This window comes from Klebsiella sp. CN_Kp097, from assembly GCF_040064495.1.
Lineage (GTDB): Bacteria > Pseudomonadota > Gammaproteobacteria > Enterobacterales > Enterobacteriaceae > Klebsiella > Klebsiella aerogenes.
This window is the reverse complement of record NZ_JBEAIL010000007.1, coordinates 165,281-222,951: the sequence shown is the minus strand read 5'-3', so window position 1 is coordinate 222,951 and position 57,671 is coordinate 165,281. Positions and strand designations below refer to the sequence as shown.

The following is a 57,671-nucleotide window of genomic DNA, read 5'->3' as shown; positions in this document are numbered from 1 at the left end:
AGCGCGCCGGACGATTCATTCAGCGCCTGCTGATAGAAAGGCTTGCGCTGATAATACTTATCGGCGTATTGCGGGCTGGCAAAGCGCTCGGTGCGCCAGGCGGTGATCCAGCTCAGCTGGTCCGCCAGCATCACCTCCAGCGCTTTGGCCTTCAGCGGCACATACACCGGATCCGGCAGCTTGCCCAGCGGGCCGTTCTCCGGCGGCTTCGCGGCGGTGGCCGCGGCTTTCGCCTTATCGCCATCCGCCTTGTCGTGAGCCGCCTTCAGCGCGGCGACCGGATCCCGGCCCTGGGCCACGGCGATGGCCACCACCTCCGCCTCGTTGACGGCCGGCGTTTCGGTCTTCGCCCCCGCCTGCTGCGCCCCGGCCTGCTGCCAGGCGTTAAACAGGGCGATCGCCTGGGCGGAGATTTTGAATTGTTTTAATACATCATTGGTCATTACCCGATACTTTTTGCCTTTGGCGCCGCCGGGCAATACTTCCTCAGGTACGCTCAGCGGCGCCCCGGCATCGAAGGCGGCGGCATACATATCGTGCAGCACAATCTTTGACAGCAGGCTGGCGGCATCGGTCTGCACTTTGCCGAGTTCCGTGGGTTTACAGTCGCCGCCAACATCGGCATGCATCCCGGGATAGACCACCTCCACCGCTCCCGCCGGGTATTTACCGTCCGGACCGCGAATGGAGTCCAGCGGCAGGTCGCCGTGCTGCTCGTGGCCGGCGACAAAGTGGTAGCAGCTTTTTAAGAAGCCTTTGGTGGTCGGCAGCCGCAGGTTGTTGGCCGCCCAGCCCAGATGCCCGGTGGCCGACGGCAGGATATGCGGCACGCCAACCGCGGAGACCGTATCCAGCAGCCCCATAAACTCGATACTGATGGGGATGCCCAGCAGGGTCGGGCCGCCTGGCACCCCGGTCCCCGCCGGCAGCATATTTGTCGCATCGAGCGGCATTTTAGCGTCATCAAGCAGCGACTCCAGCCCGCGGGCGAAGGCGCGAGCGGTGGCGGCCCCCCGGCAGTAGCCGTAGACGAACAGCTTGATTTTGGCGATGCGCCGCTGCGAGCGCTGGATATGCAGCCGCGTCGGCTGCCGTGGCCACTGGTTGACCACGCACCCCAGATGGTTGTTGCAGAACTCATCCAGCGCGCTTTTACGGTTGAACTTCTGGGTCAGCCGCGAGAAGGGCCAGACGGTGGCCATCTGTGGCCGAAAGGTATCCAGCTCGCTGTCCTCGATCCTTTCCTTTCTCACCGCATAACAAATGCTGCTGTAGGTTTTAAGCAGCGCCTGGTTGATACGGTCCTCACCGCCGTTGGCAAACAGCTCGCCGTCCAGCGAGTATTCGTTCTCGCCAATCTCCGGAAAGCGCGCGCCACAGCCGGGAAAGTAGTAGCTGAAGTAACCGTCACTCTCCGCTGCTTCCTTCTGATCTTTCCAGTTGGCTGCATGATAGAGGCGGCCGATATTAGTCAGCGGCGGGTTACGCGAGCCATACACCTCATCGGCCCCCTTTTCATTACAGCAGGTACCGTCAAAGAACAGGCTGATATGCAGGCTGGCGGGACAGCCCGGCTCCGTTTTTTTGTCCGATTGATGATCGGACTCCCCGACATAACCCTCCAGATACTGCCTGGCATAGTTGCCTTCGGTCTGCGTTCTGCTCGCCGGCAGGCGGCCGCGCTCGTTGTATTCGGCTTTCTGCTGCGTGGAGTTATCCGCCGGCGTTTTCTCCTTTTCATCATCCGGCCCGGGAAACTTCGGCGGTAAGCTGGCCGCTTCCGCGGTGGAGGTTTTGACCGCGACCGGGGTGGCGCCGGTCTGAAAGGCGGCAATAAGCGCCTTCAGGGCATTCAGCGTGGACTCTGCGGTGTCGGACATACGATCTCCTCCTTGATATGTTTGAAAATGATCTTATCCGCTCGTTGCTCCCAGTCAGGAGGAGACTGGGGTACCGGGTAGCCCGGCTGCCCAGGCGGGATGCAGGAACGCACTATCCGCACTTTATCGCAGGGGAAAATATGCACATCAAAGCCACAGGCCTGCCCCTTCTCCCAATGTTCGATAGGGACAGTAATCGGCCCATGTTTCTGATAGTGAGTTTCATAATCGTCCGGCATCTCACTCGATTTCATCCAGGAGTTAGGGTCGGAAGTCCAGGTGATTTTTGCCGTCAGGCCCGGTCGCCAGTCGTTGGGCACCATCACGCAGCAGAAGCCGCCGCCGCCGCCGTAGGGATTCGCCCTTGGCCCGCCGTAGCCGTCAACCTGCATAGAAACAATGGCGTCTGGACCGTGGTTATAGACATTTATATCAGCGCCGCTCATCCCGTCGCGACTGTGATCGCGACAGGCCGTCAGCAGGCAGAGAAAAACGGCGGCCAGCACCGCCAGCCCGCCGGGCAAAATACGGATATGCTTTATCATTGATGTGTCCTTACAAATACAAAGTGATGACTTATTAATAAATGGCGTAATTAAATGCTTGTATTTATGCTAATAGATGAACCTCTATATATAACTGATGATGATATTTGTAGCGGTCAATGAATATTGGCCACGATAAATATTCTCAGCAGTTATTTCATATCCGTTCGTGCGTGTATTAATTATTTCGCCGATATTAAGTTCAATAATTGTTTTACTCGCAGGCCCGGCAGGACGCTATTATCGTAAAAATCCAGCATCTGCGGCGAACCCAGCTGCGCCACGATGCCGGTGTGGGCAAAGTCATAGCCCCACGCTCTGCGCAGGCGGCGCAGCAGACGGTATTTTTCGGCCCCAGCGGGCGGGAATATATCTCCAGCCCGGCAGGCACCGTTTCCGCCATCTTCATCGTCGGTAGTTCCGGCGTCAGCGCCACCACCGATAGCCACGGAATGGTGCGCAGATAGTGCGGCCACAGCATGCTAACCAGCCCTTCGGTAAGCTCAGGCAGGTCGTCATCAATCTTTTCCCGCAAGCGCTCCATGGAAAAAGCAACCCCTTCAAACAGACGCTCTACGTAGGGATCCGGCGTACCGGCTTTGTCGAGATCCAGCATCGAAATAGCGCAAGGTTAAATCATCGATCGTATGCTATCCGTTACTCGTCCATGACGATCATCAGGCGTTTAAACGCACAGCACCGCCGCGCGGGCGGGGTCAATAGCAATCAGGTCCGCCAGCAAACGGTCCATCTGCGACTGCAGACGAGCTCTTTCCGTTTCGCTGCGTCCGGCCTTACCGCGCAACAGCCGCAGATGACGCGCTCGGACTTCAAACAGTAGTTCCGGTTCCCATTGCGCCAGTGACAGCGTGGCTGCCAGCACGTCCAGTTCCGCCAGCAGATGTTGCGCCAGTTCGTTTTTCCCGCTCTGCTCGGCAATCCGCGCCATCAATAATCGCAGTAACCAGCGGCTTCTGGGGGTGGTGATACCCGGACGATGTTGCAGCCAGGTCAGCGCCGCCTCAGCGCCATCGCTGTCGACCAGAGCCAGCGCCTCCGGCTCTAACTGAAGGATGTTGTCGTCGCCGGAAGCGGTGACGGCGCGGGAAGCGGTGTCGTCCAGCCAGATGGTTGCATTATCCAGCACCTGTTGCTGTATCCAGTTCAGCGTCACCTCATCGGCAAACGGCGTACCATCGTTAAACGCCAACCCTTCCAGGCCGATCAAACGTGCCAGCAGTCCTTGCAGATCATGCTGAATAATAGCGGCCTGCGCGTCGCGCCCGGATTTCAACAGCGCCTGGTGAACATACCACTGCAGATCCAGCCACAGATGGTTTGCGCCGCGGGAAAACATCTCGCTGGCCTGCTCGAGTAATTCCATCCAGCTCTGTTGGAGATACAGCCTTTTCAGCAGCGCCCGCTGGTCCGGTTTTGGCGGATCAATACGAGTTCTGCCGCCCGCCAGTAACGGCGGCAACTGATGCAGCGTATCATGGCGAATGCTCTTTATCAGGTGATGGGCAGAGAGCCAGCCATCCGGCTGGTCGCTGAGATACTTTGCCAGCACCCGCGCCTGCGTCAGCAGCTCCTGACCAGAGGTGATACCGCTGAGCACTGGCGCGCTGCCCCCCACCGCCGCTAGCGGCGCATCGCTGATATTCTGCGGGACCACAGCTTCTGGCCCGCCGGATTTCATTAACCGGGTTTCGAGGGCGGCGCACAACGCGCCGGGGACCGCCCCTTCTTGCGTCTGCTCCATGATCAGCAACGCGCCGGTGATACGTAGCGCATCGCTGTTGCATACCTCCGGGTATAACGACAGGCTGTCGAGCATGCGCTGGCTCGCCAGCCAGTCAAGGGCAGCTCTCCTGCTGCGATCCCGCTGCGGGTGTAGACTCACGCCAAAACGCTGCATTAATCCAGCCAGTAATTCCAGCCCATCAGCCAGACCCGCTTCGCCATCGCGGTGCAGGCGGGCCCAGGCGTAGTATGAGGCGACGCGGATATCCTGAGTGACGGTGGTCAGCAGCTTTTCCGCAAGCTGACAAATCAGATCGGTATTGGCGCCGGATAGCTTATTCACTTCTTCGCGCATCAACTGGAAATCATCGTCATAGCCGGGATCATCGCCCGTTGGTTGCTCGGCCGTGACCGGCTGCAGCCAGTTTTCCCACAGCAGCAAACGCTGCTGGGTCTGTGCGGCCAGCGCTTCCGGCGCTACCTGGCTCGCACTAATCAATGTATGAACTGATGCCATTAATAAAGATCCTCCCTGCGCTGTTCACTCTCCGCCTCGCAGCCCCATACGGACTCCGCCCCGCTGTCGCTCATTCCCGACGGGCTGTTGACGGGGAGTGTCTTACCAAATATCAACGCGCGCTGCGCATCGGCGAAATTCACCACTTCGCTCTGCGCCTCTTCCTGCAGGGTGAAATAATAGAATATGCCGACTTCAGCCAGCAGGCGCTGAATAAACGCCAGGTCGCTCTCGCGATACTGGTTTATCTGTTCGCGTTTTGGGTAGCTTTGCTTGAGATTAAATTCATATTCCCAACCATGCAGGTTATGCTCCTGCGGTTGTGTTGCGCTCACGGCCCAACGAACTCATCCAGGTCATATTTTTTCTCCATAAGACCGCAATGCCCTGCAGATAGTGTTCTGCTTGCCCATCGCCCGCGCCATCCTGTACCGGGATGGCGTTGACGCTAAGATATCCTCATCAGGAGTGGCTAAATTCCATGACCACGCCGCCTTCTTCATCGACATCCAGAGAAAGGCTCTGCGGCTTCAGCCCTGCCGCCAGATGGCTCAACAGTTGCTGACTCAGCACTGGTAGAATTTGTTGATTAAGCAGGCTGTCAATGTTACGCGCGCCGGTATCCGGCAGCAGGCAGGCGTCCGTCAACGCATCGTACAGGCCTTCGGCAATATCGGTTGTCATACCGTAATGACGATACAAACGCTGGCTGACCTGGTTGAGTTTCATGTTGACAATTTTGCGCATCGCCGGCTGGCTGAGCGGCCGGTAAATAATGGTCTGGAAACGCGCGAGCAGCGCTGGTTGAAAATGTTCTCGCAGCACCGGCCGCAACAGGTCATGTAAATCGGATTCTGTCGCTTCCGGATGTTCCTTCAGCATCTGCATCAGCCGATCGCTGCCGAGGTTTGAGGTCATCAGGATCACCGTATTACGGAAGTCGATTTCGCGTCCTTCGCCATCGCGCATAAAGCCACGGTCGAACACCTGGTAGAATAAATTCATCACATCGCGATGCGCTTTTTCCACTTCATCAAGCAGGACCACGCTGTACGGACGTTTGCGTACCGCTTCGGTGAGAATCCCCCCCTGACCGTAGCCGACATAACCGGGAGGCGATCCTTTCAGTTGGGACACCGTATGCGGCTCCTGATATTCGGAAAGATTGATGGTAATCAGCGATCTTTCACCACCGAACAGTTCATCAGCCAGCGCCAGCGCGGTTTCCGTTTTTCCAGTACCGCTCGGACCGACAAGCAGAAATACGCCCTGCGGGCCGTTATCCGGTGCAAGCCCGGTTTTGGTCGCCCGCAGTCTCTGGGCAATGGCGTTTAGCGCCATATCCTGCCCCACCACTCGTTTATCCAAATGAAATTCGAGACTCAGCAGTTCCGTCTGCTCGTCCTTCAGCAATGAAGAGAGCGGTACCCCGGTCCAGTCGGCAATCACCGTTGCTACGGTACGTAAATCGACATCCAGCCCCAGCAGCGGATGGTTATTCTGGACGCTGGCAAGTTGGCTCTGTAATTCACCGATCTCCTTGCGGCGGGAAGGATCGGCTCGGCAGCTCAGCAGTTGCTCGGTCAGCTTAAGTTCCAGGCCGTACTGCGTTTCCAGGTCATCAAGCTGTAAAATAATACGCGATTCTTCCAGCTCAATTGCCGCCAGCCGCGCTTCGTCGCTACCGCTACCGACCATGGCATCTTCCAGTAGCGCCTGTTTTTCCATTTCCAGCGCCGTGATTTGCGCTTTCATACGCGTCAACAATTCCGGCACCGTATCGATTCCCATGCGAATGCGGGCCGATGCGGTATCCAGTAGGTCCACCGCTTTATCTGGCAACTGGCGACCGGTGAGATAGCGTCGGGAAAGTGTCACGGCGGCGCGAATGGCTTCATCGGTGATATGTACCCCGTGATGATGAGCATAGCGAGATTTCAGCCCGCGCAGCATCAGACAGGCGGTGTCATCGTCCGGTTCGTCGACTTTGACCATCTGGAAGCGGCGCTCCAGCGCGGCATCACGCTCGAAGTACTGCTTATACTCACTCCAGGTCGTGGCGGCGATAGTTCGCAGTTCGCCGCGCGCCAGGGCCGGTTTGAGCAAATTAGCGGCATCCGCGCCACCGGCCTGGTTGCCTGCGCCGATGATAGTATGAGCTTCATCGATAAACAGCAGCACCGGGACAGGCGACTGCTGTACCGCTTCGATAATGTTCTTAAGCCGCTGTTCGAATTCCCCTTTGACGCCTGCGCCGGCCTGCAGTAAGCCGAGATCCAACGTACGCAATGAAACCGGCTTCAGACTGTCCGGCACATTGCCCTCCACGATACGCAACGCCAGCCCTTCGACCAGCGCGGTTTTGCCGACACCGGGTTCGCCAACCAGGATTGGGTTGTTTTTTCTCCTGCGCGACAGGATATCCACCATTTGACGGATTTCGTTATCGCGACCATAGACCGGGTCGATTTTGCCTTCACGGGCACGCGCAGTGATATCAAGAGTAAATTTATCCAGCGCGTTCTGTAACGCAGGGGTCATCTCAGCGGACTTCACAGCCGATTCCACGGGGCGGCCGACAAACTCCACATCGCCAGCGTGGCCAGGCTCATCTGGCTGTAATTCCGGGCGCTCATCAGACTGCATATCTAATAATGGTCGCAGGTGTTCAAGCTGCGCTTGTCCCAACGTTAACAGCGGCCACAGACTGTCACAGCGCACCCGCGTTGGGTTGCTGACTAACGCCATCAGTAGATGAACACTGCGTAGAGAGGTCTCCCCCGCCAGTGAAGCCCTTAACCACGCCTCCTGCATCAGGCTCTGGATGCTGCCGGACAGCTGCGGCCGGCTGTGTACCGAACGTGGAAGCGTTTCCAGAAAAGAGAGCAGATCCTGCCAGATAGCGTCCATATCCCACTCATAACGCCGCGCTAAAACGGTCAGGTCTCCCTCGCCCTGCTCCAGTAGTTTTAGCAGCCAGTGTTCTGGAAGGATTTGCGCATGCGCGCGGGCCTGACACAGCGAAGCGGCGCCTTCCAGGGCGCGGGCGCAGTAAGAGTTTAAACGGCGTAACAGGATGGCTGGGTTTTCCATGAGGCTCTCTCTTTGTCGATTCCGGACACGCTACCGCCCATCGCCGTTTCCCGTGATGCAGGAGACCAAAGCGCGCAAGGTCGGGCAGGCTGATTGTTTTTTGCTAAAAGCCAGCGGTCACAGGCGCTTAGCAAAAAAGCAGACGGCGAACCGCCTGCTTCGGGCGTCAGGCTGTCGTTCGTTCATTCCATGAATCGGAATGAATGATGTTGCCGTCTTTATAGGTCCAGGTGATTTTTTCGTAGCGCAGTTCAATCTGCTCAAGATGGCTGTGCTTCTCGTAGGCTGGGTTCTTGATGTCGTGCATCAGCGGATTGACCTTCACCACTTTCACGTTTTCCAGTTTGGTGTTGAAGTATTCCACTTCCTGACCAGCATCATTGATTTTGTACCACTTGAACTCAGCAGACTTCAGCGTCTGGCCGGTGGTCACCGCCTTGTAGAGATAGGGGCTTGAGGAGTCGATTTCCTTAGTAAACAGAAACGGCGTGTGGATACGCGTGCCGGTTAGCTTTCCGGTGTTGTTGTCGGTCGGGATGTACAGGTTATGCTCCTGCGCCACCACTTCGATGCTGCCTTCACGATCCTTCACATCCACGGAACCTTTAATGTCCGCCCCGCCGTCGTCTTTCAACCACAAATAGACTGGTATTGCCATGTTAATTACTCCATTTCATTTTTTAACACGCCATCATCCTGAGATGGCGCGGGTGTGTTGTCTGTCGCCAGACAGGCTGTAGCCTGTCGAGCCAGACGACCTGGATAGTGACAGGCGTGTTACCCTTTCGCCTTCGGCATCTGGCTAACCAGAGACAAATTGACGTCCATGCCTTCCACCTGGAAGTGCGGCACCGCGTACAGCTTGACGCGGAAGAAGCCTGGATTATCCTCGATATCTTCCACTACCACTTTCGCATCACGCAACGGATGTGAGGCCTGCAGTTCGTCACCCGGATCGGTCATTTCCGTAACCAGGCCACGAACCCAGGTATTGAGCTCCAGCTCAAGCAGGCGACGATCTTTGGTGGTGCCGATGTTCTCGCGTTGGATCAGTTTCAGGTAGTGGGCGATGCGCGACAGCAGGAAGATGTACGGCAGGCGGGCGTTGATACGGCTATTGGCTGTCGCATCCGCGGTGTCGTACAGCGCGGGTTTCTGAGTTGAGTTAGCCGAGAAGAAGCAGGCGTAGTCACGGTTCTTATAATAAGACAGCGGAATGAAGCCCAGATTGGCGAATTCGAACTCACGGGTTTCCGGGATCATCACCTCGGAAGGGATTTTCACCTGATTTCCGGTGCCGAGATCATAGAGGTGAATGGGAAGATCTTTCACCGCGCCGCCCGCCTGCGGGCCGCGGATTTGCACGCACCAGCCGTTTTGAATAAAGCTGCGTACCATGTTCGAGGCGAAGGCGAATGACGCGCTGGTCCACAGATACTTTTCGTGATCCGGCCCTTTTACCTGCTCAATGTAGTTAAAGCTGCGCACCGGAACCGTGTCCGGCCCATACGGCAGACGGCCCAATACCCGTGGCATGACCAGACCGATATAGCGCGAGTCATCGGTATCGCGGAACGATTTCCATTTAATGTACTCAGCGCGATCGAAATAGTTGCCGATATCTTTAATCGCCGCGACTTCCTCCATTGAATCCTTGAGGAAAAATTTCGGCCCTACGGCGCCGATAAATGGCATATGCGCCGCAGCGGAGACTTTCGAAATATTACGCAACAGCGCCATGTCCTGCGGGCTGGCGTCAAACTCGTACGCTGAAATTACCGAGCCTATCGGCTCGCCGCCGGGGGTGTCGTATTCGGCGGTGTAAGTATGCCAGTACAGGCCGCTCTGTATCAGCTCTGGCGCATCTTCAAAATCCTGACGTAAATCGTCTTTGGACACATCGAGGATTTCGGTTTTCACGTTCTGGCGATAGTCGGTGTTATCTACCAGTTGCTTCAGGCCGCGCCACAGAGATTCCACCTTCTGGAACTCCGGGTGATGCATAACAGCATCGAGTTGACGGCTTATACGGAAATCCAGCTCCGCGATGTGGTGGTCAATAAGCGTTTTATCGAGTTTCTCCACCTGCTGACCGGATTGACGAATGCAGTCCATAAAAACCTGCATCGCCGCGGTCAGGCGTTCCCCCGCCGTGGCCTCTGATAGCGCCGCATCGTCCAGAAAGACATTAATATCGCCAAGGCTTGATGCCGGGCTCAGATTGATTTTTTCAAACAGAGAAGCGTAAACGCTTTCTTTGTTCATTACGGTGGTTTGCCCCTGCGCGGGGTTCGTTTCAGTATTTACAGACATCAGCATATTCCCGGTTAATCCATTAAAAGAGATGACCGCCGTTTACTTCCCGGCAAGGGCACTCATTTCGGCGCGTAATTCGCTGGACAGAGCTGGATCTTTAAGGATTCTCTCAAGCTCTTTTCTGAAAGTAGCGTTATCTAGCAGGTTCGATTTGAGATCGCGTAATAAATTACGCATCGCCAGCATGGCGCGGAGTTGAGGGATTTGCCGGGCAACCTGTTCGGGCTCAAAGTCTTTTATATCGGAAAAACGCAGTTTAACATTGTCTTCTGAGTTATCACTGGCCAGAGTATTCTCAACGGTGAGATTGATCTCTGGGTTAAATTCAGAAAGTACGCTATTAAAATTATTCTTATTGATATCTATTTTCTGGCGCTCGGCCAATGGTCGATGCTCTTTTCCATTACTGAAATCACCAACGGTGAGCAATTTAAGCGGTAGTTCAACCTTCTTCTGCGCCCCCCCGGTATGTAAGGATAATTTTAAATTAATACGTGCCTTCGGCACCTCATTCTGGAATGAATCAGCCATAGCGGTCCCTTTTCCTTAAGGAATGATTGTGGAGTAAATTTCGTTTTATTCACAACGTTATGTTTAAAGAAACCAGGGCAATATATCAACCAGCAGATACGAAGATCCAGAGATAACGAGTCATTTAATTGGCATAGATCAATATCGCTGGTAAGCAATAATTTCAACCAATAACTCATGCAATCTCAACACGACAACCAATATGTAATTTACTCAATCACAGATGGAAACTATTTAAATATTATAAATTCAACTTTCAGCGTCGAAATAAACTCATTCCTTTTAATAAATGAATTATTAAAAGGAAGTATTAATAGAGACGTTAATAAAATAGCATTCTGGGCGCCAAAAACTACCAGACTGGCATAGGCCAGTCTGGTATTCCCGTAAACGCATTCTCTCAGAACCACGCCTCAAACATACCGCCGATGTTCAGCGAATCCAACCGCTCGTCGCTGGTGCCGTCTACTTTCGCGGTGTGCTCGTTATTCACCTGGCCGCCGGTAACATAGAAGCGCAGCATCGGGCGGAACTCCGGACCCATGCCGATGGCGATGTTCTGCGACAGCGTCAGCTTCCAGCCGTGGTTATCCCCGCCCTGGTCGTAGTCAACGCGCTGGTAGCCCGCTTCCAGCCAGGTCGAGTGCACATCGTTCCAGAAGTACATTGGCCGGACGATCGCGCCGTAGTTTTTACGGTTGTCGGTATTATCCTTGCCGTTGTCGTAGTCGTGGAAGGCCAGCAGATACTCGATCTGCGCCTGCTGGGTGAACTTATGGCTGCCCTCGAAGCTGGCGTAGACCGTGGTCAGGTCGTCGGTTTTGTTATAGACGCTGTTATCCGAGTTATCGGAGTAGCGCAGGATCACCTTATTCACCCCGCTGTCGTTGCTATGGCTCAGCACCAGCCCGCCCTGCCAGGCATCGAGGCGCGCGTCGCTGTCCACCGCTTTTGAGTCAAAGCCGTAGTTGGCGTACACCTCGACGTCGATCGGCCCGGCCTTGATGTTGTGGGTTTTGGTGGTCAGCGCGTAGTGGCCGTTGTCGCCGGTATCGGAGCTGCCGGTACAGGTGATGCGCGACGGGTTGGTCTCATCGGCCATCACTTCCGGGCTACAGGATTTCACCTGCGACACCGTCGCCACGTCGAACTGCACGCCGCCGATATCGAAGTTCTTCACCCCCGCGCCCTGACCGTCGTGGTTCATCCAGAAGTAGTCGTTGATCCCCTGTTGCGGGCGCTGGTGGAAATCGCGGCCGGCCCAGATATAGGCGTTGGGGTTGGATTCGAGGACGTTGGTGACGCCGACGTAGGCTTTTTTCAGGTTAACCTCGTCGCTCCAGTGGTCAAACATGACGTTGAGATCCCAGATGGCCCCCTGCGCGCTTTTGAACGCTTTGCTGATCTGGAATTCGCCGCCGTTGCTTTCGTTACCGAGACGGCCAATCGCCGAGGCACCGTTATAGGAGCCGTCGACGCCGACATATTTCTGGTCGCCGGTCTGGAAATGGGCGCCATAGCGGGCGTAGCCGCTAAATTTCAGGCCGAAAGGGATCGCCAGATCCGGCGAAGCGGCGGTGGTTTGCGGGTTGGTCATCACGTCGACCTTTTTATCGGCCGCAGCGTCGATTTTAGCCTGGCGGTCGGCCAGCGCTTTATCGACGGCTTTCGCGACGATGGCGTCGATCTGTTCCTGGGTAAATTCTTGGGCTATTACAGAGGTAAACGGAGAAAACGCGGCGATAACCGCCATAGTTAATGGAAGCTTTCTAATCATTGTCATCATTATCTCAATAGAGGTTAATTTTATTCAGACAATAACAACCTTACTCTGGCTACGCAGAATATGTCGCTACTGTGAGAACAATTTATTTTTATTTTGTACCGTTACAGAGGTTTTAAATTAGTATCGTAATTCTTTCTCCACAATCGAAATTAATGATTAGCGCTGATAGAAAATCATCGCCACAGTGATTCTGCCGCGTGGGCATCATTATATGGTGAGTAAAACCCTTGATAGTTATCCGCCTAAACTAAGATGGCATAATACCTCCGACATTGGTGAATGTAAGAAATGTAACAACTATGACACATCCTGTATTCTATAAACCGGTTGCTCAATTACGATATTTCACTCAGCGATTGAGAAAACACTCAAATGTGAGCCACCTCGCAAATATTACTTTCAAATATTTAATGCGAGAAAATCCATATAGAGTACATAGATTGTGTCAAGTGGCTGTTGCTCTGAGGATCACAGAAGTAAAAAAACATAATTAATTAATTTAAAAACGTAATAGATTCTTCGAGATCATTTGTGTCAGAAAGTGTTTCACACTCACACAACAAACCGGAGTCTACTCAGAATGGGTAAAAAAATAATGCAAAGTCGCAATGATGAATATCATAAGTTAACTCGTGGGGAACGTATCGGCTACGGGATGGGCGATTTTGCGCAAAACCTGGTTTTCGGCACAATAGGCGGCTTTCTTGCTCTACATATGTTGACGGTGAATACGATCAGTACAGCCACTGCGGGGTTCATTTTTCTTTTTGTACGAATAATCAATGTGTTTTGGGATCCGATGGTTGGAACCTATGTAGACAAAAGGACGTCAGTCGCCGGTAAATACCGTCCCTGGTTGTTAAGAGCCGGCGTGCCGCTGGTGATCCTTTCCGCTTTGCTTTTTGCACCCATTCCTGGCGTGAGAGGTTCCGTACCGTTCGCCTTTATCATTTATTTAGCGCTGGATTTAGTCTACTCCCTGGTGAATATCCCTTATGGTTCTCTTAATGCCTCACTGACAAGAGATCCGGAATCTATTGATAAATTAACCAGTACGCGAATGATGCTGGCTAATAGCGCCAATCTTCTGGTGTATACCCTTTTTCCGATGTTCGTGCAAATGGCCTCACCAAAAGACCGTAGCCTGAAGGATACCGGTTTTTTTGGCATAGAACTCAATCTGGGAAACTATACCGATCCATCAGCAAATTACGCCTGGTTCGGCGTCTACTCCGTGTATATGTTATTAGGTGCGGTGGCACTTTTCATTTGCTATAAATTCACTAAAGAACGCGTTGTTGCGACCGTGGAACAGACCGCCAACGTTAAAACAACCGATCTGTTCCTTGAACTTAAAAATAATCGTCCACTCGTCATTCTTGGATTGTTTTTCATGCTGGCCTTTACCTTCATGTTCTTTATGAACACGGTTAACGGCTTTTTCAATCAGTATGTTGTTGGTCACTCCGAATGGATGGGCGCCGTTGGGCTGGTCGCCTCTATACCCGGCATTGCGTTCCCCATATTTTGGCCAAAACTAAAAAAGATTTTTGGTAAAAAAGGCTTCTTCCACATTTTCCTGGGAATGTTTATTGCTGGTGAATTATTAACTTACGTCTGGTCGCGTGAAGGCATGCACGATGCGCTGTGGCTTGCTTACATCGCCACATTCATTAAACAGTGGGGCTTAACCTCAGCCACCGGATTTATGTGGGCGCTGGTTCCTGAAGTTATTGCTTATGGTGAATTAAAGTCTGGTAAGCGAAATGCAGCAATTATTAATGCCATTATGGGCCTGTTTTTCAAGATTGGCTTTACCATTGGCGGCGCCATTCCTCTGTGGCTGCTGGCCGTCTATGGATTTAATGAAACCGGCGCGCAGCAAAGCGCGAACGCTATCGATGGGATTATGATGACAGCGGTCTGGATCCCCATCGCCTTAGCGATTGTAGCAATGATCGTCATGCAAATTTATCCCATCTCAGACAAACACGTCAGCGACATTAACCGCCAGCTTGATGAGATTCGGGTGTAAATCCAATACAGAGTAAACTTTAAATTTATAAAGGTGTAATAATATGTCCCTTATCCAAAACCCTATATTACGTGGTTTTAATGCCGACCCCAGCATTATCCGTGTTGAGGACACCTACTATATCGCCAACTCGACATTTGAGTGGTTTCCTGGCGTTCGTTTACATGAATCAAAAGATCTGAAGCACTGGAATCTTCTGCCGTCGCCATTGTCAACCACTACCCTCTTAGATATGAAGGGGAATCCGTCTTCAGGCGGTATTTGGGCTCCGGCGCTCTCTTATGCGGATGGTAAATTCTGGTTAGTGTATACCGATGTGAAAGTCACCGAAGGTGCCTTTAAAGACATGACAAACTACCTGACCACCGCAACAGATATTCGCGGCCCGTGGAGTGCGCCGATAAAACTGAATGGCGTGGGTTTCGATGCTTCACTTTTCCATGACGATGATGGCCGTAAATATATTGTGCAACAGACGTGGGATCATCGGGAGTACCACCATCCTTTTGATGGGATTACCTTAACAGAGCTTGATACAACAACTTTAAAATTAATGCCGGAAACCGCGCGTACCATCTATCGCGGTACCGCAGTGGCGCTCGTCGAGGGACCTCATCTCTATAAACTGAACGGTTATTACTATCTCTTTGCCGCTCAGGGGGGGACAGTTTTTACTCATCAGGAGGTGGTAGCCCGTTCCAAGACATTAAACGCCGACAGCTTCGAAACAGAGCCTGGCGAGGTATTTTTAACTAACGTTGATACGCCTGACAGCTATATCCAGAAACAAGGACACGGCGCTTTGGTTTCGACGCCCGAAGGCGAATGGTATTATGCTTCGCTCTGCGCTCGTCCGTGGAATCGCCCAGGCGAGTCTATTTATGATCCTCGCGGCTGGTCTACCCTTGGCCGGGAAACGGCTATCCAAAAAGTGTACTGGGATGACGATGGTTGGCCGCGCATTGTGGGCGGTCACGGCGGTAAAACGTCTGTTGAGGGCCCAAAAGACGCCATTTATACCGAAAGCGCGAAAGATAATAGCCAGCACGATGAATTTACTACCCCAACGCTTAATCTCAACTGGAATACACTGCGGGTACCGTTTACCGAAAAGATGGGTACCACAGGCGACGGAAAGCTTACCTTAATAGGCCAGGGATCATTAGCGAATACGCATGATTTGTCGCTTATTGCCCGCCGCTGGCAAGCCTTTTACTTTAATGCTGAAGTTAAAGTCGCTTTTAATCCTTTCAGCTACCAACAAATGGCCGGATTAACCAATTACTACAACGACCGTCACTGGAGTTTTGCTTTTGTAACCTGGAATGAAATTAACGGCAGAGTCATCGAGGTTGCCGAAAACAATCGTGGAAAATATACTTCGTACCTGAAAGATAACGCAATTAAGATTCCTGACGACGTCGAATACGTGTGGTTACGGACGAAAGTCAGGAAGCAGACCTATAGCTATGAGTATAGTTTTGACGGCGCCGAGTTTATTGAAATTCCGGTAGTTTTCGATGCCGCAGTCCTTTCCGATGACTATGTTCTGCAAAGCTATGGCGGGTTCTTTACCGGTGCATTTGTAGGTCTTGCGGCAGTAGACTACTCAGGCTACGGCGCCAGCGCTGAATTTTATCATTTCGATTATCAAGAGTTTGGCGACTCGTTAATTGGCACGGATGTTTATAGTTGGGAGGCTGGCGAGCTACGTGCTGATTAGTTTGATGAACGTCTTTTATAGTCAACCTGGCGCAGATTAACCCGGTAAGAAGAAAGCGAAGATCTGTGGATTGGCAATGTTTATATCAGGACGGTGGATTCCCCCACCGTCTCGTTATGACTTTTTTACTGCTTTTTAACGCCCAGACAACCACGTACAAATTCCGGATTAAAATGTTTCACCGCTTCACCCACATAGCCTAAATCCAGTGCACTAATTTGCGCCATTTCGCTATCGGTTAGGGAGAAATCCCAGAGATCAAAGTTTTCTGCAATACGTTCCTGCCGGGTGGATTTAGGAATTACCGTGACGCCGCGCTGCACGTTCCAGCGTAGAATAACCTGGGCGATGGTTTTTTGATGGGCAGCGGCAATCCCCTGCAGCATTTCATTTTCATATGGTTTATGTCTCCCGCCGCCTAACGGCGCCCAGGCTTCGGGCTGAACGTTATAGCGCTTCATGGTTTCCAGCGCGGCGGGTTGCGCAAAATAAGGATGTAATTCGACCTGGTTCACCATGGGCTTAATTCTGACGGTTTCACAGAAATTAACTAACACGTGAGCGTAGAAGTTGGACACGCCGATGGCTTTCAGTTTACCGGCTTCATAAGCCTCTTCCAGCGCGCGCCAGGCGCTGAAATAATCGCCCATGGCCTGATGCAATAAATAGAGATCAAAATACTGCAGGCCCGATTTTTTCAGCGAGGCCTCAATACCGGCTTTAGCCACATCGCCGTTGGCCATGTCCTGAACCCACAGTTTCGACGTGATAAATAACTCCTCACGGGTACACAACCCTTCAGCGATGGCCTCGCGAACCGCGTCACCCACGGCATCTTCATTGGCGTAGATGGCAGCGGTATCAATCAGGCGATAACCGGTACGAATAGCGCTTAACACCGACTGCTTACACTCTTCTTTATCGGTGACCTTAAACACGCCAAAACCGACCATCGGCATTTTGAGGTTGTTACTTAATACTGAATATTTCACGGCAAGGCCCCTGTCATGTTAAAACACCATTTTAGGCCGGAAACACCACCATGATTAGTCTGTCATTTCTGATTTGACCTATGCAGCGAATTCATAAATACAGGCAGGTTGATTGGCGCAACGCTACAGAGAGGCGAACGTATTGAATTAATGCCGGATATGGAAACGACGATTAAGAGTGAACCACAAAATATTGCTGTTTTTTTACCCTCATGCTCTTCACCCAACGTTAATCGTCAGGGCCGTAATTGATTATTAGATAGTCTTTTTAAGTAATTCTGATAACATGCCTGTAACAAATGGGCCACCATGGCGACCCATTTGTTACTCGTGGCGATTAGAACAGAATGCAGAAATAATATATGCCGCGATAATAATAACATTCATTGTGAACGCGACATCATGTTACGGCATGCCATTATGCATATATCTAACTAATCTTAATATCATCGAAGTTGATATCTTCCTCTTCTTGATCGTTATTGATAACAACATCGCGAGGAACATCTTTTTTGATGACAGCATAAATGGTTGCTGTTACTAATATATTAACTATCAATGCCATAATACCTGCCATGGGATTTGACATTGTTGGGAGCATCAATACCCCGCCAAAAGGTACAGTTGCATCCGCACCATACACCATGGTGATTGCACCACCACAAGCACCGCCGATTGCCGCTGCTGCAATACCGCGAACGATATCATTCATCACTATAGGGATAGACCCTTCAACAATATTCACTACCCCCATAGGAACCGCCGACTTTAACATTTCGATTTCTTCGTTATTATAGATATTTTTGCGAAGCAGTTTGGCGATAAAAAATGCAAGCCCAAAACCGATAGGTGTTGCCGTGTTGACTAACTGAAGGGCCGTAACTGGCTCATTTATACCCTGTGCCTGGAGAGTTAAGACGAATGCAAAGCACGTTTTATTGATCGGCCCACCAAAGTCAACGATACACAACGCCCCAATAACAGCACCTAATACTAAATTAGATGAAGTTCCCATACTTCTCAGGAACGATGTGAGTGCATCGGTAAAAATACCAATAGGCGTGCCGATGATATAGACCATGAGCAGAGCACTGAAAATGGATGCAAAAAATGGCACAATCAATGTCGGCATTAAACCCCGGGCCCAGCCAGGAACCTTCACATTTTTAATGATTGCAAGAGCAATATACCCGGAAATGTAGCCACCGATCATGCCCCCGATAAAACCCGCACCAATAGCAGTAGCTGCCAGACCGACAACAAAACCAGGGGCAATACCGGGCTTACCTGCGATCGAACCGGAAATTCCGATAGCAATAACGACGGGCAATAGTCCGAGCGCCCTAGCTCCCATGGTAGCGAAAGCCTGCCACAGATCAAATTGACCCGATACTAAAGTGTCCTGAACCGTCCCGCCAAAACCCATACCGATGGCAATAATAAACCCAGCACCACAGACAATCGGAATCAAGAATGAGATGGCAGTCAGCAGATGACCTTTAGGGTTTGCTGCTTTCCATATTTCTTTTATATTCATAAATTACGCCCTTTATTTTATATAGGATACGCATAGGTAGGTGTTATGAATTGACTAATTCACCAAGCTTTTCAATAAGCTTATTTGGTGATTTAACTGCCATTTCCGTTGGTACTTTGACGACTTTCTTCCCGGCAAATCTTTCTTCACCTGAAACTTTAACATCGGCGGCTAACAGAACAATGTCGGCTTGTGCAATTTCTTCAGCGGTCAAGGCATTCTCGATACCTATAGTGCCTTGCGTTTCGATTTTGACATTGTGACCGGCCTTTTTTGCTGCTATTTCAATTTTCTTTTGCGCAATATAAGTGTGTGCAATACCTACAGTGCAGGCTGTAATTCCAACAATATTCATAACTATTCTCCAGGGTTAATTGTTTTCGATGCTATGATAATTAAATTAAGCGCTGACACCTTCAGCATTTAAAAGATCAATGATTTTCTGCGGGGAATCTTCCATCAGTAATTTTCCTACTATCTCTTCATCGGCAAGTGAACCTGAAACCTGGGATAATAATCGGATGTGGGTGGTATTTTGATCCTCCAGGCATACAGCAAATAAAATAATACAACGAACGTCACTACCATCCATAGTTTCCCAAGGGATATGATGTTGGGTTCGTCCAATGGCCAATGCTGTACGGGCTACGCCTGAGGATTTACCATGAGGGATCGCTATATGATTTTCGAATCCAGTGGAGCCCTGTTCTTCGCGTAACCAAACATCTTGCAGAAAAATATCTTTATTAATAACAACTCCATCACGTACTAATAAGTCGGCTAATTCTTCAATTGCTTCTTCCTTACTCTTAGCCATCATGTTTAATTTAATATTTTTTACGTTCAGTACACTCGAAATGTCCATAAGTTACCTTCGTTAACATAAATAATCATCTGTAATCAGCGATACCAGCTTCTGCCACCACGTAGTCTGCCAAACCCGTCGGGGCCGGACAGCATAATAGATAGCATCCGCAAGCGTACGACGAGGCGTCGCAAGCGAACTCCAGATATAAAAAGGGTTACAGCGCTCTCAACCATATAAATCTAACGCGAAGGCAAAGAGACAGACCGGTTAAATAGACACTTTGCACTGCGCAATGGCTCAATACGGCTGAGCGCGCTGCAATTTTCAGGCAGCGATTTCGCGTTGATAGATATCGACCATTTTATCCCATGCATCGCTGACATTATCCGCCAGGGAGAACAGGCCCGAGGTTCCCACAATAAAGACGTCAACGCCCGATTGGGAGATAACATTAAAAGTTTTCTCGTTACAGGAGCCATCAATTTCGGTCAGATAGTGGTAACCATGCACTTCGCGCATCGCGATCAGCTGTTTAATTTTATTGAGCGATTCTGGGATAAATTTCTGACCTGCGTAGCCCGGGTCAACCGACATGACGGTCACTTTATCCAGCAGGTGCGCGTACTCTTTAATAGCATCCGCCGGAGTAGCTGGGTTCAACACTACGCCGCAGCGACGACCCGCGTCTTTAATCTGGTTCAACAGCCGGAATATTTTGTTATTCGCCGTCTCAGGGTGGAAGCTGATAATATCGGCCCCGGCATCAATACACATTGGAATTATATCTTCCGGGTGATTCACCATCAGATGTACGTCGATCGGCACATCGGTAATTTTTTTCAGGTTTTCGATAAAAAACGGTGATAGCGTAATATTCTTCACATAGTTACCGTCCATAATATCGACGTGATAAAAATCAGCCCGACCGTTCATTGCCGTAATTTGCTCTCTGAATTGCGTTAAATCCATACACATTAACGAGGGCGAAAATTTAGCTGCCATACCTCACCTCTATAAAATTAGTTAGTTAAACAGTGACACGACATGCCCAAGAATGATGCCAACAACGCCAAAGTCCGCATCGCCAAAGGTGGTGGATGCAAAGCCAAGGTCGCCCATCAGGGGCAGCAAAATCGCGGGCAAAAAAGAAATCAACAGACCGTGAGCGAATGCCCCCACCACCGCGCCGCGACGACCGCCGCAGATGTTGCCGTAAACGCCCGCCGTCGCGCCGCAGAAGAAGTGCGGCACCAGGCCGGGAACAATGACGCTCAGGCCAAGCAGCGGACACAGGAACATACTCACCAGACCAGCGGCAAAACTTGACAGGAAGCCGACGATCACCGCGTTCGGGGCGAACGGAAAGACGGTTGGACAGTCGAGCGCCGGTTTCGCGTCTTTCACCAGCTTGTCGGCGATGCCTTTAAAGGCCGGAACAATTTCGGCAATAATCATGCGAACACCCGCAAGGATGATCCACACGCCTGCCGCGAAGGTCAGCGACTGGATAATGGCGAAGATGATAAAGTTCTGACCACCACTGATGCTGGTCTCAACAAACTCTTTACCTGCGACCAGTACCAGAATCAGGAACAGAATCATCATCGTCAGCGAGATAGCTACCGAGGAGTCACGCAGGAAGTTCAGCGTTTTCGGCACCTTCAGCTCTTCAATCGACGGGCTGCCTTTACCGATCGCTTTTCCCACCAGCGCCGACAGCAGATACCCTGTTGAACCAAAGTGGCCCAGCGCCAGGTCATCAGTGCCGGTAATTTTGCGGGTAAATGGCTGCAGAATAGCCGGAGAGACCACCATCATGATGCCGAGGATTACCGCCCCCACCAGTACAACCCAGAACGGCGACAGACCGCCGACAGAGAGAATGACAGCCAGCATCGCCGACATATACAGCGTGTGGTGGCCTGTCAGGAAGATGTATTTCAGCGGCGTAATGCGGGCAAGAACAATATTAAACAACATCCCCAGCACCATGATCATGGCTGTCGCAGTACCGTAGTTTTTCTGCGCCAGCGCCGCCATGGCGTCAGTATTGGGGACAACACCCTGAATATGGAAGGAGTGCTCAAACAGCTGGCTAAACGTCGTTAACGTCGTGGCGACAATCGCCGCCCCGGATGTTAATATCACAAACCCCATAATGGTTTTGAGGGTTCCGGAAATAACGTCGGAAACTGCTTTTTTCTGCAATAATAAGCCGATCAGGGAAAACAAACCGACCAGTATTGCTGGTGTGCCCAACACATCATGAATAATAAACTGCAGCATAGAATGACTCCGTAAGGCCGCAAATAATTAATCAGAGATTCTCGGAAAGAATTTCTTTGATTTTATTGTTATCCAGCAGGTTAGATAAACCAAAAACCTGTGCAGAATGGCTGGACAGATGTTCAGCTATATCCCTGGCGCTAAGAATAATATCGGCAGTTTCGCTTTTTGCTGAAGTCAGATCGGTATGGGAAACCTCTGCTTCTTTATTTAACTCTGTAATGATTTTTTTCACGTTCATTTCAACGATAAAGCTACTACCTAAACCGTTACCGCAAACAATCAGAACCTTTTTCATCTCTACCTCACTATCCATTGATAACGGCTTGAATTTTCGTCATTGATGAGGCTTTCAGCAGTGCTGAGAGTCGTTCATCATCGCTAAAAATGTCTGCCAGGGCTGTAATCATATTGATGTGTTCATCTCCCGAAAGCGCACACAGCATAATCACGACGTAAATAGGGTCATTCTCTTCCGAGCCAAAAGAAACGCCTTTTTTAATATGCAAAAGAGATAAACCATTTTTAATTGCACCTTGCTCCGGGCGAGCATGAGGCATCGCCAGACCAGGCGCTAAAACATAATAAGGACCAAGTTTTTCATGGCTGTTACAAATGGCCTGAATATAATCTTCAGTAATCGCCTCTTTCGCCAATAAGGGTTGAGCCGATAACGTAATTGCCTGTTTCCAGTCACTAACTGAATCCACAATCTGGATATTTTCCGTTGGTAACCAGGTCGTGATCATAAATTCCCCGATAGCATTGAAAGTGAGCCTACTATAGTGGAATCTCTTCGCGGCTTACCGTGATCTTCATCTCAAAGTTAGCGCTAACACGTCAATAATGTTAAAATTCTTGTTACCGCTAACTTTGTTATCCATACTTATCATTACTTTGCAGTTGGGCAATGCGTAAAATGCCAAACATCATTTACAATGGCTGCCCAGTCAGGCGAAAGGAGGACACCAGTGCAGACGTTAGAAGCGGACGATAGCGCGAGAGAAAAACGCAGGAAAAACACCGGTAAAATTACGCTTGCTGAAGTGGCAAAACTGGTCGGCGTGAGCACGATGACCGTGTCACGCGCGTTACGCATGCCTGAAAAAGTGAATCCTGAACTGCGTACACGCATTGAAGCCGCAGTAAGCGAGCTGGGCTATGTGCCAAATCTGCAGGCCCGCAACCTTGCCTCTGCTGACTCCAGTCTGGTGATGGGCGTGGTTCCCTCTTTTTCCTCCCCGGGCTTTCTTGCCGTCTCCGAAACACTACAGACCGTGCTCACGACCCAGGGCTATAGCATGATGTTTATCGAGTCCGGTCAGGGTGGACAGAGTGAAGAAAAAGCTTTTGCGCAAATGCTCGCTTACAACCCGGCTGCGATTGTTCAATTCAATATTGATAACATCAGCAGTTGTTCGCAAATGATAAGTAACACCGGCGTGCCGGTGGTTGAGATTGGCGCCATCAATCGCGATGCGAGCTGGGTCAGCATTGGCGTTGACTATGCCGCAGCCATCAAAAAGTTGGTCACATCGCTTGTACAGACCGGATATAAAAATATCGGCCTGCTTTGCACGGCTTCCAATAACATTATGTTTCGCCAGGTACTGAGCGGTTGGAACAGCGCGATGCTCTCCGTTAACCACTCTCCGCATCGCGTGGTGACCTCTCACCTGGCGGCAGGCATTACGACCGGCCTGAACCTGCTCGGCGATATTCGTATCACCTGGCCTGAGCTTGATGCGCTGATTTGCACATCCGATGAAATCGCCTGCGGTTGTATTATGGCCTGCCATGGCGCGGGGCAAAAAGTGCCTGACTCTCTGGCACTGGCAAGCCTGAGCGGGGGGACTCTTGCCGCCGTTTGCTCACCGGCGCTGACTGCCGTCGAATTCCCCTGGAGTGAAACGGGAACCCTCGCAGGACAAACACTGCTTGAGCTGCTGGCGGGTAATTCGACGGATAAATTCATTGAATTACCCTCAGCGTTACAAGTTCGCGCCAGCACCAGGAAGCAGTAGCGTTGGCGACATATTTATTGATTTGTTATCCCACCGAATACGGCAGGATAACTATGCGTCAGAAAAGTTATGCTTTCTGCTGTGGCGGGTAATGGTCAGAAGGAGAAACTGGCGCTGTAAGCCGCGCCAGTTCTGAGGTTAGCGATGGTTGCCTGACGCCATCAGGCAACCGCTACCGATTAGTGCTTCACAATATACATCGTGCGGCTGTACGCCACGTCTTCCGGATTGGTGATCGGGTATCCTTTTAACCACGGCTTGATCAGGCGGCCGTTGGTATACTGATAAATCGGCGCAATAGGCGCTTTGGCCATGATGATTTTCTCTGCCGCATTGTAATCATCGTTACGCGCTTTTTCCGAGGTTTCCTGCGCCGCCTGGGCGAGGATCTTATCGTATGCCGGATCGTTAAAGCGCGAGATATTACCGCTATGAGTAGAAGTGAGTAGCGACAGGAAAGTCGACGGCTCGTTGTAATCCCCTACCCACGATGCGCGGATAACGTCGAAATTACCGGTATTACGGCTATCGATATAGGTCTTCCACTCCTGGTTTTGTAGCTTCACATCCACACCAAGGTTTTTCTTCCACATCGACGCCACGGCGATGGCGATTTTCTGGTGATTTTCCGACGTGTTGTACAGCAGCGTCAGCTTCAGCGGACGGTCCGGGCCATATCCTGCCGCCGATAGCAGCGCTTTAGCCTGGGCATTAAGCTCGGCCTGGCTCATGCTCTCAAACTGCGAAGGCTGCGGAGTAAAGCCTGCGGTGACGTCAGGGGTGAACCGCCAGGCCGGTTTCTCACCGGTGCCGAGGATTTTCTCCGCCATAATCCGCCGGTCGATGGTCATGCTTAACGCCAGACGCACACGCTCATCGGCGGTTGGCCCTTTCTGGGTATTGAAAGCGTAATAATAGGTACCTAACTGCGGCGGCGTGTAGACCTGTCCGGGAATATCCTTCAGTAGCTTCTGATACATATTTTTCGGGAAGGATTCGGTGATATCAATATCACCCGCCAGATAACGTTTGGTCGCCGAAGATTCCTGGTTAATCGGCACGAAAGTCACCTGCTTAATCACCGTTTTGGCGTTTTCCCAGTATTGTGTATTCGGCACGACAACCAGCTTCTCATTCACCACCCGGTCTTTCAGCACATAGGCGCCGTTGCCGATAAGGCTGCCCGGGCGCGTCCAGTTAGCGCCGCTTTCGACGTTGGCTTTCTGCACCGGGTAGAACGCAAAACTGGCGGTCAGGTTGCTGAACCACGGCAGCGGTTTATCCAGCTGCACGCGCAGCGTGTGGGCATCGACCGCCGTCACCCCAAGAGTGTCCGGCGCCGCTTTACCATCAATAATATTTTGCGCATTACTGATACCCGCCAAGGCGGCGAACCAGGCAAATGGCGAGGTGGTTTTCGGATCCACCAGCCGCTGCCAGCTATAGACGAAATCCTGCGCCGTCACCGGGGTGCCGTCTGACCAGCGCGCGTTATCACGCAGGGTAAAGGTCCAGACGCGGTTATCGTTGCTCTGCCAGCGGGTCGCCACGCCAGGGATGATATTGCCCTTCGCGTCCTGGTTCACCAGCCCTTCGAACAGATCGCGGATAATCTGAATTTCCGGCAGGCCGACGGCTTTAGCGGGATCTAATGAAGCGGGCTCGTCTTTTATATGGCGTACCAGCTGCTGTTTTTCAGCTAATACGGTTCCCGGAGGCACGTCCGCCGCCCAGGCAAGAGAAGAAACGCTGGCTAACCACAGCGCGCCGCATGTCAATGTGACAGGATACTTCATGAGATCCCCTTTTAAATGAACAAACCAGTGCTGGCAGAGCGATAATTATTTGTTTCCCCACCTGAAATTGCAAACGGCTTATGATAGAAAATTGACATGACGAGTTTTTTCGCCAGAGAGGGAAAGCGTTTGATTCCGGGACGCTTTTCTACAACACTGCTAACAATAACCTGATGACAGGATACCCTATGCCCGTTTCACGCCCTCGCCCCCTGCGCGGCGCTTTCCCGCCAGGCACGCAACGTTACGGCCAGTCGCATCTCGGCGCGCCGCTGCTGTGGTTCCCCGCTCCGCTGGCAGATAGCCGCAGCGGTCTGATTATCGCCGGCACGCACGGCGACGAAAACTCGTCGATCGTCACCCTCTCCTGCGCGTTGCGCACGCTAAAACCGGAGTTGCGTCGCCATCACGTGGTATTAACGGTCAACCCTGACGGCTGTCAGCTAGGGTTACGCGCCAACGCCCGCGGTATCGATCTCAATCGTAATTTCCCGGCCGCTAACTGGAAGGCGGGAGAAACGGTGTATCGCTGGAATAGTGCAGCCGAAGAGCGTGATGTGGTTCTGCTGACCGGTGAAAAACCCGGTTCGGAGCCCGAAACCCAGGCGCTGTGCCAACTGATCCACCAGATCCATCCGGCGTGGGTAGTCTCCTTCCACGATCCGCTGGCCTGCATTGAGGACCCCGGCCACAGCGAGCTGGGACAATGGCTCGCCGGGGCTTTTAATTTACCGCTGGTGGGCAGCGTCGGTTACGAAACGCCGGGCTCTTTTGGCAGTTGGTGCGCCGATATCGGCCTGCCGTGCATTACCGCCGAATTTCCGCCGGTCTCCGCCGACGAAGCGACTGAAAAGTACCTCGCGGCGATGACCGATTTACTGCACTGGCACACTCACAGATGAAGCATGCCGGTGCTGAACTTCAGCGCCGGTTCCACATCTACCGCCAGCCAGGTCGGGCCATCGAGATCCGCAAAACGGGCCAGCGGCGCCAGCGGCAGCGCGGCGGAAATGGCCCGTGAAGTACAAAGCATACAGCCCAGCATCCTCTTATACCCCAGCCGTTCAGCCTCCTGCGCCAACAGCAATGCCTCGGTCAGACCACCGGTTTTATCCAACTTAATGTTGACCATTTCGTAGCGACCCTGCAGCGCCGGTAGGCTTTCCCGCGTATGACAGCTCTCATCGGCGCAGATCGGCAGCGGATGAATGAAGTTTTCCAACGCCTCATCCGCGCCGGCCGGTAACGGCTGCTCCAGCATCGCCACGCCGAGATCGGCCAAAAGCTGACAGCGCGCCGCCAGACCTTCGCCACGCCACGCTTCGTTAGCATCAACGATCAACGTCGCCTGCGGCACCGCGTCGCGAATAGCAACCAGCCGCTCGCTAATCAAATGATCGTCGAGCTTGACCTTCAGCAGCCGCGCGCCTTTCTCCCACAGCGCGGCGGCGCTGGCCGCCATCTGTTCCGGCGTGCCGATTACCACGGTTTGCGCCGTCACGACTTCGCGCGGCAGATTGACGCCAAGCAGCTGCGGCAACGTTTTCCCCGCGCGGCGCGCCTCCAGATCCCACAACGCGCAGTCGACGGCGTTGCGCGCGGCCCCAGCCGGCAGTAGCTGTTGCACTTGCTCGCGGGTAGCGCCGCGCTCAAGCTGCTCGCCGATCGCCATAATCTGCGCCATCACCGAGGCGATGCTTTCCCCGTATCGCGGATAAGGCGTACATTCTCCGGCCCCTTTTACCCCATCCTCTTCTATTTCCACCACCACGACTTTGGCCTCGCTGCGGCTGCCGCGAGAGATAACAAACGGCGTGTGAAGCGGCCATGATTCTTCAAAAACTCGCAGGTTGCGCATTCCCTGGGCCTCTTAGGTAAATGTTAAATAGAGTTTGCCGTGTTGCTGGCTGATGTCATACACTAACTACGACGTTAACTATATGTAAACAGGAAGATAACCATGTCGCAAACCGTACATTTCCAGGGTAACCCAGTGTCCGTTCAGGGCTCCATTCCGCAGGCTGGCGCGAAGGCGCAGCCGTTTACGCTGGTCGCCAAAGATCTCTCTGACGTCACGCTGAGCCAATACGCTGGTAAACGTAAAGTACTGAATATTTTCCCAAGCATCGATACCGGCGTCTGCGCGGCATCGGTTCGCAAATTCAACCAACTGGCTTCTGAGCTGAACAACACCGTGGTGCTGTGCATCTCCGCTGACCTGCCGTTCGCGCAGTCCCGTTTCTGCGGCGCAGAGGGCCTGAGCAATGTGGTCACCCTGTCCACCCTGCGCGCGCCGCAGTTCCTGGCAGATTATGGCGTTGCTATCTCCGCCGGCCCGCTGGCTGGTCTGGCTGCACGCGCAGTCGTTGTTATCGATGAAAACGACCAGGTGGTATACAGCCAGCTGGTTAACGAAATCACCGAAGAGCCGGATTACGATGCGGCGCTGGCTGCGCTGAAAGCGTAATCGCTTCCCTTCTGTTATCAAGCCTCCTTCAACGGGGGCTTTTTTCTTTGCGCGGCGCATAGCGCGAAATTAACCGCGCGGTGGCCGGGCCGGTGAGCAATATGGTAAACAGGCGCAGCGTTTGCATCGCCATGATAAAAGACATATCCGCCCGGGTACCGACGGCGATTATCGCCACCGTATCCAGACCCCCGGGGCTGGTCGCCAGATAGGCGGTGAGAAAATCCAGCGGCAGCAGGTGCGTTAACGCTAAAGCCATCAGCGCGCACAGCGCGATCAGGCCGACGATGGCGGCAATGATTTGCGGTAGCGTCTTCAGCGCCAGCATAAAAATCTCGCGATTAAACTGCAGGCCAACCGTCCAGCCAAGCGCGGTATACGCCAGCACCAGTAACCATTCCGGTAGCTCCAGCAATAGCACGCCTTCGCCCTGTGCCAGCGCGCCGGCCACCATCGGTAATAACATTGCCCCGGAAGGGATGCGTAAACGTAACCCCAACCAACCGGCGACCGCGGTCAATAGCAACGTTAACGGTAGATTAAAAGTCAGCGGCGGGAACCAGACGATATCCTGGGTCATTTCCTGCGCCTCGCCGCCGAGCGCGAAACGCACCACCATTACCGCCGCGCCAACCACGAACAGTACCCGCAGATACTGCATCAGGGCCACCAGACGAACGTCGGCGCCATACTCTTGGGCCATCACCACCATCGCCGAAGCGCCGCCCGGCGAGCTTCCCCACGCGCCGGTTGCCCCGGGTAGCGAACTGTAACGCACCAGCAGCCAGCCGGTCAGCGCGCTGATAGCCAGCGTGGAAAGGAGGATAATCAACACCAGCGCCCAGTTGGCGGCCAGAACGCCGAAAATAGACGGGGTTAGCGCGCGGGCGATCATACAGCCGATGATAGCCTGAGCGGAGATAAAGAATGGACGAGGGAGACGAATCGCGGCGCCGCGCAGACTAAGGGTAATTCCGGCGATAAGCGGGCCAAGCAGCGGCGCAGCGGGAAGATGGAGCCGGAACAGCACAAAGGAGAGCACGGCGGAGAGTGCCAGTAATATCATCCACTGAGGCCAATCCCGTTGCTTCGCCAACCGTCACCTTCCCGGAAAAAGAAAAATAAAATAAGTATATACAGAGATATCGCTGAAAAAACGCTGAAAATCGCGGCCGCGCCGAGCCGGCCGCACCGGTGATTTATTCTTCGCCTTTCTTCTGGCTCAGACCATACTCCCGCAGCTTGTTAGCAATCGCGGTATGCGAAACGCCGAGACGTTTGGCTAATTTACGCGTGCTGGGGAAGCTGCGATACAACTGGGTCAATACCGAACGCTCAAAGCGGCGGGTAATATCGTCGAGCGATCCTTCCATCGCCTCTTCACCTACCGGCAGCGACGACACATCGTGATCTGGCAGCAGAATATCCTGCGGGCGCAGTTCGAAGCCCTCGAGCTGGGTTAACGCGCGGTACACTGCGTTTTTCAACTGACGCACGTTGCCCGGCCAGCTATAGCGGGTCAACACGGTATTAAGGTCAGCGGAGAGTTTTGGCCGCGGGATGCCCTGCTCATCGGCAAAGCGCGCGACGAACAGTTCGGTCAACGGCATGATGTCCTGCGGACAATCGCGCAGCGGCGGCAGGTTCAACGTCAGCACATTCAGACGATAATAAAGATCTTCGCGGAAGAGTCCTTTTTGCACCAGCTCGACGAGATTTTTTTGCGTCGCGCAGATAACCCGGACATCGACATGCACTTCGTGATCTTCACCGACACGACGGAAAGTACCATCGTTGAGAAAGCGCAACAGCTTCGTTTGCATGCCAGGCGACATTTCGCCGATCTCATCCAGCAGCACAGAGCCGCCGTTGGCCTGCTCAAAGAAACCTTTTTTCCCCTGCGACGCATCGCCGAATAGCTCGCTCTCTACCGCGTTTTCCGGAATCGAACCGCAGTTCAGCGCCAGATAAGGTTTGCTGGCGCGCGGGCTGGCCAGATGGCAGGCATGGGCCAGCAGATCTTTACCGGTACCCGTATCGCCGACAATCAGCAACGGGGCGCTGAGCATCGCCAGCTTGCGGGCCTGTTCAACAACGTGGCGCATTTTCGGCCCAACGGCGAGGATCTGGCTAAAGGCGCTGGTATCCTGGGTCGTCAGCGTTTGCAGTTGACGCCCCATACGTACGGTGGAGCGTAACATCACCACGGCGCCGGTCAGCACACGCTCGGCGTGTTCGCCTTCCAGATACACCGGTGTCACTTCCAGCATAAAGTTTTGGCCATTGACGACCACATGCTCGGTATGCGACTCCAGCGGGTTGCCTTCCAGCCAGCGCTGCAGGTTGAAATCAGTAATGAGTTGCGCCACCGGATGGCTGCGTAAGCGTGCCTGAGTTTGACCAAACAGTTGGCAGCTGGCCGGGTTGGCAAGTTCTACTTTACCTTTGGCATCGAGCGACAGCACCGGTTCCGGCATTGCCACCAGCAGCGCGCTCAGCGCCAGATGTTCCCGCTCTGACGGCATCCACGCCACGGTACGAACATCGGTTACGCCGGAGATACGGCGGATTTCCGCCATTAAACTGCTGAAACTGGCGAACTCCAGTTCGGCGAAATTAAGGTAGATTCGGCCAATCGGGTCGATATCGATACCGCGCAGATCAATACCGCGCAGCACCAGCAAATCGAGTAATTCACGGGTCAGACCAAGACGGTCCTGACAAAAGACTTCCAGACGCATAGGAGTTTTCACCCTAAAAAGGCCAATGACGGATGAATGATAGGACAGATATGGGCTTACGTGAAGATAGCTGTCAACAATTATTGACAGTATGGCGGAAAAATGGGCTTTATGCCGTAAAGTTATGCGGGCATTTCTTTTGCGTTATGGCTCGCATGGCACAGAGGGCGCTGGGCGCCAGGGGGTTTCCCGGAGGCGGCGCGTTGCGCCTTCTCCGGGCTACCAAATCGCAAAGCGCTGTAGCCCCGGTAAGTGGCAGCGCCACCGGGGGATCCAGCGCGGTGAAGACATTAACGGCAGGCCGCACGAACCGTAGGCCGGGTAAGGCGCAGCCGCCACCCGGCATTTACGCTTGCCGACGTTATTTCTCCGCGCCGGTTTTGCTTTTCTGCAGCGTCTCTTTTAACTGGCCGATCAGTTCGCGGCGGAAATCGCCGAGCCGCGGTTTATCATCGGCGATCCACGGTAGCGGACGACACAGCTCCATTGCCTTAATCCCCAGACGGGCGGTCAACAATCCGGCGCCGATACCCTGTGCGGCGCGCGCCGATAAGCGGGCCGCCAGATCCTGCGACATCCAGTCCATGCCGACTTCGCGCACCAGCTCGCTGGCGCCGGCAAAGGCGATATTCAGCAACACCAGGCGGAATAAACGCAGGCGGCTGTAATAGCCAAGTTCAATACCATAGAGGGTGGCGATACGGTTAATCAATCTCAGGTTACGCCAGGCGATAAACGCCATATCGACCAGCGCCAGCGGGCTGACAGCGATCATCAGCGTCGATTCCGCCGCCGAGCGGCTGATTTCCCGCCGCGCCTGCGCATCCAACACCGGCTGCACCAGTTGCGCGTACAGGCTCACCACTTCGCGATCGTTTTGCGTTTCATGGATCGCTGCATACCAGCGCTGCAGCGCCGGATGCGATTGATCCAGCCCGGCCTGCTGCGCCAGTTTCTCACAGAACGCGCGCCCTTTGCCCACCGCGTGGCTATGCATCAGATCCCTCGCTTCATCGCGTTCGTGCGCGCGCTGGCGCAGACGCCACAGGCGACGCCATTCAGTCGCTACCGACCCCACGCCCGCGCCGACAATCAGCGCCCCGGCCGCGCAGCCGCCGAGCGCAATCCAGTCCTGAGTCTGCCAGGCCGTCACCGTCCACTGCACGCCCTGCGCCACCACGCTAATACCAAAAATTGCCAGCCCGGCACTAACCATCCGCCGCCACAGGCTGCGTTTCGGGCGCAGTACCGATTCCACCACCGCTTCGGCGGCCCCCTCCTCTTCAGCAACCATTTCAGGCAGCATCGGAGAGAAGGTTTGCGCATCGGCCGCGTCAAAGGCGCGGGCCGATTTTAAGGTCTGGCTCTTTTCCGTTTCCAGTGGGCCATCGAAATCGATCCGCGGTTTTATCGGCTCGCTCATCGCAATTTATCTCCAATCAAAAATTCCAGCGCCGCGTCGAGGCGAATATGCGGCAGCGGTTTATCGACATCCATCGCTCTCGGGCGGAAGTTCTCAAACTGGAAGCCCTGCTGTTCCCAGAAGGCCTGGCCCGGCAGCCGCGCCGGCACCTCCCCTGGGAAAATGGTAAGCGGTTGCCCATCGCTCAGACGATCGCCGCGCAGCGCTGGGATCTTCTCGCCGTTAACCTCGATAAGCCCTCCCTGGGTGGCCTGAATGGATGCCAGCCCCAGACAATCCATGCTGATGCCTTCAAAGGCGGCATTCTGCCAGGCGTCCTGAATCAGTTGCTGAAGTAGCGACACCATGTTGCCGTGCTGATCGACGGTCACGTGATCGGCTTTAGTGGCGGCAAACAGTAGCTTGTCAATAACCGGTGAAAACAGGCGGCGAAACAGCGTTCGCTGGCCGTAATGGAAGCTTTGCATCAACTGGGTCAGCGCCAGACGCATATCATTAAACGCCTGCGGCCCGCTGTTTAACGGCTGCAGACAGTCCACCAGTACGATCTGGCGGTCAAAGCGCAGAAAGTGGTCTTTATAAAAGCCTTTCACCACTTTCTCGCAGTAGTATTTGAAGCGCTCGCGCAGCATTCCGGCATTGGTGTGTTTGTCCGCCTGCGCCAGCCTGGCTTCGCCAACCGCATCGACATCCGGCCAGGGGAAGAACTGCAGCGCCGGAGCCCCCGCCATGTCACCGGGAAGCACAAAACGCCCTGGCTGAATAAAGTGCAATCCCTCGCGCTTGCAGGCGTGCAGATAATCGGTCCAGGCGGCGGCGATCTCCGCCAGCCGGGTTTCGTCGGCGGGCGCCAGCGGATCGAGCCCATCACACAGCTGCCGCCAGCGGGCAGACCACTCCCCACGTGGCCCCTGCAACAGCCCGGTCATTTGCCGTGACCAGCTTAAATAATCCTGCGCCAGCATCGGCAGGTCGAGCAACCATTCTCCCGGATAATCCACGATTTCCAGATACAGAGTAGAAGTGTCTTTGAAATGACGCAGCAGAGAATCGTTAGAGCGATAGCGCAGCGCAAGGCGAATTTCGCTCACCCCACGGGTCGGCGTCGGCCAGGCCGGCGGCTGGCCATAAAGCTGCGCCAGGCCTTCATCATAGGTAAAACGCGGAATGCCGAAATCACGCTGCGGAACCCGCTTCACACCCAACAGGCGTTCTTCGCGCGCCGCGCTCAGCAGCGGCAGTCGCGCTCCGGCGTGGATATTCAGCAGTTGATTAACCATCGCGGTGATAAAAGCCGTTTTGCCGCTGCGGCTGAGTCCGGTTACGGCAAGACGTAAATGCCGGTCAACCCCGCGGTTGACCAGCGCATTGAATTCAGTTTTGAGTCGCTTCATCGCCAGTCCGTTATGCCCAGAAGGAATGTCGTTTAATGATAAGCTATTTAGATGGGGATAATCAGGGCCAATATAAAGCGCGCCGGTATTCCTCCCCCTGAGGAATTATTTCATGCCGCGGGCAAAACGATTGGCCAGCCGACTGAGCAGCGGCTCAAGCGCTACCGCCAGCAACATTTTCAGCGGCCGACGCGCCACCGATTTCACCGCCCAACCGGCAACGCCCGCCGGGCCGTATCGCAGCGCGGTCAGTAGCACCAGCTTACCGGCGATCTTAAGACCCGGTTTCACTTTTTGCCCTGCCTGTTGCCATTTCATATTCATGCGTTGCCTCGTTGGTTACATGGAAAAATTTTACAGCTGACGAAAACGGCTGCGCAGCGTGAAGGTATCGGAGGTGATATAACGCTCCATATCACGCAGGCGCTGTTCGCCGGAAGCCAGTTCGGCATCCATGGCGGCCAGTAAATCGCCATTGCTCGGCCCTTTTTCGCCGTACAGTTCGCTATCCGGTATCGGATCCAGCGCGAAAGTCAGAATGATGTAGGCCACCAGCACGAAAAAGAAGAGGCCAAAAATCATCGCCAGTACGGTTATCAGACGCACCAGCTTCACCGGCACATCCAGGTGCTGCGCGATACCGGCGCAGACCCCCTTCACCATTCCGCGCTGCGGGATACGCCACAGTTTTTTATTAAAGTCCAATCCGGCCATTATTTGTCTCTCCAGTTCGGATGTTCCGCGTCAAGGATCGCTTCCAGCGCCTGAATGCGTTCGCGCATCCGTTTCGCGTCATCGGTCAGCTGCAGCAGGCGCTGCTGTTCGTTCTGGGTTAACGCCCCGTCCGCCGAGCGATTGTTGTAGTGCAGCCATAACCAGACCGGCAACACGAACAGCACAAACAGCGTGAGCGGGATGGCAAGAAAAAGCATGCTCATGTGTACTCCTTACAGGTGGTGAGCCGCGGCGCAACACCGCGCCGCGTAATATGCATTACTGGTTATTCTGATTCATTTTGGCTTTCAGCGCCGCCAGTTGCTCGCTGATTTCATCATCCGCTTTCAATTCGGCAAACTGCTGATCCAGCGATTGTTGTTTGCCAAAACGATGGCTCTCCGCCTCGGCTTCCATTTGGTCAATACGGCGTTCGAAAGACTCAAAACGCGCCATCGCTTCATCCATTTTACCGCTATCCAGCTGGCGGCGAACATCACGCGAAGAGCTGGCCGCCTGATGACGCAGCATCAGCGCCTGCTGACGAGCGCGGGTTTCGCTGAGCTTATTCTCCAGCTCGCCAATCTCTTTTTTCATCCGCGCCAGGGTTTCATCCACCAGTTGCGCTTCGTGTTCCAGGCTGCCGATAAGGTCAGTCAGTTTCTGTTTTTCGATCAGCGCCGCACGCGCCAGATCTTCTTTCTCTTTACGCAGGGCCAGCTCGGCCTTTTCTTGCCATTCCACCTGCTGCGCCTGCGCCTGTTCGATACGGCGGGTCAGCTGTTTCTTTTCCGCCAGCGCGCGGGCGGAGGTAGAACGCACTTCAACCAGCGTGTCTTCCATCTCCTGAATCATCAGACGGACCAGCTTCTGCGGATCCTCCGCTTTCTCCAGCAGGGAGTTGATGTTGGCGTTCACGATGTCGGCAAAGCGAGAAAAAATACCCATAATTTCAATCCTCATAGTTCTGATAGCAGGCAGCGGCCTGTGCAGTAGTTAATACAAATGGCGTGCCAACTTTTTATCTTATTGATTTTAAACAAGGTGGTTGAGATATGGCCGCCTGCTTGCTACAGTGAGTTGGCGAATCACACTACTTAATGGCGAAATTCATCATGGCGGAATACAAGGATAACCTGCTGGGCGAGGCTAACAGCTTTCTGGAGGTGCTCGAACAGGTCTCGCAGCTGGCACCGCTGGATAAACCGGTGCTGGTGATCGGCGAGCGCGGGACCGGCAAAGAGCTCATTGCCAACCGACTGCACTTTCTCTCTTCGCGCTGGCAGGGACCGTTTATTTCACTGAATTGCGCGGCGCTGAATGAAAACCTTCTCGATTCCGAATTGTTCGGTCATGAAGCCGGCGCCTTTACCGGCGCCAGCAAACGACATCCGGGGCGCTTTGAACGTGCCGACGGCGGCACGCTGTTTCTCGATGAGCTGGCCACCGCTCCGATGCTGGTGCAGGAAAAATTGCTGCGGGTAATTGAATACGGCGAACTGGAACGCGTCGGCGGCAGCCAGCCGCTGCAGGTTAACGTACGGCTGGTGTGCGCCACCAACGCCGATCTGCCCAAAATGGTCGAGGAAGGTCATTTCCGCGCCGACCTGCTCGACCGGCTGGCGTTTGATGTCGTGCAACTACCGCCATTGCGCGAGCGCCAGAGCGACATCATGCTGCTTGCCAACCAGTTTGCCATTCAGATGTGCCGCGAACTGGGGCTTCCTCTGTTTCCCGGCTTTAGCGAGCGAGCCGTCGACACGCTGCTCGCATACCGCTGGCCGGGCAATATTCGTGAGCTGAAAAATGTGGTTGAACGTTCGGTTTACCGCCACGGCAGCAGTGATAGCGAGCTGGATAATATCATTATCAACCCATTTAACAGCGCGACGCCTGCGCCTGCACCGGTCGTTGAACATGCGCTTCCCGCGTTGCCACTGGACCTGCGGGCCTTTCAACTGGAGCAAGAAAAAAGCCTGCTGCAGTTGAGCCTGCAGCAGGCGAAGTACAATCAAAAGCAGTCAGCGGAGCTGCTGGGGCTAACCTACCACCAGCTACGCGCCTTGTTGAAGAAGCATCAGCTATGAGCGGCGCGCGGCAGCATCGTCGCGCTCACCACCATTGAGCCTAAACACAGCGCGGCGTTAAACCACAACGCGTATTGCGCGGCGCTGGCCATTCCCAACGGCAGGAACAGCGCGAAAAGTGACGCCGTCACGGCAATACCCATCGCGCCGCCAAGCGAGCTTCCCATCTTATAAACCCCTGACGCGACGCCGATCTTGTTCTCCGGCGCATTGGCGACGGCGGTATCGGTCGAAGGTGTGGCGTAACAGCCGAGCCCGAGGCCAAACAGAATATTGCTGAAGAAGACGGTCCCGATATACAGCGACTTATCAAGGAAGGTACAGGAGATCAGCAAAATGCCGATGGCGGTGAAGACCGGCCCGGTCATCATCGGCAACCGCGCGCCGTAGCGCTGGAGCAACTTTTCCCCGACGCGAATCATCGCCAGTACCGTCACCAGATACCCCAGCGTCATCATGCCGGTTTCCAGCGGGGTAAGATGATGCCCCTGCTGCAGCCAGATGCTGGTGATCATCATGGTGCCGATAGCGCCATTAAGCATGAAGTTCGACAGCACCGCCGCGCCGTAGGCCCGGTTGCGAAATAAAGCGAAGTCGATCAGCGCCGCTTCACCTTTACGCAAACCGCTACGGATAAACAAACCACCCGTAATTACCGCGCCGCCCAGCATCGACAGCGATAAGCCACTGCTCCAGCCCCATTGATGGCCCTTGCTGATAAACAGATTAAGCAGCACCAGCGACGCGATCAGGCTTAATAGTCCGCCCACATCCAGCTTATGCCGATCGGCGCTGGCGCTTCGACTCTCCGGCGTGCCGCGCAGCAGCAGCAACGCCAGCAGCGCCACCGCAATCGAGAACACGAAGATCCACCGCCAGCCAAGACCGGTGGCAATCGCGCCGCCGACAAACGAGCAAAGCCCGCTGCCGCCCCAGGAACCAATGACCCAGAAACTCACCGCCCGCTGCCGCGCCCTACCTTCATACCAGGTTTTAATCAGCGCCAGCGTCGCCGGCATAATGCAGGCCGCCGAAAGCCCTTGCAGGATACGACCGGTGATAAACAGACCCGGCCCCTGCGACGCCGCCAGAAACGCGCTGCCGATAATACTCAACGCCAGGCCGAGATAGGTCATCCGCACCCTGCCGAATTTATCCGCCAGCCCGCCGCTGGCCACCACGAAGCAGCCGCTAAATAAGGCGCTGAGACTCACCGCCAGGGTTAGCGTCTCCAGTGAAATATCGAGGCTGCTTTTCATCGCCGGAACAACATTGATAACCGATTGCGCAAACAGCCAGAACGTCAGCACGCTGAGCACAATACCCGCCAGCAGGCGATCGCTACCGACGAAACGAGATTCGCTTAACGATACAGAACTCATAATCGGGTCCCCCCGTCGCGATAGGTTAACGCAGATAGCGTTCCGTCAGGCCGCACCACAGCGCTGCGCCGGTAAGCAGGATTTGATCGTTAAAATCGTATCCCGGGTTATGCACCATGCAGCGGTCGGCTTCATCACCCGCGCCGATAGTGAAGTAGCAGCCGTTGGGATTGCTCTCCAGCATGAAGGCGAAATCTTCGCTACCCATAAATGGATTCACGGTACCAACCTGTTCTTTGCCAAACAGCGAGGTCGCCACTTCACGGACCAGCTCATTAGCCGCCGGATCGTTACGTAAAACCGGGCTGCCGTTGACGTGGGTTAAGGTAGCGCTGGCGTTAAAACTTTCCGCCTGAGCGACCGCAATATCGTGAATGCGCTGCAGCACCGTCTCGCGCACCTGCTGGTTAAGGGTACGGACCGTCAGCTTCATCAACACTTTATCGTTGATGATGTTCGGCGCGTGACCAGCCTGAATGCTGCCGACGGTGACTACCGCAGGTTCAAATGGCGTGATGTTGCGTGAAACGATCGATTGCAGCGCGAGGGTAATGTGGCAGGCAACCAGCGTCGCGTCGACGGTATGTTCCGGTACCGCGCCATGGCCGCCAACGCCCTTCACTTCTATATGCAGCGTATCGGAAGAGGCCATCATCGCGCCGTCTCGCAGGCCGATTTTGCCCAGTTTCTGGCCCGGCATGTTATGCAGGCCAAAGATGGCATCGCAGGGGAATTTTGTGAACAGGCCATCTTCGACCATCACCCGTCCGCCGTACAGCAGCTCTTCTGCCGGTTGGAAAATTAACTGCAGCGTACCGTTAAACTGACGCGTGCGCGCCAGATATTCCGCCGCATACAGCAGCGTGGTGGTGTGACCGTCATGGCCGCAGCCGTGAAAACGCCCGTCGACCTGGCTTGCCCATGCTTTACCGCTCATTTCCTGCATCGGCAGCGCATCCATATCCGCGCGTAGACCCAGACGTTTTTCGCCGCTGCCGACTTTCAGTGTCCCGACCACGCCGGTACCGGCGAGGCCGCGATGCACTTCATACCCCCACTCAGCAAGCAGCCTGGCGACTTCATCGCTGGTTTTATGTTCTTCAAAGCCAATCTCGGGCTGTTGGTGGAAGCGGCGACGTAACGCCACAAACTGCGCTTCATTAACTTGCAAAGATTCAATCAATGGATGTGTCATTTTTATTATTCCTGTGTTGTGTTTGCACGACACTTTCGAGTTTATGCGCCCCACCCGGCTTTAAAATGCGCTTTTTTGTTTTATATTGACGAATTATCAATGACTGTTTTCTATACAATTCTGTTATGACAAAAAACACCCTGTTATTTTTTGTCTTTTAAGGAGCGGCGCATGGAACACCATCTCGGCGATTTCAGCCTCACGGTTCGCGATATTCGCCACCTCAGCCCGCCGGAAAGCGACGGATTAACGCTGCTGTGGCTACTGGAAGGCAGCGCGCGGTTGCAACTCGGCGAAGCGCCGCAACCGATGCGGGTTGATGAACTGGCGATCGTTAACCGCCGCCAGCGCTGGCAGATTACCGGCGAAGAGGCCAATGCGGTCATGATCCTCAACCTTGCCGCCGGTTGGCTCACCCGCCTTGATAGCGATTTTTTTGCCTGTGATTTTCGGGTTAACGGCGAAAACATGGATGCGGCAGATAACCTGCGCCAGCTGATGCGCCAGTTGCTGGTAGCCGGGCTGGTTAATCATCAGTCGCGTTACCGCTTAGAGGCCAACCGCTGGCTCAGCGAAATCGCCCTGCTGCTGGCGACCCGCTTTACGCAGCCCATCGTACCCAGCCTGCGCCGCGGTGCCGAAAACTGGAGCCGACGAATTATCAACGTAGTAGCGCGCATTGAAGCCAACTATCAGCGGCGGATCTCGCTGCAGGAAGTGGCCGCCGCTGAGTTTGTCTCGGAGGCCTGGCTTTCCCGCCTGTTTCATAAAGAGGTCGGCGTCAGCTTCGTGCAGTACATTACCGCCCTGCGTCTCGGCAAAGCCGCCGAGCAACTGCTGGCCACCCGGCGCTCGGTTCAGCAGGTGGCGCAGGACAACGGCTTCGCCAGTGCCCGCATTATGAGCGATCTGTTTAAGCGCCAGCATGGCGTCACACCACGGCAATTTCGCCAACAGCAGCCGCAGCCCGCCGCTCGTCCGCGAGTCAGCGCCAGTGAAGTCTGGCATCCGGTCGCGGTTGAGCGACTTTACGCCCGCCTGAATGAGGCGGAAAAAAACAGCGATAATACGCCGCCGCTGCTGCTCAACCCGCGTCAGACCAGGCTGGTGGATATCCGCCAGTTGCCAGCGCGCGCGCCGGTATTGCGCCATACCCGTACCATCGTTACTGTCCGAGAACTCGATGATTTACTCCGCGAAGATGTCCGCCGCGAGCTGGAGCAACTGCAGCAGACGCTACCCGTCTACGGCATCGATATTCACGATCCGTTTCTCAGTAGCCGCCTGTTTGGCGAAGGCTGGGACGACCCGACGCTCGCGGGTTATGCCTGTTGGTACAATCTTCAGCAGCTGTTTAGCTGGCTGGCGCAGAAAGGCTGGACGGTGCTACTCCACACCGGTTTAACCACCCGCTGCGATTTACTACAGCGTTTTCTGCAACTTGCCGCCAATCACTTTTCACCCACGACGCTTGCGAGCTGGCGTTTTGTCTGGCACTGGTCGCCGCAGGCCAGTGAAGCGGCGCGACAGCAGGCCTGGCGACAACAGCGCGAAGTGCTCGCGTCCACCTTGCAACAACCGCAAATGGGGATCTGGCATCGTTTCCCGCAAAGCGATATTGCCGACGATCCGCTACTGCATTCCCCGCTGCTCAGCGAAGCCGATTTTCTCGCCTGCCAGGCGGATGCGAATGAACTGCTTGACCTGGCGCAGGCCGATAGCAGCAAGCTGGCCGCCAGTGAAAGCTATCCGCGACAGAAATTACGCCAAATACATAATGCCCTACGGCAACGGCAGCTCTCGTTGCCGCTGTGGCTGCTATCGTGGAATACGTTGACCGGTGATACCCGCGATACCAACGGACGTTTTTTCCGCGGCGCGCTATTGATGGATAACCTGCTGGGCATTGCCGAACAGGTGTGGCTGGCCGGCTTCTGGCTTAATTCCGGGCTGCAGGGGGAGGCGCGGGACAACGGTAAACTTGATACCTCCAGCCTGGCGCTGCATTACCTGCATGGTCTGCCGCGCCCGGTTTACTGGGTATTATGGCTGTGGCGGCGTCTGCGCGGCGAAGTCTTAATCAATGACAAAAACCTGTTGTTATTGCGCCATAACGGACACTACCAGTTGCTGCTGCGCAATACGGTGATTTTCAACCCCTGGCTGTCGAGCGAAGAGGCCTTTACTCAGCGGTTTCGCCAGCCCTATACCCTGCGGCTTGAAGGGCTGGAGGGACGCTGGCGCATCAAACAGCATCTGTTCGATCAACATCACGGCGCGCTATTTCCGCTGTTTGAGGCATTCCGCAGCCGCAGCGGCCCGGACGAAGAAGATTATCGCTGGCTCCAGCACCACGCCCGCCCGGCGCTGAGCGTGCATGAGGAACAGATGGATGATGGCTGGCTTCGGGTGGATTCACTGCAGAGCAATGCGCTGGTATTATATGAATTCACACCGCTGGATGATTGAAGCGTGACAACGTCACTATCATTTCATGTATGAAAACGCGAGGAGTTAATAATATGTAACTGGTAAGATGTCTTAATGTGAATTATCATCGGCGGCAATTATATTCAATGGACTGAAAATTCACGTGATTCCGGTTAATTCTCATACGCTAACCCGCTATGCCGCCCATGCCAGTTTGATCCACACCATGAAAAATCATCATGCCCCAGCCCTCTCTTTAATGATGATTTTCTCGGATCTCTGCGTGCGCTCCACGCGCGATGCCTACAGCGAACAAGGATGGGAAATATCAGAACATAAAAGCGGACTGGTGCTGCGTACCTTTGTCGCTATCCATCGCGACGGCGGAGAACTGGAGATCACGCCAAAGGATTATATCGCCCGCTATAATCAACTCCTTCCGCTCTGATCCCGCAATTCACACCACCCCTCTACAGAACGCATACAGATGGCTAACTGGAGAAATCGGCAATAAAAAGATACCATGTTTCTTAATACTGGTTTATTTCCGACACTATTTTGACCAACTGGCTGGACAACATGCGCTGCCGGTGACCGCATTATCCCCCTCGATGTCGTAAAGGTGGTGGTAAATGTCATTTAATATTAATAAGATAGAGCTCTGCTCTATGATCAAAAAGAAAATATGCGCCTGAAATTGTCCTCTCTTTTAGCGGCAGCCTCGATGCTGTGCGGGCAGGCTTTTGCCGCACCGGCCCCGGCGCTGCCGGCTAATGCCGATATCCGCGATAGCGGGTTTGTCTATTGCGTCAGCGGGCAGGTAAATACCTTTAACCCGCAAAAAGTCAGCAGCGGCCTGATTGTCGACACCCTCGCCGCCCAGATCTACGATCGCCTGCTCGACGTCGACCCTTATACCTATCGTCTGGTGCCTGAGCTGGCGGAAAGCTGGGAAGTGCTTGATAACGGCGCCACCTACCGCTTCCACCTGCGCGATAAGGTCCAGTTCCAGACTACCGACTGGTTTAAACCGACCCGCGCTTTTAACGCTGATGATGTCATCTTCACCTTCGGGCGCATCTTTAACCGCGACGACCCGTGGCACAGCGTCAACGGCAGTAGCTTCCCCTATTTCGATAGCCTGCAGTTCGCCGACACCGTAGAAAGCGTTCGTAAGCTGGATAACCATACCGTCGAGTTTCGCTTGAAACGCCCGGATGCCTCATTCCTGTGGCACCTGGCAACACACTATGCTTCAGTCATGTCGGCGGAGTATGCCGCGCAGCTGACCAAAAGCGACCGCGAAGAACAACTCGACCGCCAGCCCGTCGGTACCGGCCCTTTTAAATTGGAAGAGTATCGCACCGGGCAGTATATCCGCCTGCAGCGCCACGCGGCCTACTGGCGCGGCAAACCCTTGATGCCGCAGGTGGTGGTGGATCTCGGTTCCGGCGGCACCGGCCGTCTGTCAAAACTGCTAACCGGCGAATGCGACGTGCTGGCCTGGCCCGCCGCCAGCCAGCTCACCATCCTGCGCGACGATCCGCGCCTGCGTCTGACGCTGCGCCCGGGTATGAATATCGCCTGGCTGGCTTTTAACACTGCTAAACCGCCGCTGGATAATCCGGAAGTTCGCCACGCGCTGGCGCTGGCTATCAACAACCAGCGTCTGATGCAATCGATCTACTACGGCACCGCGGAAACCGCGGCCTCAATGCTACCACGCGCCTCGTGGGCTTATGATAACGACGCTAAAATTACCGAATACAACCCCGCGGAGGCGCGCCGTCGCCTGCAGGCGCTGGGGCTCAGTAATCTCACGCTAAAATTGTGGGTGCCGACCAGTTCCCAGGCGTGGAACCCCAGCCCATTGAAAACCGCCGAGCTGATACAGGCGGATATGGCGCAGGTGGGTGTCAAAGTGATTATTATTCCTGTAGAAGGTCGCTTCCAGGAGGCGCGATTGATGGACATGAGCCACGATTTAACGCTTTCCGGCTGGGCGACCGACAGTAATGACCCGGATAGCTTCTTCCGCCCGCTGTTAAGCTGCGCGGCGATTGGTTCGCAGACCAACCTCGCCCACTGGTGCAACCGCGAGTTTGACGAGGTATTACAAAAAGCGCTGATTTCACAACAGCTGGCGTCGCGTATCGAAGCCTACAAAGAGGCGCAGCATATTCTCGCCCGTGAATTACCGGTGCTGCCTCTGGCCTCTTCGCTGCGTCTGCAGGCTTATCGCTATGATATGAAAGGACTGGTGCTGAGTCCGTTTGGCAACGCCTCCTTCGCAGGCGTGTCGCGCGAAAAAGAAGAGGTGAAAAAACCATGATTATTTTTACTCTGCGCCGCCTGCTGTTGTTGCTTGTGACGCTTTTTTTTCTCACCTTTATCGGCTTTAGCCTCAGCTACTTTACGCCGCACGCGCCGCTGCAGGGCGCATCGCTGTGGAATGCCTGGCTGTTCTGGTTCAAAGGGGTTCTGCACTGGGACTTTGGCGTCTCCAGCATCAACGGCCAGCTGATTTCCGAACAGCTGAAGGTGGTCTTCCCTGCCACGATGGAACTGTGCATTCTGGCGTTTGGTTTTGCGCTGCTGGTCGGCATTCCCGTGGGGATGATTGCCGGAATTATGCGTAATAAATGGCCGGACACGCTCATTAGCGCCCTGGCGCTGGTGGGGTTCTCCATTCCGGTGTTCTGGCTGGCGTTGCTGTTCACTCTGTTCTTCTCCCTAACGCTGGGATGGTTGCCGGTCTCCGGGCGCTTTGATCTGTTGTACGAAGTGAAGACGGTGACCGGCTTCGCGCTCATTGATGCCTGGCTCTCTGATTCGCCGTGGCGCCATGAGATGATCGTCAGCGCCGCGCGGCATATGGTGCTGCCGGTGTTAACCCTGGCCGTCGCGCCGACCACAGAAGTGATTCGCCTGATGCGTATCAGCACCAGTGAAGTCTACGACACTAACTATGTTAAAGCCGCGGCCACCCGTGGCGTCACCCGCAGGACGATTCTCCATCGTCACGTGTTGCACAATGCCTTACCGCCGGTGATCCCGCGCCTGGGTCTGCAGTTCTCCACCATGCTAACGCTGGCAATGATTACCGAAATGGTCTTCAGCTGGCCGGGGCTGGGGCGCTGGCTGATCAACGCTATCCGCCAGCAGGATTACGCAGCGATTTCCGCCGGAGTGATGGTGATCGGCGCGCTGGTCATTATCGTCAATGTGATCTCGGATATTTTAGGAGCCATGGCTAACCCACTGAAACATAAGGAATGGTATGCCCTACGATAGCACCTACAAAGAAAACGACTTTCTCAATTAAAAACAATGATTTAAATTTTAAAATTGTTCGATTTTTCTGAATTTAATACACAATTTTGTACACATTGTTTTTAACGTCAGCTCCGACAGTCATCAGTTTGATTGCTGTCGGAGTTCCCTTCCTACTCCTCCACACATTCTATACTTTCAGTCTGCAAACTGGAGGTGACCATGTGCGGACGCTTTGCTCAATCACAAACCCGTGAAGAGTACCTGGCTTATTTGGCTGAAGAGGCTGAGCGGGATATCGCTTATGAACCCGAACCAATCGGTCGGTACAACGTGGCGCCAGGGACAAAGGTTTTGCTCCTGAGCGAACGTGACGAGCAGTTGCATCTCGATCCAGTACACTGGGGTTACGCCCCGGGATGGTGGGATAAACCTCCTCTGATTAACGCACGCGTCGAAACGGCGGCCACCAGCAGGATGTTTAAGCCGCTATGGCAACATGGCCGGGCGATCTGCTTTGCTGATGGTTGGTTCGAATGGAAGAAGGAAGGCGACAAGAAGCAGCCCTACTTCATCCATCGTGCCGATGGCCAGCCGATATTCATGGCGGCAATCGGAAGCACTCCGTTTGAACGTGGAGACGAAGCAGAAGGCTTTCTGATTGTCACCGCGGCTGCAGATAAAGGACTGGTAGACATTCACGACCGCCGGCCGCTTGTGTTGTCACCAGAAGCTGCGCGCGAGTGGATGCGACAGGATATAGGCGGGAAAGAGGCTGAAGAGATAGCAGCTGACGGTACGGTGCCCGCAGACAAGTTTATCTGGCACGCGGTGACGCGCGCCGTAGGAAATGTGAAGAATCAGAGCGCCGAGCTAATCGAGGCTATTGAGCGCCTATAAATTTACAACGTCCGAAATGTGCCAATAGCGGACGTTGTTAAGCTCATGCAGTATGGATTCACGAAGAACAGACGTTATATTTTGTCCTGATTGACACGGGATGAAAGCTCATGATGGCTCTCTTTTCGCTCGCTGTAACGATCCGCAAGATAACCGGTTTGTCCCTTAAGCAGCAGTGTGATTTTAAACAGCTCCTCGGCTACATCGACGATGCGGTCATACCATGACGAAGGTTTCATTCGGCCGTTTTCGTCGAACTCTTGCCATGCCTTGGCTACGGAGGACTGGTTGGGGATCGTAAACATCCGCATCCACCGACCCAGAATACGCATCTGGTTCACTGCATTGAAGGACTGGGAACCACCGCAGACCTGCATTACCGCAAGTGTTTTTCCCTGCGAAGGACGAACTGCGCCTTCACTTAATGGTATCCAGTCAATCTGCGCCTTCATAACTGCGCTCATAGCCCCGTGCCGTTCCGGAGAACTCCACACCATCCCGTCACACCATCTGACCAGACCGCGCAGCTCGGTGACTTTAGGATGCGTGTCCGGTGCATCATCCGGCAGGGGTAAACCTGAGGGGTTAAAGATTTTTACCTCCGCGCCCATCGCCGTCAGCAGGCGACCAGCTTCTTCCGCGGCAAAGCGGCTGTAGGAGCGCTCTCTAACTGAGCCATATAGGATCAGAATCCGCGGCGGCTCGTGCAGGTGCAGGCGCTCGGCGATGTGTTGATCAAAGCATTCACTATTCAGGGCTGGAAATTGTTCCATTTTTCTACTCCGGAGAGATCAGAAGATTTCAAATTTAACACATATGATTTACCATATATATATTCTAAAGGGAACGGAGTGAAAAATGCTACAACCTGTTCAGCTTTTCAAAATCCTGTCGGATGAAACCCGGCTCGCCATCATCATGATTCTCCGGGAGTCAGGAGAACTATGCGTCTGTGATATCTGTGCAACCATTTCCGAATCGCAGCCCAAAGTCTCGCGACATATGGCTATCCTTCGCGAGGCTGGGCTGGTTCTGGATCGTCGTGAAGGCAAATGGATCCACTATCGTCTGTCCCCCCACATACCGGCATGGGCTGCTGAGACAATCACGACGTCCTGGCAGTGTATGCGGGAGGATGTGCGTGAATGGCTGGATAAATCAGCCTGCACCTCATGCTGAGAAAAGAAAACACATTTACATAATCATATATAACGGAGTCTGAGATGCTTTTGGCAGGGAGTATATTTTTACTGACGCTGATACTGGTGATCTGGCAACCCAGAGGCTTGAGCATTGGCTGGAGTGCGAGTATCGGGGCTGTGCTGGCGCTAGTAACCGGTGTCATCCATATCACTGATATTCCCGTTGTCTGGAATATCGTCTGGAACGCGACAGCGGCATTTATTGCTGTCATTATCATCAGCCTGCTGCTCGATGAGGCCGGCTTCTTTGAGTGGACCGCACTGCACGTCTCCCGCTGGGGGAACGGACGTGGTCGCCTGCTGTTTACCTGGATAGTGTTGCTCGGTGCCGCTGTCGCTGCTTTGTTCGCCAATGATGGTGCTGCGCTGATCCTGACGCCGATTGTGATTGCGATGCTGCTCGCACTGGGGTTCAGCCAGGGCACGACACTGGCCTTTGTCATGGCTGCAGGATTTATTGCAGATACGGCCAGCCTGCCACTCATTGTTTCTAACCTGGTTAATATCGTCTCGGCGGACTTCTTCGGTCTGGGTTTTACGCAGTACGCTTCCGTTATGATCCCCGTGGATGCGGCAGCGATTGCGGCCACGCTGATCATGCTGCATTTCTTCTTCCGCAGGGATATTCCGGCAACGTATGACGTTTCGCTGCTGAAGAAGCCTGCCAGTGCAATCAAGGATCCGGCAACCTTCAGGGCGGGCTGGATTGTTCTGTTATTGCTGCTTGTCGGTTTCTTTGTTCTGGAGCCGCTGGGGATCCCGGTCAGTGCGATAGCAACGGCTGGCGCAGCAGTGCTGTTTGTGGTGGCGAAACGAGGCCATGCCATCAACACCGGGAAAGTCCTGCGCGGTGCGCCATGGCAGATCGTTATTTTCTCGCTGGGCATGTACCTCGTGGTCTATGGCCTGCGCAATGCAGGACTCACGGAGTACCTGTCTGGTGTGCTGAATCTGCTGGCAGACAAGGGGTTATGGGCAGCGACGTTCGGCACCGGCTTCCTGACGGCATTTCTCTCATCAGTGATGAACAATATGCCGACGGTGCTGATTGGCGCGCTGTCGATTGACGGTAGTACGGCGACTAGCGTCGTCAAAGAGGCAATGATTTATGCCAATGTGATTGGCTGTGATTTAGGCCCGAAAATCACCCCGATAGGCAGTCTGGCAACCCTGCTGTGGCTGCATGTGCTTGCCCAGAAAAATATGACGATCACCTGGGGATATTACTTCCGCACCGGCATTATCATGACTCTGCCCGTGCTGTTTATCACTCTGGCCGCGCTGGCGTTGCGGCTCTCCATCACTTTGTAATGAGATACAGATATGAGCAACATTACCATCTATCACAATCCAGCCTGTGGCACCTCACGTAACACGCTGGAGATGATCCGTAACAGCGGTAACGAACCAACCATTATTTATTATCTCGATACTCCCCCGACTCGTGATGAACTTAGCAAACTGATTTCAGATATGGGTATTTCAGTACATGCATTGCTGCGTAAGAACGTCGAACCTTATGAGCAGTTGGGTCTTGATGAAGACAAATTTTCTGATGAGCAGTTGATTGATTTTATGCTTCAGCATCCGATCCTGATTAATCGGCCGATTGTCGTTACGCCGCTTGGCACTCGTCTTTGCCGCCCTTCAGAAATAGTGTTGGATATTCTACCGGAAGGCCAGAAAGGAGCGTTTATTAAAGAGGATGGCGAGACGGTCATTGACGAAACGGGGAAGCGGGTTAATTAATCTACCCACTTCAAAATATCGGACGCCTGTTTACGCTATGCGGGCGTCCGCTTTTCGCTCTAAGCGGACTGTAGTAGAAGCATGACCACTACCGTCAATAGCCGAATCATCTAACTTTGAGCAGGTCACAAAACCTCGTAGTATAGCGCGGGGATAGCATTTCCCTTTTCATCTGCCAGGTGGTCTGGATTCCCTGTCCAGCAAAATACAGAGTTCCCCTTCCGTCCTTTGCGTTGAGATGGTCGAGAACTTCCATCAGTTTCTCGCTGTTCTGCCGTGGCGCATTGTCATCAAACAGGTTCAGCTGCGCGACACCCTGGCTATAGAAATCACCGAGCATGATCCCCGCTTTCTGATACCGGTGTCCGTCTACCCATATCGCATCAAGACACTTTACCGCGGCATTGATGATATCCCGGCTATCCTGCGTTGGCGTCAGCAACTTAATGGATCCGCTGTTACCGTAGTATTTTTCATTCAGCGCAAAGGGAGATGTCTTCACGAACGCCGATATGTGACGGCAGTATTGATGCTCCCCACGAAGTTTCTCTGCGCCTCTGGCCGCATATGAACAGATAGCCTGGCGCATTTGTTCATAGGTGGTAATGCGCTCCCCGAACGACCGGCTGCAGACAATTTCCTGTTTCATTGGCGCAAACTCTTCCAGTTCAAGACATGGCTCGCCGCGCAGCTCTCTTACGGTTCTCTCAAGCACAACGTTGAAGTGTTTACGGATGAAGCGGACATCCGTATCAGCCAACTGCAGGACAGTTTTTATCCCCATAGACTCAAGCTTTTTGCTGATGCGGCGGCCAACACCCCACACTTCATCCACCGGAAGTAAAGCCATCAGTTTGCGCTGCCTTTCCACATTCGACAGGTCAACTACCCCGCCAGTAGCTTTCCATGTTTTAGCCGCATGATTGGCGAGTTTTGCCAGCGTCTTTGTCTGTGCGATCCCCACCCCAACCGGAAGCCTGGTATTGCGGTATACGGTATCTTTCAACTCATGCCCGAACTCTTCCAGCACACGGCAATTACGCACACCAGTGAGATCGCAAAAGGCCTCGTCGATGCTGTAGATTTCGACCCGGGGGCACATTTCCTCAAGTGTCGTCATGACCCGGTTACTCATGTCCGCGTAAAGTTCATAGTTCGAACTGAAGCAAACCACTCCATGCCGGCGGAACTGCTCTTTGCATTTGAAGTACGGATCCCCCATCTTGATGCCAAGTTTCTTGGCCTCGGCAGAACGCGCTATCACGCACCCATCGTTATTGGACAATACGACAACCGGTTTGCCTCGTAGGTCAGGACGAAAAATGGTTTCGCAGCTTGCATAGAAGCTGTTCACATCAACCAGAGCAAACATCACATCACCGGGCAATCATCAAAGCCAGCTTTGCTGATGATGTGGGTAACCACGCCTATCAGCTCTACCTCAGTGAGCGCATCACCTTCAATAGCTTCGCCGTCTTCCGTAATGAGCGATCCACCCATGGAACGCGCAAATTGCTGTACCCCGCAATATGAGATAAGTAAAACCGCTGCCGATAATGGGACTGATGAACGCTCAACCACGGCAACTCCGCGCTGAGTATCGACAAACATTGCATGCTGGCTTATGCCAGTTGCTTCGTAGATTAGTTGATGCATGCCCCCTCCCGCCACAAAAATACTGTTCATATATACAGTATTATCTAAATTGGAATTGATCAAGACGCGGGAGGTTTGTCATGCTTGCATGAAGAATTTTTGAACAGAGTAAGGGCTGCTTCAGCCTGGAAGCATCAGGGCCCCAGAAAGTCATCAAAAGAACTTTCTGGGGCCCTTTCTACAATGAATCGTTAGTAAAACTAAATGGCATCAGTCTGGTAGTCGGTCAGATATCGTCGATACTCTTGCCCAGATCAAATAAACAGGAACGTATATAGCCAGCCCAATTAAAAGCAAGGGATTCTCCGTTTCCAGTAGTATTAATACATGAGCAACCAGAATTACGATTATGAGTAGGATTAAAGCAGCGTGTAGTTTTTTATGTGTCTTGGCGTAACAAGCGTAGTTGTACAACATCTTTTTTCGGCAATTCCGTAACAAGAATGCAATAAGTGTAAAAAAATATACTTTATAGACACTTGCGAGGAATTGATCTAACGCATGTTATTCATGAGTCTGAATGGTATGCGAAGGGACATTTTCATCAATTATGGTTAACGGTAAGAATAATTGGCATCCTTGCCATATTTATCCTAAGCCATGGGGAGTGACAGCGCCCGCATTAATGCGGCAGCAATCGCATATCCTCCAGTATCCGGGTCAGGATGTAATCCATCTGCCACCATCCACGGACGTGCGGAGCCATAGGCATAATCTGCCGGGTTTACCCCAAACGAACTTTGCAGATTCAGGAACGCCACATCCTGCTCAAGCGCCAGTTCGTACATCTTCCTGGCATAACTGGACATAGGAATGGCATTTCCGCCCGGACGGTTATTCTCTGCCGGACAAATCAGCATAATGTCCGTGGTCGGATACGCTGTACGGATGCGGTTAATCATCGTCAGGAGGTTTGATTTAAACGTCTCCGGAGCAAGTTTGATGCCCTGGTCATTGGTTCCTAACATGATGGAGGCCAGATTCGCTTTCAGGGTTGTAAAGGCAGTTTCCCAGCGGGTTGCATCGGCATTCACCCAGTTGTTAGTATGAGAACCACTTCCGCCCAATTTATGCACGATGACACCCGGCTGTGTCTCCTTCTGGATGCGTACGCCATACAGCACAACACTGCCTGAAATTACCGTTATCGTTACCGTACCACTCCCCGCAGTTGGCATTGCCGACATTGGGATCATCTGTACTGCAACGGGGTAAGTGGAAAGGTCAATCTCCACGGGTGCTGACATCCCCGGTGCGTTGTAGCTGATAACGCCGCTCCCGCCGCCCGCATACAACGTATACGTAAAGCCCAGGCTGAAATCATCCGTCCAGCTTATTGTCGCCCCAACCGTTGCACTGGAGACTGAAGAGATATCCAGCCCAAACCCTGTATTGTACTGGCAGGCGAAACCCGTTTGCGTGATTTCCGTACCGATAATATCGGTATTGTCGCCGAACTGGTCATAACCGAACGAGCGATACCCGAAGCCAATGGGTGGAACGGTGACCGTGGCCGCAGTACCGTTATAGAGATGCCATAACTTCTGCGCACACTTCAGCGCATAACGTACCTGTCCCCGAGTGTAGCTGTCACCAATCATCGCCCAGGAGAACTGTACATTTCCACCATAGGTCAGTTTGTTCAGCCGCATATGGGTTTCACGTAACCGCTCAAGTCCGTATGAATCAGGAACGGTGGTATCCTCCGGTGCCGCACCGCCGCCAGTAACCGGCGTACCGTCTGGCATCGTTGACAGCAAGGAGTAGGCAAAGGGTTCATACGTCGTAGACACCTCGCCCGCTTCCATCTGGAACGTATCACTGATAGCAACGGACGTGGTGATCCGCACAAAATAGCAATCGGCAGGAGTGGTAATCACCCGGATATGCTGGCCCGTATCAGACAGAGAGCTGATGAACCCTTTATTCCGGGCATAGAAAGCGACGAATCGGGAATCAGAGTTAAAGGCGTATTTTGCCCCCGGCATCACCGGGATAAAATCCGAGTAGTAGTACCGGGAATCAGGTTCATGAATTACCCCCTGCTCATCAATATAGCCAGATTTTCTGGTGTTTTTGTTATATCGATTCTTCCCCGAAACCAGAAGCCCATGCTGAACAAAATCTATGTCCAGATTATCAGCAAGCACCATTTCCCCCGGGACTCTGAGTGCTGAACCATCTGAAGCTACCGGCTCCATCAGGTGCTGGTAATCAGCTCGCGGCGCGAGATAATCACCTTCTGACAGAAACATGGTTTCCATTACATTCTGTGCCAGCGTGATGCGTGCATAGGCAGAATTTGCAGGCGGGGTAAACTCGGTAACCTGTGAAAGCGTGGAGATGTACTGCTTGTCAGCATTGTAAAACGCCACAAACCGTAACTGAGCACTGGCTTTATATTTCGTGGCAGGTATGACCCCGATATAGTCAGAATAGACATAGCCAGCCCCTGACGCCCCCTGTACTGGATAGACAGATCCCCATTCATTGATGTAACCAAAACTGGCAGCGTTCTTGTTAAACAAGTTTACGCCGGGGCCAAACAATATTGTCTCCCCCGACTCCTCAGCGAACGTGACCTGTACACCGTCAAATGCATCAGGTGCAACCTGCCGGAACGGCTCGAACTCAGTAGCCAGGCTGTTTTCTTCAATCATTGTCGCTGGAACAACCAGAGTAGGAACTTCAATGCGCATAAATGCTGCTCCGGATGGAATAACAAGCGCGTTTATGGGCTTGGCGCCATAACCATCAACTGCCTGCACACTGATAAACCGGCCTTTAGCATCGTAATACGCTGCCGCCCGCCACTGCTGGTTAGAGCAGTAGCTTTTGGTTGCGTCAATCTTCATATAGCCTGACACCGACATTGACGTGTCGCTGTTATTGGTTATCGTTCCGGTCGATGATAAATGCCTACCGTCAAATACCAGCGAGGGGTTAAAGAAGTTTTTCCCATGCGCAAAACCCAGCGCGACATATCCATTTGTGGTAGCACCATTAATGACAGGGCTGATGATGGACTCGTAATTCGTGTACGGCATCTGGCCGACGCCAAAGTTTAACTGAAATACAGCCAGATTACTGATTAGTACAGAGACAACAACAAACGCTGCACTGGCTGGCGCTGTAAAAGATGTCACATTTATGGCATCGGATAGGTACATGCCATCAGTATCAAAAAATGTCGCAACTCTGGTGTTGATTCGGGTGGTATACGGGGCATCACCAACAATGCGGATCCGTTCTGAATAACAATAATCCGGGTTTGCCGTCGGTACGCCAGTACCTTCGAACAAATAATATCCAGGGGTAACCGTATTTTGGTTGAAAAGATTCACGCCCGGGTCTATCAGTTCCGGAATGATGGCTTCAACAGTTCGTTGCGATGGCATTTGACGCCCTGTAGGGGTCAGCGTGCCGCCATTATTAATATACTCGTCCGCCAGCGCAGAGCCATCCACGCTGCGAACATAGACGGCGCTCCCGGCAGGGATGTTGGCAATATCCGCCTGGGCATCAGCCAGCGTCATATATTGCTTGCTCAGCGGAATAAGGTTCTGATGGATACCCCGCCACGAATAAAGCGGATCTCCGGCACGGTCGGGAACATCGGCAGCGGGTCCGTTGACCAGCTTATCCAGGCGCGTGGCGTTATCGAGCAACACTACGGGAGAATTACTCCCCAGCGGCGGATTAAAGGCCATGTTTTTTGCTCCAAAAAGAGGATTCACCCAAACGAGGGTTTGAGCGAAAGAAAGTTAATCGGGGGAATTTGTGGTTTTAAGAAACGCTGCCGGGGTATGGCGCGTCGTCGTACTGGTAGAAAATGTCGCTGTACTGTCTGGTCGTCACCTGGCAGGTTCCGTCTGCCTGTGGGGCTATCTCCTCAAAAATGGCGTCATAAACACTGCGCGTTGAGCTGCAGAACACCAGCCGTGGTGGCTCAATGCTCGGATAGTCCAGCAGAATTTCATCAAAAGCAGCCTGCCACGGAACGGACAACTGATAATCCCCGACAAAGGTGGCCACCAGCAGCCCGGAGGCAGAACCATCCTGGTAACGCAGAATTGCACGCGGGTTTTCAAAGGACCAGTCCAGCGGCTCGGAGACAGTAAATACCGTTTGACCGCCAGATGTGGCCATATCCATAACCAGGCTACTTACCGTTTTATTTCCCGGAATGTCATCCGTCAGCAGAATGCGATCGCCATACTGATAGACCAGCGCATCCAGTTCTGTTGTCGTGTTATGGCCCAGCCGTTGATAGAGGTATTTCATCAGGCGGCGCATGCCGATTTGATAGGCGCGGTTCGGGTCAAGCACCCCATCGAGGGTATAACTCTCAATTTTCCTCGGTGTGGGGTTATCCGGAGTCCGGCATTGCACCGTTTCTTCTGACCACGTCGTGCCATTGATATAAGTGACATCCACACCATCGTAATCATCGGCGGACGGTGCCGAGAAGGTGGTCTGTAACTCTTCGGTCATTTCATGCGGGCTGATAATGCCGGACCAGTTTTTAATCCCTTCCCTGCCTACAGATGCGAGCCCGTCGCTCAGCAGGAAGTACGATTTCCCCGCCGTGGTGATCTTCTGCAGCATTTCCAGTGCCGAGATACTGTCGCCAGTAGCGAAATCAAAATACTCTCCCCGCGGGGTCCAGTAGGTTGCCTCGAGGGTGTTAATGGCTTCGGTGTCCATCGCCAGGCCAAGAGAATTACCGACATGATACAGTGCGCTGGAGATTCGCCGCGGAGCGCCGGTATCATAAATACGCGTGGCCACAACGTTTACGCGCCGATCTGACTGCGCCGCCAGTTTGCCGCCAGATTCCACCGTCACGGCCATTAACGATACACCGGCATATGATGCAGGGCGGGTCAGTAACCTACCGCGCAGCGCCTGCCAGTACATAGAGTCCCTGGAGTTTTTACTTCCCTGTTCATTACGCCGTCGGCAACGAACCTCAACCAGTCCAGGCGAACTGAGCTCCACTCTTTCCGTAAACCCAAGAGCATTAATGTTTTTCATCCGGTACCGTCCGGTTTTGCTCACCCAGCCCGAACCAGAACCATATACGCGGTACTGAATTTCATAATCAACGTTACGGTAATTCTTGCCTCCGGATTTCCCGAAACCGCAAATACCGCTGGGAAAAGAGAAGTTAACTTCAAAAGCATTTACGACTTCATTATCCGGACAAGCGAGAAACGGTCCCATCCAGCTATTGTTGTCGTTAATCCCGGTCGCCTGGTAATCAATCATTGTCCTGGGTGAGTAACCTGGCCAGGTATTATCAACGGTTCCGTTAACCATTCGCTGTACTGTCGCTGTCGTGCCATCTGCGGATGCAATGCGGTATTCATTACCCCGATGCGCAAGTGACAGTCGCTGCACCCCTTCAGGAATGCCGGAAAATGCCGCGCCGCTTCCACTGCCATAAGCAAGGGTGACATTGGCGGTTATTGCCGGACTGCCGCCGCTGGATGCGGTCCCATCGGTGAATACCGGGCTGTCCCCAAATACGGAAACCGGAAGTGATGAGGCGGTAATACTTCCACCCAGCCACGGACTGGACTTCTCAACGATGCGAACGACCCCGCCATCATCCTGAGCGACCAGGTTCGACCCGGCGATCGCTTCATTGATTGCAGACAGCAGGCCAGACATATTGCCGTAGTTAGCGATCAGCGAAACGGTATAGGTGGTTGCCTGCCAGGTCAGGGTAAATGTCTGGCTGATGCTCGAAAAATCATAGGTTGTTGGGGCTGCGCTGCCGCGCAATGAAGCTGCCGATCCCCCCACTCCCGGAACAGCATCCTGCTTTGGCGTGAACGTAGCGATGAAGAGATCATATTCTGCCCCGTTAATTTCCAGCGTAACGGGCATGCCGGCATAGGGGTTAATCTCAGTCAGCGTGTCACTGAACAGGACGCTGTAACCCGATGACGACGAGATCAGGTAGTTGGTCGGCGCGATGATAGTCACCAGCGCACCCTCCACCCAAGACTCAGGCAGAGAATCATCGCCATCATCATCGCTCAGCCCGGTGAACGAAACCGACGATCCCGAAACGGTCATGCTGTCGGCGGTAATATCGGATGAATCAGGTGCCGTCTGCGCCATATCCAGGCCGCTGCCGCTGGACGTTCCGCCCACCTCGGTAGAGTTGAACCAGTTTTCACTGCGGCGATCGCCGGAAACATCCGCTCCCGGCGGATACAACGTCCAGGAGAATGAATCACCCAGGGCGGAAATAGGCGTCGAACCAATCCTAATATCGCCGTTAGCAAATGCCACATTTCCACGACTCACGCAGATCAACATCTCAACTGTCATTCTGGTTGGGTCATCAGGGTTAAAACGACTGACCGGCTGAACAACATAATCCGGATAAACCCGAGCACGCCCGAACAATTCCCGAATAGGATCGCCCAATTTGGCCGTATTAGATTTTGCCGGATTTAAATCCAAGGATTTCCCTGTTGATGAACCATATCCTCCTGAGTCGAGGTTATTCATCATGTAGATAGAATATGCCGCAGCTGCTACCGCTACGACTAGAGCCGCTATAGCAAAGCCTGCTGCGTAAGGAACGGGGTAAATCTTTACGTCAGTATCTGGTACCAGTTCGCACCGCGGCCATTCCTTTGATTCGACGGGCACGCCATCAATTTCAACGCTTATTGGCTGCGGCATTCCGGGATCATAATTTTCGACATTCCTCTGCATCCACTCATGCAGAGTCGTCCGTGCGTGCTGATGGGTTTCCAGTGGTCCGCCAGGTAACCGGGAGGGATAAATACTGATCGTCATCGCCAGAATTCCACCTTGATAAATCGCCGTTTAAATTTCCAGGCCGGCATAAAAGAAACGTTCGAGCCGGGGTTACATTCCGCTACCTGCAGCAACCCGTTCAGCTCAACAACAATCCCCACATGGGTGACCATTGTTCCCGAATAACACGCCACGCCAGCGCCGACGCATGGTTCACAACGCTCAAGCTTCAACATCAGCTTTCTGGCTTCTTTATCAAGGCCGCCGCCGTCTTTGGTCACACCTGCAAAGTCTGGCCATTCGGGTAATCCAAGGTCGCGTCGTATCTCATTTACGATGCCAAAGCAGTCGAGTTGCGGATACACTCTGCCGCCCTTCAGCCAGGTGACCGAAAGGTATTTATCAGGTTCAAACATGGGGAAACCTCAACTCATGTAACGGAGGCCGGGATACTCATTAAGGGTGTAATGGAATCTCGGCCAGGCGGTATCGAGAACGTTCATATAGCCTGCTGTGATTTGTGCCTGCAGCGCTGTCCAGGATCCCGACTTGATAGCGAGCGTATACGGCACAGAAGCCGGTGCATTCAAATCTGTAGAGACATATTGCCTGTAAGTCAGAGAGGCGTTTGTCAGGCTGGCCAGCGCATCACGAATAGCCGTA

General features: G+C 53.5%; 49 protein-coding genes and 4 pseudogenes (2 of these 53 running past the window's edge). 14 read left to right on the top strand and 39 right to left on the bottom strand.

Going from position 1 to position 57,671, the window contains the following annotated elements:
- The 10 genes and pseudogenes from ABLV07_RS11430 to ABLV07_RS11385 form a co-directional block, all read right to left on the bottom strand.
- A protein-coding gene (locus ABLV07_RS11430) for a DUF2235 domain-containing protein (protein ID WP_348861445.1) crosses the window boundary here: on the bottom strand, positions 1-1,880 show its 5' portion. Its footprint begins 565 nt before the window's first position; only the first 1,880 of its 2,445 coding nucleotides appear in the window; its start codon is at positions 1,878-1,880; its stop codon lies off the left edge, out of view.
- Positions 1,853-2,425: a DUF3304 domain-containing protein gene (locus tag ABLV07_RS11425; RefSeq protein WP_015705641.1), complete on the bottom strand. Its 573-nt coding sequence runs from the start codon at positions 2,423-2,425 to the stop codon at positions 1,853-1,855. The genes ABLV07_RS11430 and ABLV07_RS11425 overlap by 28 nt, the downstream gene beginning before the upstream one ends.
- Before the next feature lie 334 nt (positions 2,426-2,759).
- A pseudogene (locus ABLV07_RS11420) lies at positions 2,760-3,038 on the bottom strand (type VI secretion system baseplate subunit TssF); the annotation flags it as partial.
- Positions 3,039-3,110: 72 nt separating this feature from the next.
- Complete coding sequence (gene tssA / locus ABLV07_RS11415) at positions 3,111-4,685, bottom strand: type VI secretion system protein TssA (protein WP_015705644.1); 1,575 nt, start codon at positions 4,683-4,685, stop codon at positions 3,111-3,113.
- 41 nt (positions 4,686-4,726) lie between these two features.
- Positions 4,727-5,002: pseudogene (locus ABLV07_RS11410) on the bottom strand (phage late control D family protein); the annotation flags it as partial.
- 145 nt (positions 5,003-5,147) lie between these two features.
- Positions 5,148-7,778, bottom strand: a complete 2,631-nt coding sequence (gene tssH, locus ABLV07_RS11405; protein WP_348853417.1) for a type VI secretion system ATPase TssH — start codon at positions 7,776-7,778, stop codon at positions 5,148-5,150.
- 166 nt (positions 7,779-7,944) lie between these two features.
- Entirely contained in the window at positions 7,945-8,436 is a 492-nt protein-coding gene (gene hcp / locus ABLV07_RS11400; protein ID WP_015366299.1) for a type VI secretion system effector Hcp, read from the bottom strand.
- A gap of 119 nt (positions 8,437-8,555) precedes the next feature.
- Positions 8,556-10,091 carry a type VI secretion system contractile sheath large subunit gene (tssC, locus tag ABLV07_RS11395; RefSeq protein WP_045389761.1) on the bottom strand — a complete coding sequence of 512 codons (1,536 nt, stop codon included), beginning with the start codon at positions 10,089-10,091 and terminating at the stop codon, positions 8,556-8,558.
- 42 nt (positions 10,092-10,133) lie between these two features.
- Positions 10,134-10,625: a type VI secretion system contractile sheath small subunit gene (tssB, locus tag ABLV07_RS11390; protein ID WP_045363134.1), complete on the bottom strand. Its 492-nt coding sequence runs from the start codon at positions 10,623-10,625 to the stop codon at positions 10,134-10,136.
- A 400-nt stretch (positions 10,626-11,025) separates the two neighbouring features.
- Positions 11,026-12,408, bottom strand: coding sequence for a carbohydrate porin (locus tag ABLV07_RS11385; protein WP_020078619.1), 1,383 nt, complete (start codon positions 12,406-12,408; stop codon positions 11,026-11,028).
- Between the two features lie 598 nt (positions 12,409-13,006).
- On the opposite strand from ABLV07_RS11385, the gene ABLV07_RS11380 reads away from it, so the two are divergent.
- Together ABLV07_RS11380 and ABLV07_RS11375 are read left to right on the top strand one after the other, a co-directional pair.
- Positions 13,007-14,446, top strand: coding sequence for an MFS transporter (locus tag ABLV07_RS11380; protein WP_172614025.1), 1,440 nt, complete (start codon positions 13,007-13,009; stop codon positions 14,444-14,446).
- Positions 14,447-14,489: 43 nt separating this feature from the next.
- Positions 14,490-16,169 carry a glycoside hydrolase family 43 protein gene (locus ABLV07_RS11375; protein WP_348853415.1) on the top strand — a complete coding sequence of 560 codons (1,680 nt, stop codon included), beginning with the start codon at positions 14,490-14,492 and terminating at the stop codon, positions 16,167-16,169.
- 125 nt (positions 16,170-16,294) lie between these two features.
- Here the strand turns inward: ABLV07_RS11375 and ABLV07_RS11370 are convergent, their stop codons facing one another.
- From ABLV07_RS11370 to ABLV07_RS11335, 8 genes are all read right to left on the bottom strand, one after another.
- Complete coding sequence (locus ABLV07_RS11370) at positions 16,295-17,161, bottom strand: aldo/keto reductase (RefSeq protein ID WP_049052778.1); 867 nt, start codon at positions 17,159-17,161, stop codon at positions 16,295-16,297.
- A gap of 430 nt (positions 17,162-17,591) precedes the next feature.
- The gene (locus ABLV07_RS11365; RefSeq protein WP_348853413.1) at positions 17,592-18,698 is read right to left on the bottom strand and encodes a PTS fructose transporter subunit IIC; all 1,107 of its coding nucleotides are present in this window, start codon (positions 18,696-18,698) and stop codon (positions 17,592-17,594) included.
- A 43-nt stretch (positions 18,699-18,741) separates the two neighbouring features.
- The gene (locus tag ABLV07_RS11360) at positions 18,742-19,053 is read right to left on the bottom strand and encodes a PTS fructose transporter subunit IIB (RefSeq protein ID WP_001028229.1); all 312 of its coding nucleotides are present in this window, start codon (positions 19,051-19,053) and stop codon (positions 18,742-18,744) included.
- Between the two features lie 45 nt (positions 19,054-19,098).
- Positions 19,099-19,563, bottom strand: coding sequence for a PTS sugar transporter subunit IIA (locus ABLV07_RS11355; protein WP_015366290.1), 465 nt, complete (start codon positions 19,561-19,563; stop codon positions 19,099-19,101).
- 267 nt (positions 19,564-19,830) lie between these two features.
- Positions 19,831-20,508, bottom strand: coding sequence for a D-allulose 6-phosphate 3-epimerase (gene alsE / locus ABLV07_RS11350; RefSeq protein WP_015366289.1), 678 nt, complete (start codon positions 20,506-20,508; stop codon positions 19,831-19,833).
- Positions 20,509-20,529: 21 nt separating this feature from the next.
- Entirely contained in the window at positions 20,530-21,792 is a 1,263-nt protein-coding gene (locus ABLV07_RS11345; RefSeq protein WP_015366288.1) for a PTS ascorbate transporter subunit IIC, read from the bottom strand.
- Positions 21,793-21,823: 31 nt separating this feature from the next.
- Complete coding sequence (locus ABLV07_RS11340; RefSeq protein WP_015366287.1) at positions 21,824-22,090, bottom strand: PTS sugar transporter subunit IIB; 267 nt, start codon at positions 22,088-22,090, stop codon at positions 21,824-21,826.
- Positions 22,091-22,100: 10 nt separating this feature from the next.
- Entirely contained in the window at positions 22,101-22,541 is a 441-nt protein-coding gene (locus ABLV07_RS11335) for a PTS sugar transporter subunit IIA (protein ID WP_032705858.1), read from the bottom strand.
- A gap of 222 nt (positions 22,542-22,763) precedes the next feature.
- On the opposite strand from ABLV07_RS11335, the gene ABLV07_RS11330 reads away from it, so the two are divergent.
- Positions 22,764-23,816 (top strand): LacI family DNA-binding transcriptional regulator, encoded by a 1,053-nt coding sequence (locus ABLV07_RS11330; protein WP_074160617.1) that lies wholly within the window; start codon positions 22,764-22,766, stop codon positions 23,814-23,816.
- Between the two features lie 179 nt (positions 23,817-23,995).
- Here ABLV07_RS11330 and ABLV07_RS11325 read toward each other — a convergent pair whose 3' ends face one another.
- Positions 23,996-25,612: an ABC transporter substrate-binding protein gene (locus ABLV07_RS11325; RefSeq protein WP_063410692.1), complete on the bottom strand. Its 1,617-nt coding sequence runs from the start codon at positions 25,610-25,612 to the stop codon at positions 23,996-23,998.
- 35 nt (positions 25,613-25,647) lie between these two features.
- A pseudogene (locus tag ABLV07_RS11320) lies at positions 25,648-25,710 on the bottom strand (hypothetical protein); the annotation flags it as partial.
- A gap of 90 nt (positions 25,711-25,800) precedes the next feature.
- Here ABLV07_RS11320 and mpaA point away from each other — a divergent pair.
- The gene (gene mpaA / locus ABLV07_RS11315) at positions 25,801-26,514 is read left to right on the top strand and encodes a murein tripeptide amidase MpaA (RefSeq protein WP_015366282.1); all 714 of its coding nucleotides are present in this window, start codon (positions 25,801-25,803) and stop codon (positions 26,512-26,514) included.
- On the opposite strand, the gene ycjG is transcribed toward mpaA, so the two are convergent.
- Positions 26,505-27,470 (bottom strand): L-Ala-D/L-Glu epimerase, encoded by a 966-nt coding sequence (gene ycjG, locus ABLV07_RS11310; protein ID WP_015705659.1) that lies wholly within the window; start codon positions 27,468-27,470, stop codon positions 26,505-26,507. The genes mpaA and ycjG overlap by 10 nt on opposite strands.
- Before the next feature lie 102 nt (positions 27,471-27,572).
- On the opposite strand from ycjG, the gene tpx reads away from it, so the two are divergent.
- Complete coding sequence (tpx, locus tag ABLV07_RS11305) at positions 27,573-28,079, top strand: thiol peroxidase (RefSeq protein WP_015366280.1); 507 nt, start codon at positions 27,573-27,575, stop codon at positions 28,077-28,079.
- A 28-nt stretch (positions 28,080-28,107) separates the two neighbouring features.
- On the opposite strand, the gene ABLV07_RS11300 is transcribed toward tpx, so the two are convergent.
- From ABLV07_RS11300 to pspA, 8 genes are all read right to left on the bottom strand, one after another.
- Complete coding sequence (locus tag ABLV07_RS11300) at positions 28,108-29,145, bottom strand: AbrB family transcriptional regulator (RefSeq protein ID WP_074164482.1); 1,038 nt, start codon at positions 29,143-29,145, stop codon at positions 28,108-28,110.
- Positions 29,146-29,278: 133 nt separating this feature from the next.
- Complete coding sequence (gene tyrR / locus ABLV07_RS11295; protein WP_015366278.1) at positions 29,279-30,820, bottom strand: transcriptional regulator TyrR; 1,542 nt, start codon at positions 30,818-30,820, stop codon at positions 29,279-29,281.
- A gap of 361 nt (positions 30,821-31,181) precedes the next feature.
- On the bottom strand, positions 31,182-32,243 hold the full coding sequence (locus tag ABLV07_RS11290) for a TIGR01620 family protein (RefSeq protein WP_032708268.1): 1,062 nt from the start codon (positions 32,241-32,243) through the stop codon (positions 31,182-31,184).
- Complete coding sequence (locus tag ABLV07_RS11285; protein WP_042892658.1) at positions 32,240-33,637, bottom strand: YcjX family protein; 1,398 nt, start codon at positions 33,635-33,637, stop codon at positions 32,240-32,242. Before ABLV07_RS11285 ends, ABLV07_RS11290 begins: the two co-directional genes overlap by 4 nt.
- 105 nt (positions 33,638-33,742) lie before the next feature.
- Positions 33,743-33,961: a phage shock protein PspD gene (pspD, locus tag ABLV07_RS11280; RefSeq protein WP_015366275.1), complete on the bottom strand. Its 219-nt coding sequence runs from the start codon at positions 33,959-33,961 to the stop codon at positions 33,743-33,745.
- Between the two features lie 30 nt (positions 33,962-33,991).
- Positions 33,992-34,351 carry an envelope stress response membrane protein PspC gene (gene pspC, locus ABLV07_RS11275; protein ID WP_348853411.1) on the bottom strand — a complete coding sequence of 120 codons (360 nt, stop codon included), beginning with the start codon at positions 34,349-34,351 and terminating at the stop codon, positions 33,992-33,994.
- Positions 34,351-34,575 carry an envelope stress response membrane protein PspB gene (pspB, locus tag ABLV07_RS11270; protein WP_015366273.1) on the bottom strand — a complete coding sequence of 75 codons (225 nt, stop codon included), beginning with the start codon at positions 34,573-34,575 and terminating at the stop codon, positions 34,351-34,353. The genes pspC and pspB overlap by 1 nt, the downstream gene beginning before the upstream one ends.
- Before the next feature lie 55 nt (positions 34,576-34,630).
- Positions 34,631-35,299 carry a phage shock protein PspA gene (gene pspA / locus ABLV07_RS11265; RefSeq protein WP_015366272.1) on the bottom strand — a complete coding sequence of 223 codons (669 nt, stop codon included), beginning with the start codon at positions 35,297-35,299 and terminating at the stop codon, positions 34,631-34,633.
- 152 nt (positions 35,300-35,451) lie between these two features.
- Between pspA and pspF the strand changes: the two genes are divergently transcribed.
- Complete coding sequence (pspF, locus tag ABLV07_RS11260) at positions 35,452-36,438, top strand: phage shock protein operon transcriptional activator (protein WP_161799847.1); 987 nt, start codon at positions 35,452-35,454, stop codon at positions 36,436-36,438.
- Here pspF and ABLV07_RS11255 read toward each other — a convergent pair.
- Together ABLV07_RS11255 and ABLV07_RS11250 are read right to left on the bottom strand one after the other, a co-directional pair.
- A complete protein-coding gene (locus tag ABLV07_RS11255) occupies positions 36,429-37,820 on the bottom strand; it encodes an MFS transporter (RefSeq protein WP_020078603.1) in 1,392 nt (463 codons plus the stop codon). The genes pspF and ABLV07_RS11255 overlap by 10 nt on opposite strands.
- A gap of 25 nt (positions 37,821-37,845) precedes the next feature.
- Complete coding sequence (locus ABLV07_RS11250) at positions 37,846-39,015, bottom strand: M20 aminoacylase family protein (protein ID WP_015366269.1); 1,170 nt, start codon at positions 39,013-39,015, stop codon at positions 37,846-37,848.
- A gap of 171 nt (positions 39,016-39,186) precedes the next feature.
- Between ABLV07_RS11250 and ABLV07_RS11245 the strand changes: the two genes are divergently transcribed.
- The 5 genes from ABLV07_RS11245 (at position 39,187) to ABLV07_RS11225 (ending at position 45,618) form a co-directional block, all read left to right on the top strand.
- The gene (locus tag ABLV07_RS11245) at positions 39,187-41,484 is read left to right on the top strand and encodes a helix-turn-helix domain-containing protein (RefSeq protein ID WP_348853410.1); all 2,298 of its coding nucleotides are present in this window, start codon (positions 39,187-39,189) and stop codon (positions 41,482-41,484) included.
- Positions 41,485-41,608: 124 nt separating this feature from the next.
- Entirely contained in the window at positions 41,609-41,893 is a 285-nt protein-coding gene (locus tag ABLV07_RS11240) for a hypothetical protein (RefSeq protein ID WP_042892662.1), read from the top strand.
- 237 nt (positions 41,894-42,130) lie between these two features.
- Positions 42,131-43,777: an ABC transporter substrate-binding protein SapA gene (gene sapA / locus ABLV07_RS11235; RefSeq protein ID WP_015705667.1), complete on the top strand. Its 1,647-nt coding sequence runs from the start codon at positions 42,131-42,133 to the stop codon at positions 43,775-43,777.
- Positions 43,774-44,739 carry a putrescine export ABC transporter permease SapB gene (gene sapB, locus ABLV07_RS11230; protein WP_015366265.1) on the top strand — a complete coding sequence of 322 codons (966 nt, stop codon included), beginning with the start codon at positions 43,774-43,776 and terminating at the stop codon, positions 44,737-44,739. The genes sapA and sapB overlap by 4 nt, the downstream gene beginning before the upstream one ends.
- 201 nt (positions 44,740-44,940) lie before the next feature.
- Positions 44,941-45,618, top strand: coding sequence for an SOS response-associated peptidase (locus ABLV07_RS11225; protein WP_180244190.1), 678 nt, complete (start codon positions 44,941-44,943; stop codon positions 45,616-45,618).
- A gap of 74 nt (positions 45,619-45,692) precedes the next feature.
- Here ABLV07_RS11225 and arsH read toward each other — a convergent pair whose 3' ends face one another.
- Positions 45,693-46,391 (bottom strand): arsenical resistance protein ArsH, encoded by a 699-nt coding sequence (gene arsH, locus ABLV07_RS11220; protein ID WP_047052018.1) that lies wholly within the window; start codon positions 46,389-46,391, stop codon positions 45,693-45,695.
- Between the two features lie 85 nt (positions 46,392-46,476).
- Here arsH and ABLV07_RS11215 point away from each other — a divergent pair, with 85 nt between their 5' ends.
- From ABLV07_RS11215 to arsC, 3 genes are read left to right on the top strand one after another with little or no spacing between them, the layout of a single operon-like run.
- Positions 46,477-46,797: a transcriptional regulator gene (locus ABLV07_RS11215; protein WP_047052019.1), complete on the top strand. Its 321-nt coding sequence runs from the start codon at positions 46,477-46,479 to the stop codon at positions 46,795-46,797.
- 44 nt (positions 46,798-46,841) lie between these two features.
- Positions 46,842-48,131 carry an arsenic transporter gene (locus ABLV07_RS11210; protein ID WP_047041442.1) on the top strand — a complete coding sequence of 430 codons (1,290 nt, stop codon included), beginning with the start codon at positions 46,842-46,844 and terminating at the stop codon, positions 48,129-48,131.
- A gap of 12 nt (positions 48,132-48,143) precedes the next feature.
- Positions 48,144-48,569 (top strand): glutaredoxin-dependent arsenate reductase, encoded by a 426-nt coding sequence (gene arsC, locus ABLV07_RS11205; RefSeq protein WP_180244189.1) that lies wholly within the window; start codon positions 48,144-48,146, stop codon positions 48,567-48,569.
- 106 nt (positions 48,570-48,675) lie between these two features.
- Here the strand turns inward: arsC and ABLV07_RS11200 are convergent, their stop codons facing one another.
- The 7 genes and pseudogenes from ABLV07_RS11200 to ABLV07_RS11170 form a co-directional block, all read right to left on the bottom strand.
- A complete protein-coding gene (locus ABLV07_RS11200) occupies positions 48,676-49,941 on the bottom strand; it encodes a Y-family DNA polymerase (protein WP_348853409.1) in 1,266 nt (421 codons plus the stop codon).
- On the bottom strand, positions 49,941-50,225 hold the full coding sequence (locus tag ABLV07_RS11195; protein WP_125992437.1) for a hypothetical protein: 285 nt from the start codon (positions 50,223-50,225) through the stop codon (positions 49,941-49,943). Before ABLV07_RS11195 ends, ABLV07_RS11200 begins: the two co-directional genes overlap by 1 nt.
- A gap of 593 nt (positions 50,226-50,818) precedes the next feature.
- Complete coding sequence (locus ABLV07_RS11190; protein ID WP_348853419.1) at positions 50,819-51,403, bottom strand: SGNH/GDSL hydrolase family protein; 585 nt, start codon at positions 51,401-51,403, stop codon at positions 50,819-50,821.
- A 2,145-nt stretch (positions 51,404-53,548) separates the two neighbouring features.
- Positions 53,549-53,935 (bottom strand): annotated as a pseudogene (locus tag ABLV07_RS11185) (hypothetical protein); the annotation flags it as partial.
- Between the two features lie 76 nt (positions 53,936-54,011).
- Complete coding sequence (locus tag ABLV07_RS11180) at positions 54,012-57,047, bottom strand: host specificity factor TipJ family phage tail protein (RefSeq protein WP_348853408.1); 3,036 nt, start codon at positions 57,045-57,047, stop codon at positions 54,012-54,014.
- A complete protein-coding gene (locus ABLV07_RS11175; protein ID WP_126027266.1) occupies positions 57,044-57,424 on the bottom strand; it encodes a nitrite transporter in 381 nt (126 codons plus the stop codon). Before ABLV07_RS11175 ends, ABLV07_RS11180 begins: the two co-directional genes overlap by 4 nt.
- Before the next feature lie 9 nt (positions 57,425-57,433).
- A protein-coding gene (locus tag ABLV07_RS11170; protein WP_348853407.1) for a DUF1833 family protein crosses the window boundary here: on the bottom strand, positions 57,434-57,671 show its end. 245 nt of this gene lie beyond the right edge of the window; the window shows 238 of its 483 coding nt (coding positions 246-483); the start codon falls outside the window, past its right edge; it ends in the stop codon at positions 57,434-57,436.

Excerpts from the sequence above, each read along its gene's own strand:
- ABLV07_RS11425 (WP_015705641.1), bottom strand. The coding sequence starts at position 2,425 with ATGATAAAGCATATCCGTATTTTGCCCGGCGGGCTGGCGGTGCTGGCC.
- tssA (WP_015705644.1), bottom strand. The coding sequence starts at position 4,685 with ATGGCATCAGTTCATACATTGATTAGTGCGAGCCAGGTAGCGCCGGAA.
- tssH (WP_348853417.1), bottom strand. The coding sequence starts at position 7,778 with ATGGAAAACCCAGCCATCCTGTTACGCCGTTTAAACTCTTACTGCGCC.
- hcp (WP_015366299.1), bottom strand. The coding sequence starts at position 8,436 with ATGGCAATACCAGTCTATTTGTGGTTGAAAGACGACGGCGGGGCGGAC.
- tssC (WP_045389761.1), bottom strand. The coding sequence starts at position 10,091 with ATGTCTGTAAATACTGAAACGAACCCCGCGCAGGGGCAAACCACCGTA.
- tssB (WP_045363134.1), bottom strand. The coding sequence starts at position 10,625 with ATGGCTGATTCATTCCAGAATGAGGTGCCGAAGGCACGTATTAATTTA.
- ABLV07_RS11385 (WP_020078619.1), bottom strand. The coding sequence starts at position 12,408 with ATGACAATGATTAGAAAGCTTCCATTAACTATGGCGGTTATCGCCGCG.
- ABLV07_RS11380 (WP_172614025.1), top strand. The coding sequence starts at position 13,007 with ATGCAAAGTCGCAATGATGAATATCATAAGTTAACTCGTGGGGAACGT.
- ABLV07_RS11375 (WP_348853415.1), top strand. The coding sequence starts at position 14,490 with ATGTCCCTTATCCAAAACCCTATATTACGTGGTTTTAATGCCGACCCC.
- ABLV07_RS11365 (WP_348853413.1), bottom strand. The coding sequence starts at position 18,698 with ATGAATATAAAAGAAATATGGAAAGCAGCAAACCCTAAAGGTCATCTG.
- ABLV07_RS11360 (WP_001028229.1), bottom strand. The coding sequence starts at position 19,053 with ATGAATATTGTTGGAATTACAGCCTGCACTGTAGGTATTGCACACACT.
- ABLV07_RS11355 (WP_015366290.1), bottom strand. The coding sequence starts at position 19,563 with ATGGACATTTCGAGTGTACTGAACGTAAAAAATATTAAATTAAACATG.
- alsE (WP_015366289.1), bottom strand. The coding sequence starts at position 20,508 with ATGGCAGCTAAATTTTCGCCCTCGTTAATGTGTATGGATTTAACGCAA.
- ABLV07_RS11345 (WP_015366288.1), bottom strand. The coding sequence starts at position 21,792 with ATGCTGCAGTTTATTATTCATGATGTGTTGGGCACACCAGCAATACTG.
- ABLV07_RS11340 (WP_015366287.1), bottom strand. The coding sequence starts at position 22,090 with ATGAAAAAGGTTCTGATTGTTTGCGGTAACGGTTTAGGTAGTAGCTTT.
- ABLV07_RS11335 (WP_032705858.1), bottom strand. The coding sequence starts at position 22,541 with ATGATCACGACCTGGTTACCAACGGAAAATATCCAGATTGTGGATTCA.
- ABLV07_RS11325 (WP_063410692.1), bottom strand. The coding sequence starts at position 25,612 with ATGAAGTATCCTGTCACATTGACATGCGGCGCGCTGTGGTTAGCCAGC.
- mpaA (WP_015366282.1), top strand. The coding sequence starts at position 25,801 with ATGCCCGTTTCACGCCCTCGCCCCCTGCGCGGCGCTTTCCCGCCAGGC.
- ycjG (WP_015705659.1), bottom strand. The coding sequence starts at position 27,470 with ATGCGCAACCTGCGAGTTTTTGAAGAATCATGGCCGCTTCACACGCCG.
- tpx (WP_015366280.1), top strand. The coding sequence starts at position 27,573 with ATGTCGCAAACCGTACATTTCCAGGGTAACCCAGTGTCCGTTCAGGGC.
- ABLV07_RS11300 (WP_074164482.1), bottom strand. The coding sequence starts at position 29,145 with ATGATATTACTGGCACTCTCCGCCGTGCTCTCCTTTGTGCTGTTCCGG.
- tyrR (WP_015366278.1), bottom strand. The coding sequence starts at position 30,820 with ATGCGTCTGGAAGTCTTTTGTCAGGACCGTCTTGGTCTGACCCGTGAA.
- ABLV07_RS11290 (WP_032708268.1), bottom strand. The coding sequence starts at position 32,243 with ATGAGCGAGCCGATAAAACCGCGGATCGATTTCGATGGCCCACTGGAA.
- ABLV07_RS11285 (WP_042892658.1), bottom strand. The coding sequence starts at position 33,637 with ATGAAGCGACTCAAAACTGAATTCAATGCGCTGGTCAACCGCGGGGTT.
- pspD (WP_015366275.1), bottom strand. The coding sequence starts at position 33,961 with ATGAATATGAAATGGCAACAGGCAGGGCAAAAAGTGAAACCGGGTCTT.
- pspC (WP_348853411.1), bottom strand. The coding sequence starts at position 34,351 with ATGGCCGGATTGGACTTTAATAAAAAACTGTGGCGTATCCCGCAGCGC.
- pspB (WP_015366273.1), bottom strand. The coding sequence starts at position 34,575 with ATGAGCATGCTTTTTCTTGCCATCCCGCTCACGCTGTTTGTGCTGTTC.
- pspA (WP_015366272.1), bottom strand. The coding sequence starts at position 35,299 with ATGGGTATTTTTTCTCGCTTTGCCGACATCGTGAACGCCAACATCAAC.
- pspF (WP_161799847.1), top strand. The coding sequence starts at position 35,452 with ATGGCGAAATTCATCATGGCGGAATACAAGGATAACCTGCTGGGCGAG.
- ABLV07_RS11255 (WP_020078603.1), bottom strand. The coding sequence starts at position 37,820 with ATGAGTTCTGTATCGTTAAGCGAATCTCGTTTCGTCGGTAGCGATCGC.
- ABLV07_RS11250 (WP_015366269.1), bottom strand. The coding sequence starts at position 39,015 with ATGACACATCCATTGATTGAATCTTTGCAAGTTAATGAAGCGCAGTTT.
- ABLV07_RS11245 (WP_348853410.1), top strand. The coding sequence starts at position 39,187 with ATGGAACACCATCTCGGCGATTTCAGCCTCACGGTTCGCGATATTCGC.
- sapA (WP_015705667.1), top strand. The coding sequence starts at position 42,131 with ATGCGCCTGAAATTGTCCTCTCTTTTAGCGGCAGCCTCGATGCTGTGC.
- sapB (WP_015366265.1), top strand. The coding sequence starts at position 43,774 with ATGATTATTTTTACTCTGCGCCGCCTGCTGTTGTTGCTTGTGACGCTT.
- ABLV07_RS11225 (WP_180244190.1), top strand. The coding sequence starts at position 44,941 with ATGTGCGGACGCTTTGCTCAATCACAAACCCGTGAAGAGTACCTGGCT.
- arsH (WP_047052018.1), bottom strand. The coding sequence starts at position 46,391 with ATGGAACAATTTCCAGCCCTGAATAGTGAATGCTTTGATCAACACATC.
- ABLV07_RS11215 (WP_047052019.1), top strand. The coding sequence starts at position 46,477 with ATGCTACAACCTGTTCAGCTTTTCAAAATCCTGTCGGATGAAACCCGG.
- ABLV07_RS11210 (WP_047041442.1), top strand. The coding sequence starts at position 46,842 with ATGCTTTTGGCAGGGAGTATATTTTTACTGACGCTGATACTGGTGATC.
- arsC (WP_180244189.1), top strand. The coding sequence starts at position 48,144 with ATGAGCAACATTACCATCTATCACAATCCAGCCTGTGGCACCTCACGT.
- ABLV07_RS11200 (WP_348853409.1), bottom strand. The coding sequence starts at position 49,941 with ATGTTTGCTCTGGTTGATGTGAACAGCTTCTATGCAAGCTGCGAAACC.
- ABLV07_RS11195 (WP_125992437.1), bottom strand. The coding sequence starts at position 50,225 with ATGCATCAACTAATCTACGAAGCAACTGGCATAAGCCAGCATGCAATG.
- ABLV07_RS11190 (WP_348853419.1), bottom strand. The coding sequence starts at position 51,403 with ATGCCAACTGCGGGGAGTGGTACGGTAACGATAACGGTAATTTCAGGC.
- ABLV07_RS11180 (WP_348853408.1), bottom strand. The coding sequence starts at position 57,047 with ATGACGATCAGTATTTATCCCTCCCGGTTACCTGGCGGACCACTGGAA.
- ABLV07_RS11175 (WP_126027266.1), bottom strand. The coding sequence starts at position 57,424 with ATGTTTGAACCTGATAAATACCTTTCGGTCACCTGGCTGAAGGGCGGC.